Source organism: Nitrospirota bacterium (assembly GCA_016214855.1).
Classification (GTDB): Bacteria; Nitrospirota; Thermodesulfovibrionia; order Thermodesulfovibrionales; family UBA6898; genus UBA6898.
This window is the reverse complement of record JACRMT010000002.1, coordinates 115,344-171,804: the sequence shown is the minus strand read 5'-3', so window position 1 is coordinate 171,804 and position 56,461 is coordinate 115,344. Positions and strand designations below refer to the sequence as shown.

Annotated in this window: 55 protein-coding genes, 1 tRNA gene and 1 pseudogene (1 of these 57 running past the window's edge); 19 read left to right on the top strand and 38 right to left on the bottom strand. The window is 50.8% G+C overall.

The features are described 5' to 3' along the window. Positions 1-80: 80 nt before the first annotated feature. Positions 81-1,043, top strand: a complete 963-nt coding sequence (locus HZB62_00885; GenBank protein MBI5073720.1) for a WYL domain-containing protein — start codon at positions 81-83, stop codon at positions 1,041-1,043. Between the two features lie 26 nt (positions 1,044-1,069). On the opposite strand, the gene HZB62_00880 is transcribed toward HZB62_00885, so the two are convergent. From HZB62_00880 to HZB62_00870, 3 genes are read right to left on the bottom strand one after another with little or no spacing between them, the layout of a single operon-like run. Further along, on the bottom strand, positions 1,070-2,206 hold the full coding sequence (locus HZB62_00880) for an ABC transporter permease (GenBank protein MBI5073719.1): 1,137 nt from the start codon (positions 2,204-2,206) through the stop codon (positions 1,070-1,072). Between the two features lie 34 nt (positions 2,207-2,240). Then, positions 2,241-3,167 (bottom strand): ABC transporter ATP-binding protein, encoded by a 927-nt coding sequence (locus HZB62_00875; GenBank protein MBI5073718.1) that lies wholly within the window; start codon positions 3,165-3,167, stop codon positions 2,241-2,243. Positions 3,168-3,175: 8 nt separating this feature from the next. Beyond that, the gene (locus HZB62_00870; protein MBI5073717.1) at positions 3,176-4,207 is read right to left on the bottom strand and encodes an HlyD family efflux transporter periplasmic adaptor subunit; all 1,032 of its coding nucleotides are present in this window, start codon (positions 4,205-4,207) and stop codon (positions 3,176-3,178) included. Positions 4,208-4,432: 225 nt separating this feature from the next. Here HZB62_00870 and HZB62_00865 point away from each other — a divergent pair, with 225 nt between their 5' ends. After that, positions 4,433-4,723, top strand: a complete 291-nt coding sequence (locus tag HZB62_00865) for a hypothetical protein (protein MBI5073716.1) — start codon at positions 4,433-4,435, stop codon at positions 4,721-4,723. A 61-nt stretch (positions 4,724-4,784) separates the two neighbouring features. Here HZB62_00865 and HZB62_00860 read toward each other — a convergent pair whose 3' ends face one another. The 6 genes from HZB62_00860 to HZB62_00835 all read right to left on the bottom strand — a co-directional run bounded on the left by HZB62_00860 (position 4,785) and on the right by HZB62_00835 (position 10,940). Beyond that, a complete protein-coding gene (locus tag HZB62_00860; GenBank protein ID MBI5073715.1) occupies positions 4,785-7,214 on the bottom strand; it encodes a PAS domain S-box protein in 2,430 nt (809 codons plus the stop codon). Positions 7,215-7,328: 114 nt separating this feature from the next. After that, complete coding sequence (locus HZB62_00855; GenBank protein ID MBI5073714.1) at positions 7,329-7,658, bottom strand: hypothetical protein; 330 nt, start codon at positions 7,656-7,658, stop codon at positions 7,329-7,331. 111 nt (positions 7,659-7,769) lie between these two features. Continuing rightward, the gene (locus tag HZB62_00850; protein ID MBI5073713.1) at positions 7,770-8,087 is read right to left on the bottom strand and encodes a cytochrome c3 family protein; all 318 of its coding nucleotides are present in this window, start codon (positions 8,085-8,087) and stop codon (positions 7,770-7,772) included. A 124-nt stretch (positions 8,088-8,211) separates the two neighbouring features. Beyond that, positions 8,212-9,567: a HAMP domain-containing histidine kinase gene (locus HZB62_00845; GenBank protein ID MBI5073712.1), complete on the bottom strand. Its 1,356-nt coding sequence runs from the start codon at positions 9,565-9,567 to the stop codon at positions 8,212-8,214. After that, positions 9,560-10,267, bottom strand: coding sequence for a response regulator transcription factor (locus HZB62_00840; GenBank protein MBI5073711.1), 708 nt, complete (start codon positions 10,265-10,267; stop codon positions 9,560-9,562). Before HZB62_00840 ends, HZB62_00845 begins: the two co-directional genes overlap by 8 nt. A 25-nt stretch (positions 10,268-10,292) precedes the next feature. Further along, positions 10,293-10,940 carry a YkgJ family cysteine cluster protein gene (locus HZB62_00835; GenBank protein MBI5073710.1) on the bottom strand — a complete coding sequence of 216 codons (648 nt, stop codon included), beginning with the start codon at positions 10,938-10,940 and terminating at the stop codon, positions 10,293-10,295. A gap of 209 nt (positions 10,941-11,149) precedes the next feature. On the opposite strand from HZB62_00835, the gene HZB62_00830 reads away from it, so the two are divergent. The 6 genes from HZB62_00830 to HZB62_00805 all read left to right on the top strand — a co-directional run bounded on the left by HZB62_00830 (position 11,150) and on the right by HZB62_00805 (position 18,912). Then, positions 11,150-12,094, top strand: coding sequence for a cation transporter (locus HZB62_00830; protein ID MBI5073709.1), 945 nt, complete (start codon positions 11,150-11,152; stop codon positions 12,092-12,094). Between the two features lie 54 nt (positions 12,095-12,148). Beyond that, complete coding sequence (locus HZB62_00825) at positions 12,149-12,436, top strand: hypothetical protein (protein ID MBI5073708.1); 288 nt, start codon at positions 12,149-12,151, stop codon at positions 12,434-12,436. 149 nt (positions 12,437-12,585) lie between these two features. Continuing rightward, positions 12,586-14,826 carry an adenylate/guanylate cyclase domain-containing protein gene (locus tag HZB62_00820; protein ID MBI5073707.1) on the top strand — a complete coding sequence of 747 codons (2,241 nt, stop codon included), beginning with the start codon at positions 12,586-12,588 and terminating at the stop codon, positions 14,824-14,826. 39 nt (positions 14,827-14,865) lie between these two features. Further along, the gene (locus tag HZB62_00815) at positions 14,866-18,132 is read left to right on the top strand and encodes a TonB-dependent receptor (protein MBI5073706.1); all 3,267 of its coding nucleotides are present in this window, start codon (positions 14,866-14,868) and stop codon (positions 18,130-18,132) included. A 114-nt stretch (positions 18,133-18,246) separates the two neighbouring features. Further along, on the top strand, positions 18,247-18,507 hold the full coding sequence (locus HZB62_00810) for a hypothetical protein (protein MBI5073705.1): 261 nt from the start codon (positions 18,247-18,249) through the stop codon (positions 18,505-18,507). Between the two features lie 159 nt (positions 18,508-18,666). Continuing rightward, positions 18,667-18,912, top strand: coding sequence for a hypothetical protein (locus HZB62_00805; GenBank protein MBI5073704.1), 246 nt, complete (start codon positions 18,667-18,669; stop codon positions 18,910-18,912). A gap of 55 nt (positions 18,913-18,967) precedes the next feature. On the opposite strand, the gene HZB62_00800 is transcribed toward HZB62_00805, so the two are convergent. The 5 genes from HZB62_00800 to HZB62_00780 all read right to left on the bottom strand — a co-directional run bounded on the left by HZB62_00800 (position 18,968) and on the right by HZB62_00780 (position 23,408). Beyond that, positions 18,968-19,111, bottom strand: a complete 144-nt coding sequence (locus tag HZB62_00800; protein MBI5073703.1) for a hypothetical protein — start codon at positions 19,109-19,111, stop codon at positions 18,968-18,970. Between the two features lie 281 nt (positions 19,112-19,392). Next, complete coding sequence (locus tag HZB62_00795; GenBank protein ID MBI5073702.1) at positions 19,393-19,629, bottom strand: toxin-antitoxin system HicB family antitoxin; 237 nt, start codon at positions 19,627-19,629, stop codon at positions 19,393-19,395. Further along, positions 19,626-20,048, bottom strand: a complete 423-nt coding sequence (locus HZB62_00790) for a putative toxin-antitoxin system toxin component, PIN family (protein ID MBI5073701.1) — start codon at positions 20,046-20,048, stop codon at positions 19,626-19,628. The genes HZB62_00795 and HZB62_00790 overlap by 4 nt, the downstream gene beginning before the upstream one ends. A gap of 70 nt (positions 20,049-20,118) precedes the next feature. Next, on the bottom strand, positions 20,119-21,375 hold the full coding sequence (locus HZB62_00785; protein MBI5073700.1) for a GAF domain-containing protein: 1,257 nt from the start codon (positions 21,373-21,375) through the stop codon (positions 20,119-20,121). A gap of 218 nt (positions 21,376-21,593) precedes the next feature. Beyond that, positions 21,594-23,408: an APC family permease gene (locus HZB62_00780; GenBank protein MBI5073699.1), complete on the bottom strand. Its 1,815-nt coding sequence runs from the start codon at positions 23,406-23,408 to the stop codon at positions 21,594-21,596. Positions 23,409-23,773: 365 nt separating this feature from the next. Between HZB62_00780 and HZB62_00775 the strand changes: the two genes are divergently transcribed. Next, positions 23,774-24,832 (top strand): DUF4118 domain-containing protein, encoded by a 1,059-nt coding sequence (locus HZB62_00775; protein MBI5073698.1) that lies wholly within the window; start codon positions 23,774-23,776, stop codon positions 24,830-24,832. Positions 24,833-24,842: 10 nt separating this feature from the next. After that, a complete protein-coding gene (locus HZB62_00770) occupies positions 24,843-25,556 on the top strand; it encodes a response regulator (protein MBI5073697.1) in 714 nt (237 codons plus the stop codon). On the opposite strand, the gene HZB62_00765 is transcribed toward HZB62_00770, so the two are convergent. The 3 genes from HZB62_00765 to HZB62_00755 form a co-directional block, all read right to left on the bottom strand. Beyond that, complete coding sequence (locus tag HZB62_00765) at positions 25,517-28,225, bottom strand: cation-transporting P-type ATPase (GenBank protein ID MBI5073696.1); 2,709 nt, start codon at positions 28,223-28,225, stop codon at positions 25,517-25,519. The genes HZB62_00770 and HZB62_00765 overlap by 40 nt on opposite strands. Next, a complete protein-coding gene (locus HZB62_00760) occupies positions 28,215-29,054 on the bottom strand; it encodes a universal stress protein (protein ID MBI5073695.1) in 840 nt (279 codons plus the stop codon). The genes HZB62_00765 and HZB62_00760 overlap by 11 nt, the downstream gene beginning before the upstream one ends. A 210-nt stretch (positions 29,055-29,264) precedes the next feature. Further along, positions 29,265-29,341: transfer RNA gene (locus HZB62_00755), tRNA-Pro, on the bottom strand. A 77-nt stretch (positions 29,342-29,418) separates the two neighbouring features. Here HZB62_00755 and fdhD point away from each other — a divergent pair. After that, a complete protein-coding gene (gene fdhD, locus HZB62_00750) occupies positions 29,419-30,180 on the top strand; it encodes a formate dehydrogenase accessory sulfurtransferase FdhD (GenBank protein ID MBI5073694.1) in 762 nt (253 codons plus the stop codon). Here the strand turns inward: fdhD and HZB62_00745 are convergent. From HZB62_00745 to pilB, 6 genes are read right to left on the bottom strand one after another with little or no spacing between them, the layout of a single operon-like run. Next, positions 30,175-31,140, bottom strand: a complete 966-nt coding sequence (locus tag HZB62_00745) for a hypothetical protein (protein MBI5073693.1) — start codon at positions 31,138-31,140, stop codon at positions 30,175-30,177. The two genes, fdhD and HZB62_00745, sit on opposite strands and share 6 nt — an antisense overlap. Before the next feature lie 13 nt (positions 31,141-31,153). Continuing rightward, complete coding sequence (locus tag HZB62_00740) at positions 31,154-32,515, bottom strand: sigma-54-dependent Fis family transcriptional regulator (protein ID MBI5073692.1); 1,362 nt, start codon at positions 32,513-32,515, stop codon at positions 31,154-31,156. Beyond that, positions 32,505-34,076 (bottom strand): PAS domain S-box protein, encoded by a 1,572-nt coding sequence (locus tag HZB62_00735; GenBank protein ID MBI5073691.1) that lies wholly within the window; start codon positions 34,074-34,076, stop codon positions 32,505-32,507. Before HZB62_00735 ends, HZB62_00740 begins: the two co-directional genes overlap by 11 nt. Before the next feature lie 21 nt (positions 34,077-34,097). Then, positions 34,098-35,306, bottom strand: a complete 1,209-nt coding sequence (locus HZB62_00730) for a type II secretion system F family protein (protein MBI5073690.1) — start codon at positions 35,304-35,306, stop codon at positions 34,098-34,100. Positions 35,307-35,309: 3 nt separating this feature from the next. Next, entirely contained in the window at positions 35,310-36,404 is a 1,095-nt protein-coding gene (locus tag HZB62_00725) for a type IV pilus twitching motility protein PilT (protein ID MBI5073689.1), read from the bottom strand. Positions 36,405-36,415: 11 nt separating this feature from the next. Further along, positions 36,416-38,248: a type IV-A pilus assembly ATPase PilB gene (gene pilB, locus HZB62_00720; protein ID MBI5073688.1), complete on the bottom strand. Its 1,833-nt coding sequence runs from the start codon at positions 38,246-38,248 to the stop codon at positions 36,416-36,418. Positions 38,249-38,509: 261 nt separating this feature from the next. Between pilB and HZB62_00715 the strand changes: the two genes are divergently transcribed. The 3 genes from HZB62_00715 (at position 38,510) to rpsA (ending at position 40,895) form a co-directional block, all read left to right on the top strand. After that, complete coding sequence (locus HZB62_00715; protein ID MBI5073687.1) at positions 38,510-38,932, top strand: hypothetical protein; 423 nt, start codon at positions 38,510-38,512, stop codon at positions 38,930-38,932. 4 nt (positions 38,933-38,936) lie between these two features. Next, positions 38,937-39,284: a YraN family protein gene (locus HZB62_00710; GenBank protein MBI5073686.1), complete on the top strand. Its 348-nt coding sequence runs from the start codon at positions 38,937-38,939 to the stop codon at positions 39,282-39,284. Positions 39,285-39,416: 132 nt separating this feature from the next. After that, positions 39,417-40,895 carry a 30S ribosomal protein S1 gene (gene rpsA, locus HZB62_00705; GenBank protein ID MBI5073685.1) on the top strand — a complete coding sequence of 493 codons (1,479 nt, stop codon included), beginning with the start codon at positions 39,417-39,419 and terminating at the stop codon, positions 40,893-40,895. Positions 40,896-41,125: 230 nt separating this feature from the next. Here the strand turns inward: rpsA and HZB62_00700 are convergent. The 5 genes and pseudogenes from HZB62_00700 to HZB62_00680 all read right to left on the bottom strand — a co-directional run bounded on the left by HZB62_00700 (position 41,126) and on the right by HZB62_00680 (position 45,126). Continuing rightward, positions 41,126-41,430 (bottom strand): annotated as a pseudogene (locus HZB62_00700) (HigA family addiction module antidote protein). Between the two features lie 52 nt (positions 41,431-41,482). Next, positions 41,483-41,698 carry a hypothetical protein gene (locus tag HZB62_00695; GenBank protein ID MBI5073684.1) on the bottom strand — a complete coding sequence of 72 codons (216 nt, stop codon included), beginning with the start codon at positions 41,696-41,698 and terminating at the stop codon, positions 41,483-41,485. 192 nt (positions 41,699-41,890) lie between these two features. After that, on the bottom strand, positions 41,891-43,888 hold the full coding sequence (uvrB, locus tag HZB62_00690) for an excinuclease ABC subunit UvrB (GenBank protein ID MBI5073683.1): 1,998 nt from the start codon (positions 43,886-43,888) through the stop codon (positions 41,891-41,893). Next, on the bottom strand, positions 43,889-44,569 hold the full coding sequence (locus HZB62_00685) for an HAD hydrolase-like protein (protein MBI5073682.1): 681 nt from the start codon (positions 44,567-44,569) through the stop codon (positions 43,889-43,891). It lies immediately after the preceding gene. 50 nt (positions 44,570-44,619) lie between these two features. Further along, entirely contained in the window at positions 44,620-45,126 is a 507-nt protein-coding gene (locus tag HZB62_00680) for a hypothetical protein (protein MBI5073681.1), read from the bottom strand. Positions 45,127-45,310: 184 nt separating this feature from the next. On the opposite strand from HZB62_00680, the gene pyrE reads away from it, so the two are divergent. Further along, positions 45,311-45,877, top strand: coding sequence for an orotate phosphoribosyltransferase (gene pyrE, locus HZB62_00675; protein MBI5073680.1), 567 nt, complete (start codon positions 45,311-45,313; stop codon positions 45,875-45,877). 208 nt (positions 45,878-46,085) lie between these two features. Here the strand turns inward: pyrE and HZB62_00670 are convergent, their stop codons facing one another. From HZB62_00670 to rpsB, 9 genes are all read right to left on the bottom strand, one after another. Next, positions 46,086-46,394: a helix-turn-helix transcriptional regulator gene (locus HZB62_00670; protein MBI5073679.1), complete on the bottom strand. Its 309-nt coding sequence runs from the start codon at positions 46,392-46,394 to the stop codon at positions 46,086-46,088. Further along, on the bottom strand, positions 46,391-46,723 hold the full coding sequence (locus tag HZB62_00665) for a type II toxin-antitoxin system RelE/ParE family toxin (protein ID MBI5073678.1): 333 nt from the start codon (positions 46,721-46,723) through the stop codon (positions 46,391-46,393). The genes HZB62_00670 and HZB62_00665 overlap by 4 nt, the downstream gene beginning before the upstream one ends. A 224-nt stretch (positions 46,724-46,947) precedes the next feature. Further along, positions 46,948-47,277: a hypothetical protein gene (locus HZB62_00660; GenBank protein ID MBI5073677.1), complete on the bottom strand. Its 330-nt coding sequence runs from the start codon at positions 47,275-47,277 to the stop codon at positions 46,948-46,950. Between the two features lie 414 nt (positions 47,278-47,691). Beyond that, a complete protein-coding gene (locus tag HZB62_00655) occupies positions 47,692-48,447 on the bottom strand; it encodes a TraR/DksA family transcriptional regulator (GenBank protein MBI5073676.1) in 756 nt (251 codons plus the stop codon). Next, positions 48,447-48,584 (bottom strand): hypothetical protein, encoded by a 138-nt coding sequence (locus tag HZB62_00650; GenBank protein ID MBI5073675.1) that lies wholly within the window; start codon positions 48,582-48,584, stop codon positions 48,447-48,449. Before HZB62_00650 ends, HZB62_00655 begins: the two co-directional genes overlap by 1 nt. Position 48,585: 1 nt before the next feature. Further along, the gene (gene frr / locus HZB62_00645; protein MBI5073674.1) at positions 48,586-49,143 is read right to left on the bottom strand and encodes a ribosome recycling factor; all 558 of its coding nucleotides are present in this window, start codon (positions 49,141-49,143) and stop codon (positions 48,586-48,588) included. Then, complete coding sequence (locus HZB62_00640) at positions 49,112-49,858, bottom strand: UMP kinase (protein MBI5073673.1); 747 nt, start codon at positions 49,856-49,858, stop codon at positions 49,112-49,114. The genes frr and HZB62_00640 overlap by 32 nt, the downstream gene beginning before the upstream one ends. 10 nt (positions 49,859-49,868) lie before the next feature. Then, on the bottom strand, positions 49,869-50,774 hold the full coding sequence (gene tsf, locus HZB62_00635) for a translation elongation factor Ts (GenBank protein MBI5073672.1): 906 nt from the start codon (positions 50,772-50,774) through the stop codon (positions 49,869-49,871). Then, a complete protein-coding gene (gene rpsB / locus HZB62_00630; GenBank protein MBI5073671.1) occupies positions 50,771-51,535 on the bottom strand; it encodes a 30S ribosomal protein S2 in 765 nt (254 codons plus the stop codon). The genes tsf and rpsB overlap by 4 nt, the downstream gene beginning before the upstream one ends. Before the next feature lie 219 nt (positions 51,536-51,754). Here rpsB and mqnB point away from each other — a divergent pair, with 219 nt between their 5' ends. The 4 genes from mqnB to HZB62_00610 are packed head-to-tail and all read left to right on the top strand — an operon-like array spanning position 51,755 to position 56,328. Next, the gene (gene mqnB / locus HZB62_00625; GenBank protein MBI5073670.1) at positions 51,755-52,471 is read left to right on the top strand and encodes a futalosine hydrolase; all 717 of its coding nucleotides are present in this window, start codon (positions 51,755-51,757) and stop codon (positions 52,469-52,471) included. Between the two features lie 4 nt (positions 52,472-52,475). Further along, positions 52,476-53,315, top strand: a complete 840-nt coding sequence (locus tag HZB62_00620; GenBank protein ID MBI5073669.1) for a 1,4-dihydroxy-6-naphthoate synthase — start codon at positions 52,476-52,478, stop codon at positions 53,313-53,315. Then, a complete protein-coding gene (locus HZB62_00615; GenBank protein ID MBI5073668.1) occupies positions 53,312-55,267 on the top strand; it encodes an ATP-dependent helicase in 1,956 nt (651 codons plus the stop codon). Before HZB62_00620 ends, HZB62_00615 begins: the two co-directional genes overlap by 4 nt. Before the next feature lie 32 nt (positions 55,268-55,299). Next, the gene (locus HZB62_00610; GenBank protein ID MBI5073667.1) at positions 55,300-56,328 is read left to right on the top strand and encodes a hypothetical protein; all 1,029 of its coding nucleotides are present in this window, start codon (positions 55,300-55,302) and stop codon (positions 56,326-56,328) included. Here the strand turns inward: HZB62_00610 and HZB62_00605 are convergent. Further along, on the bottom strand, positions 56,228-56,461 hold the end of the coding sequence (locus HZB62_00605; GenBank protein MBI5073666.1) for a lipoate--protein ligase family protein. Its footprint extends 558 nt past the window's final position; the window shows 234 of its 792 coding nt (coding positions 559-792); its start codon lies beyond the right edge, outside the window — the gene reads right to left on this strand; its stop codon occupies positions 56,228-56,230. The genes HZB62_00610 and HZB62_00605 overlap by 101 nt on opposite strands.

The following is a 56,461-nucleotide window of genomic DNA, read 5'->3' as shown; positions in this document are numbered from 1 at the left end:
TGGTCCCCATATTTCTGTGCTATGATGGTCACTGGTTCAGCCGGACAGCCAGATATGGGAGATAAAGGGGGTATTGACCTATGAGCAGCAAGATCATCTATGAGAGGTTCCTCTGGTTCGAGCGGCAGGTGAAGAAAGGGAAGTTTCCGAATACTACCTCCCTTGCCAAAAAGTTCGAGATGTCCGCAAAGACGGCCCAGAGGGATATAGATTTCATGAGAGGACGTCTGGACTGCCCCCTCCAGTATGATATGACCCGGAAGGGGTTCTATTACGAAGACGAGACCTTCTCCCTGCCGGTCATGCATATGTCTTCATCCGAGTTCTCTTCCCTTATCCTTGCGAGGAAGCTGCTCCTGGACATAAGCGGCTCCATAGCAGGAGACCTGGAAAAGGCGGTACAGAAGATCACCTCGGTCATCGAAAGACATACGGAATCGCCTGAGAGTATAGAACGGTCGGTATCCTTCCACGTTATCCGCTATTCACCGGTCAAGGAGGATCTGTTCAAGGCAGCTCTGGAGGCATGCATGAAGAAACGGTCTTTTTCTTTCAGGTATGCATCACCTGCACATAAGGAGAAGACCGAGAGGACCGTGGACCCCTATCATATTTTCAACTATATGGGCAACTGGCACCTGATGGGGTACTGCCATCTGAGGAAGTCGATCAGGGACTTCCATATGGGGAGGATAGACAATCAGAGTATAGAGAATGAGACCTTCATCGTCCCCAGGAGCTTTGACTTCAACAGGTATTTCGATTCATCGTTCGGCCTGTACAAGGGTTCGACAAAGCATGAGGTCGTGATACGCTTTCAGCCATCGCAGGCTGTCTGGATAAAAGGCCAGATCTGGCATAAGGACCAGGAAGAAAAAGTCCTGAAAGATGGCTCGCTTGAACTGACCTTTCCGGTCGCTGACTTCATGGAGATATCGAGGGAGATCCTGAAGCTCGGATCAGGGGCAGAGGTTATCAGGCCAAAAGCGCTCAGGGACCTGATCAAGGGTGAGGCCGGGAAGATATGCAGGATCTATGGATGAGCGGGCATTGAACGGCCGGACAATGATCAGTCCAGTGTCTTGCGATACACGCCGAGACCGAGGCCGATCACTGCCAGCGTAAAGGCAAGGATAGGCCAGATGTTCGGCCAGACCTCGGCAAAGGAGTTGCCCTTCAGCAGGATGCCTCGCACGATCCGCAGGAAATGGGTCAGCGGCAGGACCGTGCCTATCCACTGCGCCCACTCGGGCATGCCGCGGAATGGGAACATAAAACCCGAAAGCAGGATCGAAGGCAGAAAGAAGAAGAACGTCATCTGCATTGCCTGAAGCTGATTGCGCGCGATCGAAGAAAAGGTTATCCCGAGCGTGAGATTAGCTGCGATGAAGAGCGAGACGGAAAAATAGAGGAGCAGGAGGCTGCCCTGCATCGGGACCTTGAATATGAGGACCGCGGCAGCAAGAAGTAGCGTCACCTGGATCAGCCCGATCATGATGTAGGGAACGATCTTCCCGGTCATCACCTCGATCGGCAGTGCAGGCGTTGCAAGAAGATTTTCGAAGGTCCCGCGTTCCCGCTCCCGCGTCATCGCAAGGCCTGTCATCAGGATCATGGTCATGGTAAGTATCGTACCAAGAAGGCCCGGAACAATGTTATACGATGTAATTCCCTCGGGATTGTAGCGCCGGTGGATACGGATATCGATGGGGTCAGCAGCAGGAACGAGCTGCAGCAGCGTGCCCTGGAGATCACGGGCGAGTGCAGTACGGGCCACTCCTGTAAGCGAAGCTACCGCATTGCCGATCGCGCTTGGGTCTGAGGCATCGGCCTCGACAAGGAGTGTCGGCCGCTCGCCGCGCACCAGCATCCTTCCGAAATCCGCAGGAATGGTCACCAGAAGCTGTACCTCCCCGTGTGCCATAAGCTCTTCGGCCTCGGCCCGGCCTGACACCTCATGGTCGATGCGGAAATAGTCGCTGTTCTTCAGCCCCTGAAGCAGTGTCCTGCTGTACAGGCTGTGGTCACCCATGATCGCTGCTGACGGCAGACGTTTCGGGTCAGAGTTTATGGCATAACCAAAGAGGATCAGCTGCATGATCGGGATACCGACGATCATGCCGAAGGTGAGCCGGTCGCGTCTCAGCTGAATGAATTCCTTCACAATAATCCCGCTCCAGCGCGACCAGGAGAGTCCGAGATGCATCGAAAATTTCGCAGTGAATTTCATGGCAGTATTCTCAGGTGTTGTCCTCTGCTGCGTTTTCCATCAGACTGATAAATACGTCCTCCAGACCGGCCTGTATAGGCACCCAGCGATGGATATCTTCTTTCTGCCTGCGTGCTGCGGTCGTCTTGAGAGCATCAGCATCATGTCCGGTGACATGGAGGGTGCTGCCAAACGCCGTGATCTGCTCCACACCGGGCAGGCCGCGAAGCTGCGTCGCATATTGGACCAGGTCAGGACCGCTCACCTCAAAGCCGGCAAGAGCCTGTGAATCGACCACCTCCTGTGCAGTCCCCGAGACCAGCAGATTGCCGTATGCGAGATACGCCAGACGGTGACAGCGCTCAGCCTCATCCATATAGTGCGTAGAGACGAGCACCGTGATCCCGCTGCCTGCGAGTTCATTGATCTCGTTCCAGAAGTCGCGTCTTGCCTTGGGGTCAACCCCTGCTGTCGGTTCATCCAGCAGCAGGAGCTTCGGGTTATGCAGCATGCATGACGCAAGTGCAAGCCTCTGCTTCCAGCCGCCGGACAGGGTGCCTGCCAGCTGGTTCTGGCGTGATGTCAGACCGAGTCTGTCGATCGAGGCTGCCACGGCCTGACCGCGGTCCTGCATGCCGTACATCCTGGCGATAAATTCAAGGTTCTCCCGGATCGTGAGGTCCTCCCAAAGAGAAAAACGCTGAGTCATATATCCGACCTCGCGTTTGATCGATAAGGTTTCGCGGACAATATCAAAGCCGAGGCAGGTGCCGCTGCCGGAGTCCGGCGTCAGCAGCCCGCATAAAAGCCTTATCGAGGTTGTTTTGCCGCTGCCATTGGGGCCGAGGAAACCGAATATCTCGCCGCGCCGCACCTGGAGTGAAAGGTCGCGGACCACATGTTTTTTCCCGTAGAATTTGTTCAGGCCCGCAACATCGATCACCAGGTCAGAGACCATCCGGCTGCTCACTTCAGCTCGACATCCATGGGCTGACCCGGATGAAGCCTCACGGCATCCGACGCATCAGGCAGGGCCTCTACAAGGAAGACAAGCCTTGTACGCTGGTCACGGCTGTATATGACAGGCGGGGTATACTCCGGCTGACGCGAAAGGTAGCTGATCTTCGCTGCAATTGCCTTGCCGCAGCCGTTGCAGGTGGCAGAGACCGGCTGACCGATCTTTACCGAACCCAATATGGTCTCCGGCACAAAGAACCGCAGTTTGATATTGCCCGGTGGCAGAAGGCTTGCCACAGGGCTCCCTGCCTGGACCCACTCGCCCTCAGAGTAGAATGTATCATGCACAAGAGCTGCAGCAGGTGCACGGACTGCACGCTGCTCCAGCCGCCAGCTGCTTTGAGCAACTGCCGCGCGTGCAGCCTCGACCTCGGTACGGGCAGCCTCGATCTCCTTGTCACGGCCTAATGACTGTTGAGCTGTACGCAGCTGCGCCTTTGCCTCAGCCACGCGCGCCGTATTTGTCGTATGACTTGCACGTATCTCGTCGAGCTGCTCCCGCGAGATATATCCGGAGGCAAAAAGTTTCTCATAGCGCTCAACCTGCCCTTGGGAGAACCTGCGTGCAGCCTCGGCCTGGGCTTCAGCGGCAATGATCGCATCGATCTCTGAAGACCGGCGGCCAACCGTGATATTGGCAAGACGAGCCTCTGCAGTATGAAGTCTTGCTTCAGCCTCGCGCTGTGCTGACCGTTCATTTTCCTGCTCAAGCGCAAAAAGCGGGGCATTGGCCTGGATCTTCTGGCCGCGCTGCACCCATCGCTTCTCCAGTCTGCCCGCCGTGGGCGCTGCAACCAGCACGAATTCACCTTCAGCATAACCCTGGAACAGAGAAGTCGCCTTCTTCTCGCAGCCGACGGCCAGAATAAGAAGAGAGATAACGAGCGCGGGAAGCAGCCTGCGTGATATGAACTCAGCACTGCTCGTCACAGCTGATCTCCGGAGCTCACAAAGACGGGAGATATTCTGGGTTGTTTTCATGACATTTAGCTTATCAGGGATTATGTCCCAGCGCAATAACTAATGGGGTTTTCGGGTCAGTCTTCAATGGTCCGGCAGGGAAATCGGCCATGTTAACCCTATAAAACGGCATAGAAGTCAATGCCATGGTCTAACCTATTTATGAAAATAACTTAACTGGATGTCTGAGGGAGGCGGTTGTATACTGAAGGCGAAAAACTTTTCTGCATATGACAGGAGGGTTCCATGCAACAGGAACAGAGAGATGCCAGGAAGGGATGCGCTGAGATACTCGAATTTACGGTTGCTGTCTTCTATAACAACAGGCTGCGGTTTATCGACCTCTCAGGTCTGGCGATAAACATGTCAAAAAAAGGTGTCTGCTTTATCACACGCTATCCCCTGAAATCGGGACACGTTATCAAGTTCAAAAAAAGCATCGGTCTTTACGGCCACGGCGTTGTCATGTGGATCAAGGACCTGGGAGACCGGTATATTGCAGGAGCATCGCTGGTCGACGAAGGTTCTATAGCCTGAACAGCCTGCCGATATCAGCCAAAACATGTTCGCGGCAAAACACATCTGCAGTCATCCGGGCTCACTTCGCCTGATCTAATATCTCACGCAGTCTGCCCGTCAATTTGGCAGGTGAAAGAGGTTTCTGGATAAGGATGTCGCCCTCATGCAATACGCCCTGCCGGGAGATCGTCTCGTCAGTATATCCCGACATGAATACGATCTTTACGCCAGGATAGTCCCTGCGAAAAATATCGGCAAGTTGCTTGCCATTCATGTTCGGCATGATCACATCGGTCAGCAGCACATCAACAGATCCCTCTCTGCCGGCAATGTTCAGGGCCTCCTCACCGTCATCAGCAATGAAGAGCCGGTAACCCAGAGGTTTGAGAATATCCCCTATCAGTCTTCGGATCGAGGGATCGTCATCAACAACAATGATCGTCTCACTGCCGCCGGCCAGGCCCTGCTTCTCGTTTTCCGGCTGTTCAGCCTTCTTCTCTCCCGAGGCAGGCAGGTAGATCTTGAAGGTCGTGCCCTTACCCGCCTCACTATACACGTAGATATACCCGTTATGCTGTTTGACAATGCCATAGACCGTTGCAAGTCCAAGACCGGTCCCTTCTCCTATTCCCTTGGTGGTGTAGAAAGGCTCAAATATTCGTTCCTGCACACTCTTGCTCATGCCGATGCCCGTGTCACTCACCGACAGAAGCACATAGGCGCCCCGCTCTACATTTTCATGCCGGATGATGAAATCGTCATCCAGGTAAGCATTGGCCGTCTCGATGATCAGCCTCCCGCCATTGGGCATTGCATCGCGTGCGTTTACGATCAGGTTCATCACGATCTGCTCGATCTGGACGGGATCAGCCATGATCATGCTGAGGGATGGGTCTGGATGGAGTTCCAGAGAGACATCCTCCCTGACCATGCGGGACATCATCTTAACCATGCTTTCGAGGTTCACATTGAGATTAAACACCTGCATCTGGAGCACCTGCTTTCTGCTGAACGCAAGCAGCCGGCGGGTGAGCTCAGCAGCCTTTTCACCGGACCTCTTGACCGTCAGAAGATAATCCTTCAGAGGACTTTCAGCAGGAAGTTTGAGCAGGGTCAGTTCCGTGTACCCGATAATGGCAGACAGGAGGTTGTTAAAATCATGGGCAACGCCGCCGGCAAGACGGCCTATGGATTCCATTTTCTGCGCCTGGAGCAGCTGCAGATGCAGATTTTTCTGCTCTGTTATGTCCCGAACAATATGGACAGAGCCTGTCATATGACCATATTCGCTCATAATAGGATCGGCTGAGGCCAATACCCATATGTTTTTATCCTTGCAATAGATCTCTAATTCTTCGTGTCTTTTTGACCTTTCCATTTTCTTCAGGGGGTGCCGGTCCGACCGGATGTCCATATCCGGGATGAGCTCAAAAACATTGCTGCCGATAAGCTCGTTGTAGGGCCTGTTGAGAAATACCGCGGTTGCCCTGTTCACCCGTATGACCCTGAATGCCTCGTCCAGCATAAGCATGATATCCTTTGTCGAATCAAAGGTGATGCGCCACTCATCCGATGATTTTTTGAGGGCATCCTCGGTCTGCCTGCGCTCGGTGATCTCCCTGTTCAGACTTTCATTCAGTTCAGCAAGAGCCGCCGTCCGCTCCTGTACCTGTTTTTCGAGTTCCTGATGGGAATTTATCAGCAGTTCTTCCGCCAGTTTTCGGTCTGTGATATTCTTCGATATTATGGTCACTGCTTTTATACCGTTGTCGGAATCCTTGATGGGGCTGAGCGTCCGGAGATAATATCTGCCGTCCCTGCTGTTCTGCTGCTCATAGCGGAGAGAGGCCCCTGTCTCAAAAACTTCATTCACCTTCCCGAGCAGTTCTTCTGCTTCCCAGGAGGAATGAAAATCAGCGTACGGACGACCGAGATACTCCCCGGACGTGAGACCTAAACGGGACAGGTGCACCTGGTTCATGAACTGATACCGGCATTCCCGGTCGACGATATAGATGGAGTCCTCGGTCGACTCGACCAGCGCATAATATGCGTCTTCGTCCTTCAACGCTCCTCTGCATGCCCGCAGATCAAAGGCCTGCGTCTCATGGTCAGAGAGCTTCCTGCGCACCTCAAGAAGAGCCGTAATCAGCTGCTCCTTTGATTTCTCCTTCAGATTGGCATCTGACAATGTCTTTATGAATACCCTATAGATAAGAGGAGGGTTGATGATCTTCATGCCGATGGTGATCTTCCTGGCATTGTCCTCGCCTCGGGAAAACCAGGCCAGTTCACAGACAAGGTCAATGGCCTTGCCGGAAGGGTCCTGGAAATGAAGCTGGATATTGTTTACCGGAATGAATTCTTCCTGTGCTTCGACAACCGATGTTACTGAAGACCCTATGCCGTCTTCAGAAACATTTATGAGGGTTCCATCATAGGATTTCCCGCCGAGGAAGATCTTGGCCGGCAGGTTCAGGGGAATTCTCTCTGAGCGCCTTCTCTGCATCTGGTCTGCATTATAGCACAAGTCGTTCTTATCGGCAGACACCAATTCGGAGACAAGTGCATGGAAAGATCAATGGAGCACGACAACCAACGCAAGACGGCCGGCAGCGTCAGGTCAGTAGATCGAACGAACTCTGCCGGTACGTTTGTCAACGATCACCTTATCGATAACCATGTTTTTTCTATCCTTTATTTCTGCCTCAAAGTAAAGTTCTTTCTCTGCGATATCGCCGATCACAACATCTTTTTTCCCAAAATGCTTTTTCAGGGTCTTAAGGGCGCCCTCTGCCGTTGTTACAACCTTTTTCTCTCCAAAGCCAGACTGATCAGCAGCCAAAGCTCTGCCGGCAAATATGGATAGGGGGCTGATGCCCAGCTCAGAAACAAGAACAGTTAACACGGCGGCGATAACGATCAGACATCGCTGCTTACACGTTGCGGTCATAGATACCATTATAGAGCCGTCACCTGTTCAGGTAAAGACCTTTTCTGGCAAAAAAAGGGGACTGATAAAATCAGCCCCCTTTTGCGGATCTAAATTTGGGATATTAAAAGGTTACTTCTTATGGCACTTTGCGCAGTTTGCTGCATCGCTTGATTTGAATGCCTTGGTTCCGTTATGGCACTCGCCGCAGAACTTTGCTGCATTCATCTCTGCCATGGTGATCTTTGCCGTACCCTTCTTCATCTGAAAGATCTTGGTATGGCAGTCATTGCACTTAAGGCCCTTGTCAGCATGGGTCTTGCCGTCGAACACAACCTTGCCTGCGCTGCCGCCTGCGTAATCAATGGTCTTGCCCGGAGGCACTGCGAGTGCACTTCCCACAAATGCCACGATCACCAAAACTACTACTGCCAATACGGTCTTCTTCATCTTCTTGAATCCTCCTTGTGAAATATTTGGTTGAAACCAACCATGCCTTTATTTGCTATTGACTATACCATACCACTTAATTATGAATCAGCAACGAACGCATTGTGAAGGATTGTGAAGGAACTCAGGCAGGCCTGTTTGGCAGCGATATGGTGAATGTTGTCCCTTTGCCGTATTCGCTCGCTGCAGCAATCGTTCCTTCATGGGCAAGGACCAGTTCCTTTGCTATGGCAAGCCCAAGTCCGAGACCGCCCCTGCTCGCCTTGTAGAACCGTTCGAAGATAAACGGCAGGTCCTCTTTTCTTATCCCCTCACCGGTGTCCGAGACCTCTATGATGACAGCTTTTCCCTCTCCCATGGCCTTTACCTCGACCTTGCCTCCTCCGGCAGTTGCCTTGAGCGCGTTGCTCAGGAGATTGATCACCACCTGGCTCAGCCGGTCAGGGTCTGCCTGCAGCGTGATGGCCTGTCTGCAGTCAAGCGCCAGGCCCACACCCTGGTCGCTGAACATCTTGCGGTACCGCTCGATAATGTTCCGAAGGAAGGTATCGAGACTGACCGCCTGCTTTTCAAGACTGAGGCTGCTCGCTTCTGCAGACGACAGCTCTTCGAGGCCTTCGATGATCGCCTTGAATCTCCCTATCTCTGCATGGAGCGACTGGATATGCTCCTGGTCAAGCGGTATCAGTCCGTCCATCATTCCTTCAAGTTCACCCCGTATGGCACTCACCGGCGTCCTGAGTTCATGAGCAATATTTGACGTCATCTTCTTCCTGAGCGATTCCTGGACCTCAAGAGCATGGGCCATTTTATTGAATGCCTCAGAGAGTCTGTTGATCTCATCAATGCCTGATGCTGCGACCCTGCTGGCGAGATTACCCTCCGCAACATCAGCAACTGCCCGGGTAAGCTGCTCCACCGGGGTGGTGAGCCTCTTTGAGAAAATGACGCTCAGAAACACTGCCGTGCCGCCCATGCCGAGAAGCGAGAAGATAAGCAGCCTGTTGGAGCGTTTGACAAAGAAGAGCTCCTTCTGGCTGCGCAGAAATCTGAGCTCCACCCTGCCGATCTCCCTGCCGGAGAGAAAAAGTGCATAGGGCTGGAATCTGCCCGCTTCATCCTTATACCTGAGGCTCGAGATCGCAACGATCCGCTTTTTCACATACGGAGAAAGAATATTGACCGCGCTGTCCGTATCGATCACAAAGGAGCCGTCTGCATCATACAGTTTCATTTCAAAGCCTAACATAAGCGCCCAGACCGTATTCTCGACGATCTCCGGGTTTGGCCATACGCTGTATTTTTCGAAGGTGCTTTCGAGCGAGGTCGTGATCCATGAAGCCCTGTCCTCGACCTCTCCCTCGAGATACCCCCTGAAGTCCCTCACCATAAGCTCCCGAAGGACAAGGGCAGAGGAAAGGGCGATCGCAGAAACCGAAATGAGAATAAGGAATACCCGGAACCAGAGTTGTCTATACATCTTTTTTGATCGAAAAGCGATAGCCCACGCCGTAGATGGTAAGGATGATGGCAGGGTTTTTGGGGTCATCCTCGATCTTGTGTCTGATATTCTTGATATGGGCATCTATGCTCCGCTCGTAACCTTCGAACTGGTACCCGAGCGCCTTGTCAACAAGCTCCTCGCGGGTAAAGACCTTGCCCGGCGCTGATGCCAGACTGAAGAGGACCTTGAATTCGGTCGGCGTGATATCAACCACCTCGCCATGTTTTTTCACTGCATAGCTGTGGCCGTCGATCATAAGGCTGCCATGATTAAAACTCATCGGTTCAGCTGAACTGAGGTCTTCCTTCTGAGCCCTTTTCAGCAGCGCCTTAACGCGGTACACCAGCTCCCGCGGACTGAAAGGCTTTACCACGTAATCGTCCGCACCAAGCGCAAAGCCGGCAACGCGCTCCTCTTCAGAAGACTTGGCCGTGAGCATGATGATCGGGATATCGCCGCTTTCCTTGATCTCCTGACAGACCTCCTCACCGGTGGTATCAGGGAGCATGAGGTCAAGGATGACCAGCAGGGGTTTCTGCGTCAGGAGGGCTGCAACCGCATCCTTGCCCTTCTCAAAGTGAAGGACCCTGAAGCCTGCCTCTTCGAGATAGACCTTCACCACTTTTGCGATCTTCCGGTCGTCCTCAACAATAAATATCGTCTGCATAACTTCCATTATACCCTGCGAACAACAGATTCTGTCATGAACGAAAGTCGATCACTTCCATCTTTCCGGCCAGTGCCTTCCAGTCGAATTCCAGAAGGTTCCTGACACGAGTGTTGAGGACTTTATTTTTGACAGCCTGGATCCGATCGGCTTCCCTGGTGATGCCATAAAACGGAAGCATCACAAAAAAAGCCCGGTCAACAAAATCCTGCAAAGGGGTCAGGACATCCTCTCTCCTGGTATGGTATGCATCTTCTCCCTGGCTGCACGGTCTTGTGAAAACGATGAACTGCCGGCATGCTGCAGGTCGCACCGGATAGATCGAACAGACATTATCCATGAGAAATGGGCAGGGCGGCTTGCCGGCATGAGCAGCAAGCTGCCCTGCAAGAACAGTCCTGCTCTGCCCCGTTATCTTTTCGATCGCGTACCAGTATATGCCGGCAAGTTCAAGGGGATACAACGGGATATCAGCCTGCGAATCGCAGCAGACTGCACACCCTTCCCTGCAGGCTGACCTTCTCAGTGTTTTCCTCTTCTCCCGTTTTATGGCAATATCAATACCTCTGTCGATGATCTCGTATCCATCAAGGAGCAGGGGAAGCCATGCAAACCGTGCTTCGTCTTCAGAAAAATGAAAGCGTTTTATCTCAGCATCCTCTGTTTTTCGGGACTTCTTCATGTTAATTGCCTTATGCCTGAAATATCACAACATAGCATTGCAGCTATTTTATCTGCCTTATTATAACAGGACTTATCCTTTTCACCTGTTTCCTGATGAGAATCGAAGAGACGGCGGCAGCGAAGTTACGGTTTGAGTACAAACAGCACCATATTTATTAATTCATGAAATTGCGGTAAGGTATCAGGTATGAGATCAGGGGGGGAATTATGACAGCGCCTCATGGGACGCTTGCACGGTTTGCCTGGCTGTCGATAGCAGCTGCGCTCTTGACCATGGCGCTGAAGACCGCTGCATACCTGCTGACCGGTTCAGTAGGATTGCTGTCGGACGCGATGGAGTCCCTGGTCAACCTGGCCGGAGCGCTCATGGCCCTTGCCATGCTCACCATAGCTGCGCGGCCTGCTGATGAGGATCATGCATACGGTCACAGCAAGGCCGAATATTTCTCGAGCGGCGTTGAAGGCACCCTTATCCTGATAGCGGCCATCAGTATTGCCGTAGCAGCAGTACAGCGGCTTTTCGCGCCGAAGCCCCTCGAACAGATCGGGCTTGGACTTGTGGTCTCTGTTGCTGCCTCACTCGTCAACCTGTTTGTGGCTCTCATACTGCTACAGGCTGCAAAAAGCTACCACTCTATCACTCTAAAGGCAAACGCACAGCACCTGCTGACCGACGTCTGGACGTCTGGCGGTGTTCTGATCGGCGTCGGTCTGGTCGCCATAACAGGATGGCAGCAACTGGATCCCTTCGTTGCGCTGATCGTTGCCGGTAATATCGTCTGGTCAGGGGTTCGCATTGTGCGTGAATCGGTATTCGGGCTGATGGACGCGTCACTGCCCGTCGAAGACCTCAGCGTGGTGCAGGGTATATTGGACAGGCATTGCAGGACGGACATCCAGTGCCATGCACTGCGTACGCGTCAGGCCGGCTCACGAAAATTTGTATCGTTTCATGTGCTTGTGCCGGGTGAATGGTCGGTCGATAAAGGTCATGATCTTCTGGAGCAGATGGAAAATGATATCCGTAATGCCTTGCCGAATGTGACGGTATTTACCCACCTCGAATCAATACATGATCCTGTTTCCTGGGACGACATACCCCTGGATCGTGCAAAATGTTCCGCGCAAAAAGACGACCTGCCCATTCCCTGATCCTTTGAGCAGTATAACTTGATATGCCATTCAGATCCCTTTTATACTCCATACATGCCGAGCACCTGCGGGATCTGTAAATACGGGTATGACACCAAGCCTTCCGGCGAGAAGCCATCACCAGGCACGGTCTGGTGCGGCAAGCGTAAGATCCAGATGGCAAAGCCCCGCCAGATGGACTGTTTTATGCCTATGCCGGGCATGAAGATCCATCACTGCGTCGACTGCAGGCGGGCCAGGATAACCCTGCCGTCAGGCGGCGCGCTCCAGCTGGGCAATGTCTGGTGCGACCGAAAGAAGGCCGAGATCCATAAGATGCGGTCGATGGACTGTTTTGAATAAGCAGAGCATAAAATAATCACGGTTCAGGCAGATCTTATAAATCCTTAGACTTCCTGCTCATTTTGTGATAGTACATAGGGCATAGACCACAACAGTGGCAGCGGCCCTGAAAGTTCTCATGAACGATCAGCGCCGGAAAAACAGGAGGGGTGCTTACGCTGTCCCGGACGACTAAATCTATCATCCTCGGTCTGGTCACTGCCCTTGCAGGACTCATCATAGGGATACTCCCTTTCGGTGTAAGCCTTGAAGAGGGCACAGGCCTTTCCCTTCTGTTCAGACTCAGAGGGAGCAGGCCTGTACCATCCGAGGTTGTGGTTGTCAGCATAGATAAACGGTCTTCGGATGAGCTCGGCCTGAAAAATGATCCCAGAAAATGGCCGCGTGCTCTTCATGCAGAGCTGATCGACAGGATAATGGCTTCCGGCGCTTCCGGTATTGCCTTTGATATTTTTTTTGAGGAGCCGAGATCAGGAAGGGATGACCTGATCTTCGCCGACGCCATACAGAGATCAGGAAGGGTTATCCTCTGCCAGAGACTTCTTGCTGAGCGCTCAGATGCACCTGACGGCAGCGGATTATATACGGAACGGCTTGTCTCGCCCGTCTCAGCCCTCGAGAAAAAAGCGTTTGCATTGGCCCCGTTCCCGATGCCGAAGGTGGCATTAAGCGTAATCAGGAACTGGATGTTCAAGACCAGCGCCGGTGATGCCCCGACACTCCCGATAGTCTCGTTTCAGCTTTTTGCCATAGACGCGTATGAAGACTTTCTTGCAATGCTGAGACAGACCGGCACTGCCATTCCGAAAGATCTTCCCGGGGACAAGCTGTCAGTCATGAAGCGCGGTGCAATGGTTTACGCTATTCAGGAGATACGCACAGCCTTCGAAAAAGACCCTGATCTGGAGACAAAAATGCTGAGGCTTCTTGACGAGGGAAGGCATGGCGGCACGAAATTGCAGCGTCTCAGGTCACTGATCGGCATGTATTCGGGTGATGCCAGAAAATATTTAAACTTCTACGGCCCGCCAGGCTCAGTTCAGACAATCCCCTATGATCACATGCTCGGCACCGGAAAGACCGGCCTTGAGACCGCACCGGACCTCAAAGGGAAAATGGTCTTTGTCGGCTTCTCCGAACTGTACCAGCCTGAGCAGAAAGATACATTCTTTACGGTCTTTTCCCAGGAGGACGGCCGTGACATCAGCGGCATAGAGCTGGCTGCGACCGAATTTGCCAATCTGATCGAAGACATGCCGGTGAAGCCGCTCAGCTTCGGTTTGTATCTCACGGTCATGTTCTGCTGGGGATTTGTCATGGGAGCTGTCTGCAAAACGCTTTCTCCCATTGCCTCGGGTGTAGTAGCAATCTTCTCGGCAATATTGTACCTGTTTTTTGCGTTTTCCCTGTTCAAGACATCAGGGGTCTGGTATCCGGTCCTTGTTCCTGCGTTTATCCAGCCGACCTTTGCTTTTGTGGGAGCTCTGCTCTGGAAATATGCCGACGCCAACAGAGAGCGGAAGAACATCCGCAATGCCTTTGGTTACTACCTTCCGGGAGACGTGGTGGACAGACTCGCGAAGAACATGACCGGGCTCAGGACAGACAGCAAGGCTGTCCAGGGCGTCTGCCTCTATACTGATGCCGAGGGATATACATCGCTTGCAGAGACCATGGACAGCCAGAAGCTCGGCCGGCATATGAACCAGTACTATGAGATGGTCTTTAGTCCGATCAAGGAACATGGAGGTACCATTTCGAATGTGGTGGGCGATTCGGTGCTTGCGCTCTGGCTTGGCACAGAGACTGATAAAAAACGCCTCAGCAGTGCCTGCAGTGCAGCGCTTGAGATCAGCAGGCAGATGCTTTCCTTTGAGGACAGGGTTGCCGGATCGTACCAGTTGCCGACGCGGATTGGTGTCCATGCAGGCCAGATCATGCTCGGCAACGTGGGTGCTGCCGACCACTTTGAGTACCGGCCTGTGGGCGACATCGTGAACGCTACGACAAGGCTCGACGGATTGAATAAACTGCTTGCCACGCGAATCCTGATCTCTGAAAGTGTGGCTGAGCATCTCGAGGGATTTGTGATCAGGGAGATCGGGACTTTCCTGGTGAAAGGGAAGGCCAGTCCCATGAAGGTTTATGAACTGATCTGCAGAAAAGAAAACGCAGAGGCACATACCGGGCTGGCCTGCAGCGCATTTTCCGAAGCCCTCTCACTCTTCAGGCAGGGCTCATGGAAAGAGGCACAAAGGGGATTTTCAGCATGCCGTAAAGCATTCGGCGAAGACGGCCCTGCGCGCTTCTATCTCGACCTCTGCAGCCGGTATCTTAACAATCCGCCGGAGGGGGAATGGGACGGCGTGATAAGGATGGACTATAAATAGATGGCTGAATTATAATCAACCAACAATCCGGGGGGAACTATGAACACAACTGGCAGACTGCACTCAGCGTCCTATCTTGCGATCATTTTGAATATACTCTTTTTTCTGTCAGGCATGGCATATGCCGACTCCTGCACTGACTGGGTCGCAAAGCTCGACTCTTTTCAGGGAAAGGTCCAGGCAAAGCGAACAAGCGGTGTCGAATGGAAACAGGTCTTATCGAAAGACTCCTTCTGCGCCGGCGACATGCTGCGGGTCATGGAAAAGAGCCGTGCTATCATTGTATTGAAGAATGAGACGGTCATGAGGCTTGACCAGAACACAACTATTACCCTCGCAGCACCAACCCAGCAAAAACCTTCTCTTCTGGACCTGATCAGGGGGGCAGCCTATTTCATCAGCAGAACGCCTCAGAAGTTCAGGGTGAACACGCCTTTCCTGAATGCAGGCATTGAGGGCACTGAATTTCTTGTGAGCGTCGGGGACCGTGATGCCATGGTCTCGGTCTTCGAAGGTATTGTACTGGCCGAAAATAATGCGGGTGCTGTCACGCTGACTCAGGGCCAGACCGCATCAGCAGCTGAAGGCAGGACACCGGTTTTGAATATTACGATCAGGCCGAAAGACGCGGTGCAGTGGACCCTCTACTATCCACAGGTCATTTCCCTGAAGCAGGACGGCATTTCTGCTGATTGGCAGAATCAGGTCTCTTCTCTGCTTTCTGTCGGCAGAGTTGATGAGGCGAACATCGAACTCGAAAAGGCTCTGGGACAGGAGCCCTCCAACAGCGCTGCACTCAGCCTCCAGGCTGTCATCGCTGTTGCACAGAATGAAAAGGATAAGGCACTTGAGTATGCAAGAAGAGCTGTAGCTTCAGCGCCGAATTCAGGGTCAGCCCATATTGCGCTTTCCTATGCGCTCCAGGCAAGATTCGATCTTGCAGGTGCAGTTCAAAGTGTCAAAACAGCAGTGCAGCGGGAGCCGAATAACGCGCTTGCCTGGGCGCGGCTTTCAGAGTTGAATCTGTCACTTGGAGACAGGAAAGAGTCTCTTGCTGCGGCAGAAAAAGCTGCCGGGCTTGCACCTGATCTTTCGCGCACACAGACAGTCCTCGGTTTTGCCCATCTTTCACAGATCAGGACAAATGAGGCGATGACAGCATTCGAAAAAGCAGCAGGTCTTGATCCTGCTGATCCTCTGCCGAGACTCGGGCTCGGACTTGCAAAGATAAGAAAGGGCCAGCTTGAGGACGGAAGGCGCGAGATAGAGATAGCAGTAAGCCTTGATACCGGCAATGCCCTGATCAGGAGTTATCTTGGCAAGGCATATCACGAAGAGAAGAGGGACAGCGTTGCGTCTGACCAGTTCATCATGGCCGAGGCTGCTGATCCGAAAGACCCGACTGCCTTCTTTTACAGCGCGCTCCAGAAGCAGACCCAGAACCGACCGGTTGAGGCTTTGCAGGACCTTGAAAAGTCCATGGCGCTGAACGATAACCGTGCTGTGTACCGCTCACGGCTCCTTCTTGATGAAGATCAGGCAGCAAGGGGTGCAAGCCTTGCAAGGATATATGATGATCTCGGATTCCAGCAGCTTGCATTAAGCGAAGGGTATAAGTCGGTCAATGCTGACCCGGCCAATGCCTCTGCCCACCGGTTTCTGTCTGATTCCTATGCAGCGCTGCCGAGACATGAGATAGCCCGCGTAAGTGAGCTGCTTCAGGCCCAGTTGCTTCAGCCTGTGGGCCTCAACCCGGTGCAGCCGCACCTTGCAGACCCCGGTTCCTTCATTCTCCAGGGGTCGGGACCGGCAGATGCAGGGTTCAATGAATATAATTCTCTCTTTAACAGAAGTCGGTTCTCTCTTCTGATGAGCGGTGTTGTTGGAAGCCATAACACCTTTGGTGATGAGATGGTGGTATCCGGCCTGCACGATAGACTCTCATTAAGCGTCGGCCAGTTCCACTATGAAACCGACGGGTTCCGGAAGAACAATGATGTGCGACAGGATATTTACAATGTATTTGTCCAGTATAGCGTCTCGTCCCGGACAAGCGTACAGGCAGAATTCAGAAAAGAGATCAAATCCTACGGCGATCTCGCACTAAGATTTTTTCAAGACAACTTTTCGGAAACATTGCGCAATAAAGACGAGATGACATCCGCCAGAATTGGATTGCACCACTCCCTTGGACCGGGCTCAGACCTGATCGCTAACATAGGTTATCAGAAGTCGAAGTTCACCTATCATGAGATATTCCCTCCTGTTATCAGCTCCTTTGACTTAGACGTCGTGGATGATCATAGTCTCAGCAGTGAGGTTCAATACCTTCTGAAAAGAGAAAAGTTCGATCTTATTGCCGGCCTGGGATATTTCAGTATTGATCGTAACGTAACGTCGAAATATGTCTTTGTCGCTCCTCCCGAATCAGTGAAGGATACGATGGATAATAAAATATCACATGAAAATGTTTATCTCTATTCAAAAATAAACTTTCACAAAGATTTCATTTTTACTCTCGGCTTAAGCGCTGATCTATTGAAAGGCGCTAATTTCGATAAAGACCAACTCAATCCAAAGTTCGGTTTGATCTGGTCGCCGCTCCCTGACACTACAATCCGTGCTGCTATATTCAGAACACTGGAGAGGACGCTCACCTCAAGCCAGACCATAGAGCCTATACAAGTCGCCGGTTTTAGTCAGTTCTTTGATGACGGTGAGGGCACTGATGCCTGGACCTACGGTATTGGTATTGATCAGAAACTTTCGAAAAATGTCAGTGCCGGGCTTGAATATTCACACAGACAGCTCGATCTGCCGGTAAAGGTCATTAGCAGTGGCGGTAGCCCTGTAATCAAGGTTGCTGACTGGAAGGAGCGTTTTGGCAGGGCGTATCTTTACTGGACGCCCCATAAATGGATTGCGCTGAGCGCGGAATATCTTTACGAGCGGTTTGACAGGGACCCGGCGTCTTTTCCTGAGGTTGAGCATCTCGATACGCACAGGTTTCCTCTGGCCATTAATTTCTATCATCCCTCCGGAATCACCGCAAAAGCCAAGGCCACGTATATAACACAAGAGGGCAAATTCAGCCCCCTGACTTCTCCTTTTGCGGTCAGCGATCAGTCAAACTTCTGGCTATTCGATGCGTCGATTGGATACCGGCTGCCGAAACGGATAGGAATGATTTCGATCGTGGGAAAAAATCTCTTTGATAAATCATTCAAGTATCAGGATATTGACCCAAAAAGTCCGATCATACAGCCGGGGCGATCGGTCTTTTTCAAGCTTACGTTGGCTCTGTAACAATACTCTGCAAAAAGGAGGTGGAGCGAGGAGTAAGAGTCAGATTGCAAAGAAAACCAGTTGAAAGAGCAGTAAGACAGGGAACGAAAAAACATAAAATAAGGAGGAAACAGCATGGCGAAGAAGACATTTGATATCCCGGGAACAGCAAGAAAGATGATCGTTGAACACGATAGCGAAAAGAAACTGATCAGTGTTACAGATGAGAATGGCAAGGCTGCGAAGAAAGTGAAGATGGGGGCACTGAAGATCAAGATCGGCGATATCGAGGCAGCAATCATTGACGCGCCCGATGGTACGACCTTTGTGACAAAACATAATCCGACTTGCCGCTGGGCCAAGATAGGTGGAGTCTGGTATTACATCTGCAGCTGAGATCGAAGTTGACTGAAAAATGTAGTTCTTAAGCCTCAGGCATTGTCGAGAGCCTTATTGAGGTGCTTTGCACCTTAAATTTTCGTTATTAGGGGAGATAGTTTAGAGCAGCGGGCGCACTGTTTTACAGTGCCAGAAAATTCTTAAGGAGGACGCGAGATGAAAAAAGTATTAGTGCTAATCGTAGGAGTGATCTTTGTTCTTGGTCTTGGAGCAAGTGCATTTGCTGTCGTGGGAGCTGGGCCAAAGGAAGTGCAGCCTTTCGATTTTACTGATTTACAAGGCCCAATGCCAGCAGTGGAAAACCCATTACTACCGAGAATAGTAAAAACAGTTGTGACCACACCAAACCCGACCTGCCGCTGGGTCTTTAAAAACGGTCAGTGGTATTACATCTGCAGCTGAACTAAGATATTTCTGACAGGCAAGGAAAGGCCTCCGGCAATGCCGGGGGCCTTTTTTATTGTGCGGCCAGAGGGAGTGAAAAGGAGAAGGTGCTGCCTGCGCCGGGAACAGACTCCACCCAGAGATCTCCTTTATGTGCATCAATGATCGATTTCGCGATAGCAAGGCCGAGACCATTGCGAAGACCAGTAAGGGTCAGGTCTACACATTACACATGATGGCTGAATCTGTTTTGCGTCTTCAGCCATGAATCAAACCATTGCGGGGCACCTCAACATTGTTAGAACATAACCCCACCTTCGCCTCCCCTTACCTCAAGGGGAGGGCCGAAGGAATTAGGAGGGGGCTTTAAAAATATCCTGAGTTTCAGGAACTCCCCGCTGCCTAAGGCACCTGCTCCCCGCCTGTTTCAGGAGGGGTAGCCGCAGGCCGGGGTGGTAATTGCTTGACATGGACAGAGGCCCCGAAAATTCCAGACCTCTACAGTTCATCGCCTTTTATTGGCTTTCGGGCCGGCACCTTTGCAAGCATCTTTCTGAAATCTTCTTTTTTTGCACGTTTGGCCCTGTCTTTCAAATAATCTTCTGTCATCAGGGCAGAAATTTTTTCCGACACAGCAGCTGAAATGAACTGGTTGATCGAAACGCCTTCTTTTTTTGCCACCTCTTTGATATGACGATGGATTGACTCTGGTAACCTCAGGCTTAAAGCGCTCATAATACATCCTCCAATAGTTCTTTTGGTGTCAGGGCTCTAACACCAAATTTTTCAATTCCTTTGAAATCCCTCATGTTGTGGGTCACAATAATACCTGTTTCGGAGGCAACGGCCAACTCCAATATGTGGTCGTCATTGGGATCAGGCAAACAGGGCCGCCATAAAAAATGTATCTTCTGATGGTCACTCTGCAAACAGAAATAATCCAGCAACTTTTCAATGTCACCGCCCGATAACCCTAATATCTCCTGATATCTTTTCAGAATATCCTCATATTCAAACAACAACGTCGTTGATATAACCATTTTCAGGTCATCGCTTGCTATTGCCGCCAAGACCTTAAAAGACGCTCCCTTTGATGAATAAAGTCCTGCATAAAGCACATTTGTGTCAAGGATGATCCTGATCTTATTGCGCATTTAATAATACTATATACGGTATTACAGAATTGTCAATCGGAATTATGTTTGCGGGTCGAAACAGCCTTTTTTATTGTGCGGCCAGAGGGAGTGAAAAGGAGAAGGTGCTGCCTGCGCCGGGAACAGACTCCACCCAGAGATCCCCTTTATGTGCATCAATGATCGATTTCGCGATAGCAAGGCCGAGACCATGGCCTTCATATTTGCGTGTTTCGGCCTGTCCGAGCTTTGAGAACTTCTGGAACAGCTTTGGCATGAGATTCTCAGGAATACCGGGCCCGGAATCCACAACGCGGACGATCACACGGTCTCCTTCATAACTCCCGTTGATGCTGACCGACCCGCCTGAAGGCGTGAATTTTATGGCATTGCCGGCAAGGTTGCTAAAGACCTGCCCGAGCCTGATCGGGGCACCGTTGACCAGCGGAAGCTTTTCGCTGACACTGATAGAGAGAGAAACCCCTCTGTCACGGGCCAGGCCCTGAAGCGTTCCCGCAGAACAATTCAGAACTTCAGCAACATCAACAGGTCCCAACTCAGACTCAATGCCCATCTCGATCCTGTTGATATCAAGGACATTACCAATGAGCGATCTCATGCGGTCAACCGCGGTATGGATCTCTTTGAGAAACTCCTGTCCTTCTGTATCAAGACCGTTGAAGCGCTGCAGAAGTTCGGCATAGCTGTATATGACGCTCAAAGGGGACTTCAGGTCGTGGGCAACATGGGCGACAAATTCGTTCTTCAGTTCGTCAAGCCGCTTCAGCATGACATGTTCTTCCATAACCTTCTTGTATAACGATGCATTTTCAACGGCCATTGCAGCCTCTCCGGCAATGGCCTGCATGAGATCAAGCTGTTCCCGGTTGAAATGGTCAGGCTCAGGATGATGCAGTGTGATGATTCCGGTGACGTGGCCGCGCCTGATAAGCGGTGCCGAAACCGCCGAGAGAGTTACGAGGGAATCGTCAGGCAGCGATATCCAGCGGCTGTCCCGCCTGGTGTCAGAGATAATATCTGCTTTGGCGTGCCTGTACACCCACCCGCCAAACCCCTTCTCCATGACAGCATCGACTGTCTGTTCCTTCACCTCAGGGGAAAGGTCCTGCCGCGCGAGGATGCTTTTTGTGATTCTGCCGCGACTGTCCAACAGAAAGATGCTCCCGACCGATGCGCCAAACACCTGCACCGTAAAGATCAGCACCCGACTCAGCACCTTATCGAGATCGAGCGACGACGAGAACTCGCGGGTGATCTTGTAGAGCAGCCAGCCTAAAGCAGGAGACATCTGCTCCTCAGCGGTTGGGTTGAGATCCTCCTGGTTCATGCCTTCATTATAGAGAAAACCGCACAAATGTCCACTGTTTTATTGGCAACAGCGTAACGCTTCAGTTGTTGGTGGCAATCCTCCTCCCCTTTCCAAGGGGAGGTCGGGTGGGGTATCGGAAAATGAACAAAAACCTCCCCATACCCCTCCTTGGTAAGGAGGGGATCTTGAATCTGTCCACTGAAGTGTTACAGAACAACCCCTTAACAGGGAAGCTCCTATTTTCTCAGATGGAACGGCACGCTGGTCGAAACGACTCCTTTTTTGAAGAGCAGTATCCCTTTGAGAAATAGAGCCGTCTGGTTATGCAGAAGGTGATGCCACCACCTGGTCGGCACGAACTCCGGCAGCACCACCGTGATAACACCGTCCGGGTAATGGTCTCGTATGCCGTCTATATAGTCCATGAGAGGCTCTGTTACTGACCGGTAAGGAGAATGCAGGATCTCGAGTTTTACTCCCATGCAGCGGGAGTCCCACTTCTCCTTCATCTTTCTGGTCTCGACAGGGTCTATGTATACATAAACAGCCGTGACATCATCAGAGAGCGCCTTTCCGTATCTTATAGCCCCGATGACCGCCTGCTGCATGCCTGAGATCGGGATGATGACCGAGTGGTGCTGATAATCCATTTCCTCGATAACACACCCGTCAATTGAGAGCTGATCGGCAACGGACTGATAATGCTGATGGACCTTTCTTGTTAGAAACACAAGCACCGGTATGGCGACCAGCACCATCCAGGCCCCCTGGCTGAATTTTTCGACAGCAATGATTATCAGAACTACACCGGTGACAAGACCTCCAATACCGTTTATCACTGCACTCTTGATCCAGCCTCTTCCTTTTTCTCGCATCCAGTGCTTCACCATGCCGACCTGGGAAAGGGTAAAGGCCGTAAAGACGCCGACAGCATAGAGCGGAATAAGGGAATGGGTGTCACCCCTGAAGAGCACGAGCAGCAGGGCAGAGAGGAAACCAAGGATAAGTATGCCGTTCGAAAATACCAGCTTGTCTCCGCGGTTGCTGAGCTGTCTCGGCAGGTACCGGTCATTTGCCATGATCGAGGAAAGCCGCGGAAAATCCGCATATGACGTATTGGCTGCGAGGATCAGGATGAGCGCTGTGGCAAACTGAATGCCATAATAGATGGGCCCTTTCGAAAAGATCGTTCTGGTGAGCTGCGAAAGCACAGTCTCGTTCTCGTTCGGCAGGATAGCATAATAATGCGCGTAGTATGCGATGCCGACGGTGAGTATGGCCAGCGTAACAGCCATCCAGATAAGCGTGATGCCGGCATTTTTTGCCTCAGGTGCCTTGAATGCCTTGACGCCGTTGGAGACTGCTTCTATGCCGGTGAGTGTGGCACAGCCCGAGGCAAAGGCCTTCAAAATGATGAAGGCAGGGAATATTGCCGAGGCAGGCTCCCTGAGGGCTGCATAAGCGACAGATGGATGTGAAAAGGAGTTTGCAAAGCTTGCTCCGATGAGCAGCAGCAGACCGCCGATGAAGACATATACCGGCAGCGAAAATGCCTTGCCTGATTCCCGCACGCCTCTCAGGTTCATGAGCGAGATGAACAATATGGCAAAGAGGCAGAGTGAGACCGTATGGTCGCGCATCAGGGGAAAGGCTGAGGTTATGGCAGCAATGCCTGCAGAGACGCTGACCGTAACCGTAAGCACATAGTCGATCAGGAGGGCCGCCCCTGCCACAAGACCGGGATAGTCGCCAAGATTGTCCTTTGCAACGATATACGCGCCGCCGCCCGAGGAATATGCATGGATCGTCTGGTAATACGATGTTGCCACGATCAATACGAGCACCACGATCGCTGCAGCGATCGGCAGAAGGTAGTTCAGAAATGCTGCTCCGCCGACCACAAGGGCAAAAAGGATCTCTTCAGTTCCATATGCTACGGATGAGAGGGGGTCAGAGGAAAAGACGGCCAGACCCATGGTCTTTGAGAGGCGTTCGTGCTTTTCCTTGATGGTTTCAATGGGACTGCCGATAAGAAAACTCTTGAGAGACATGATAGTACTCCTCTGAGGGCTGAAGGAGAAAATAAAAAACCGCCGGGCGGCGGTCGTTATTCCTGGCCTGGCCCTTCCATATGCCTACGAGGTTAGCTGACGGGCTCGGGCCTGGAAGTGCCCTATTCCCGATATGCGATCGGGAAATACGCCCCAAAATCTGGGTCCCCCGCATCCATCTCCATCGAAGCGATGAACAATGGATCTCGGCTGCATGTATTAATTGCATGCTAACTCCGCATGCGCAGACCTGTCAATGGTAACAATAGCCATTCTGCAATTCTTTACAACATTTTTACGCACCGGAACAGAACAGGGAGCGTCTCCTGTCTTGTAATTTCAGCAGGCATATGCAACCATAATCAATGATCAAGATAGCTGGACGCGGCTGGCTCCTGAGCATCGGCAGTGTTGCCGTCTGTACGGTCCTGGCAGGTATTTTTTCACCATACGTTACCCATGTCGATCTTGCGATGATATACCTCCTGGGAATCGTTGTTACCGCAAGCTTCAGCAGTAAGGGACCATCTCTCCTGGCCACACTTCTGAGCGTCGCTGCCTTTGATTTCTTTTTTATTCCCCCATACTTTACCTTTGCGGTGCACGATGCACGATACGTCGTTACCTTTGCTGTAATGTTCGTCGTTGCTGTTGTGATCAGCAGATTAACCCTGCGAGTGCGTGAACAGGCAACTGCAGCGCAGCAGGCGCTTTTAAGGGCTGAGACCGAGGCGCTGCGAAGCACTATGCTCAGTTCGGTTTCGCATGACCTTAGGACCCCGCTTGCAGCTATTACCGGCGCTGCAACGACCCTTCTGCAGCAGGACGCAATTCTTGATCAGCACAATAAGCAAGAGCTTACAAAGACCATTGCTGAAGAAGCTGACCACCTGAACCAGATCATCCGTAATGTGCTGGATATGACACGCCTTGAATCCAGGGCCATAACCATAAAGAAGGAATGGCAGTCCCTGGAGGAGATCGTCGGGGTTGTGCTGAACCGGCTTTCTGGAAAGCTCAAAGATCGTCATGTCGCAGTCAGCCTTCCTGGAGATCTGCCGCTGATCCCCTTTGACCCTCTGCTTATTGAGCAGGTCCTTATGAATCTGTTTGATAATGCACTTAAATATACGCCCGCCCGGACGCCGCTTGAGATCTCCGCATCTGTCACGGAATCCGAAGTGACGATAGAAATTGCTGACAGAGGTCCGGGTCTTCCTCATGCAGGCGAAGAACGCATCTTTGAGAAGTTTGTGCGCGGCCCAGGACCCGGGGGCGGCATCGGCTTGGGACTGGCGATCTGTCGGGCAATTGTAACTGCCCACGGTGGCAGCATATGGGCCGAAAATCGCATTGGCAAAGGAGCAGCCTTCCGCTTCACCCTTCCGTTGGAAGGTGAACAGCCGTTGATGGAAAAGGAATGAGGTAAGCCGTATGGCCGAGGATAAGGGATTAATACTCCTGATCGAGGACGAGCCGCAGATGCGCCGCTTCCTGCGGATAACGCTCCAGGGTCACGGGTACCGCCTTATTGAGTCGGGTACGGGACAGGATGGCTTGACTCAGGCAGCAACACGAAATCCGGATGTCGTGCTGCTCGATCTCGGCCTGCCCGATATCGACGGAATTGAGGTTACGAAAAGGCTGCGGGAGTGGACTCAGATCCCTATCATTGTTCTTTCTGCACGGGAACAGGAAGAGGATAAGATCAGGGCGCTTGATGCAGGCGCAGACGACTATCTGACCAAGCCCTTTGGCGCAGGCGAACTATTAGCCAGAATTCGAGTGGCGCTCCGTCATACGGCAACGCAGCATGGCGAAGAGGAGGCAGTCTTTGTTCTGGACAACCTGAAGGTCGACCTTGTGAAGAGGCAGGTGTTGCTTGATGACAGAGAAGTGCATCTGACCCCTATTGAATACCGGCTCCTGACGACACTGATAAAACATTCCGGCAAGGTCATTACCCACAGTCAGCTGATGAAGGAGGTCTGGGGCCCTGCATATGTGAACCAGAGCCATTATCTGCGCATCTATATGGCCCAGCTTCGCCATAAGCTGGAGGCTGATCCTGCGCGGCCGCGTTTCTTCATTAATGAACCCGGTGTCGGTTACAGACTAAAAGTGGATTTTGATGAACTGAGCGGGTGATTATATCGCATAATTGCTTTCCTCGCTTCTTCGGCAAAGAAGAGGACAAAGGCAAAGGGGATGAGCACAAGCCATGTGCTCATGGCGATCGGATAAGTGCTGAATATCCTGTTTCCCCAAGGGTGGTACACAATGAAGAACTGGAGTGCCAGCTCAAAGGCTATGCCGACAAATATCAGCCTGTTCGTGAAGAACCCGATGCTGAAGACAGATTCCCTGAATGACCTGCAGGCAAAGACATTTGCTACCTGTGCGATCACGATGCCGGTAAGACAGGCTGTAGTTGCCTGAATATAGAGGATGTTATTGGGAGGCAGCATCTCACCCCATTGCCATCCGCCCTGTTCCATAACATGGAAAAATCCGAAGAGACCTGCTGAAGCCTCGATCGAGCCGAGAAAAAGAAAGACCAGAGAGAGCACTTTCGCATTCAGCAGCTTCTCCCGGGGGCTGCGGGGAGGCAATGCCATCAGACCTTTTGTCGGTTTTTCGGCCCCGAGAGCGAGACCTGGGATCAGGTCAGTCCCCAGGTCGATGGCAAGCACCTGCATGATTGTCAGAGGCAGTGGCACTCTGAAGATCACAAAAATGACGAACGGCACCAGTTCAGCAACATTCGAAGTGAAAAAGTAGACAATAAATTTTCGTATATTTTCAAATACTGCCCTGCCTTCCTCGACCGCATTGATGATCGTGGCAAAGTTGTCGTCGAGCAGTATCATGTCTGACGCTTCTTTTGCTACGTCTGTGCCTGAGATGCCCATGGCGATGCCTATGTCTGCCATCTTGAGCGCAGGGGCATCATTGACGCCATCGCCTGTTACGGCAACCCGTTCTCCCTGCTCTTTCAGAATCGAGACGACCCGCATCTTGTGCTTGGGCGTCATACGCGCAAAGATGATCTCTTTTGCAGAGAGTTTTTCTCGCAGTTCATGGTCATTCATAGTGACGAGCTCGGAGCCTTCTATAACGACCGGCTCTCCTCTTACCAGGCCTATCTCGCGCGCTATGGCAACGGCTGTTCTGCTTCCATCGCCGGTGATCATGATCACCCTGATCCCTGCCCCATGGCATTTTGTTAAGGCATCAGGAACTTCAGGACGCGGCGGGTCTTCAAGCCCGATCAATCCGAGGAAGACGAGATCAGATTCAAGGGCCTGGGGGCCAGGGATTGGGGATTGGGAGCTGATTACTGACAGCTGATCACTGTTCGCTGCCGTTTTATACGCAAACGCAAGTACCCGCAGGCCGCTGTCCATCAGCTGATGATATGCATTCATCGCCTGCTTGCGGAACAGCTCATTCATCTCCTGATTCGCCCCGTCAATCAGGTATCTGCTGCATAAAGGCAAAATGCTCTCCATTGCGCCTTTTGAGAAGACGTATTTTTTATCTCCGATCCTGTTCAGTGTTGTCATCCTCTTGCGGTCAGGGTCAAAAGGTATCTCTGAAATGCGCTCTGCATCGAGACTGCCCATGCCTTCTGTTGCGAGCTTTAGAAGAGCCGTTTCTGTGGGATCGCCCTGGTATTCGTTATCAGCATAGCGGGCATTATTGCAGAGGAACGCAGCCTGCATCAGCACGTCTGTTGCCTGCGGCCTATAGTCCTTTGCCTCAGTGATCCTGTTATCTGTCCATATTTTTGATGCAGTCATCCTGTTCTGGGTCAGCGTACCGGTCTTGTCAGTGCAGATCACGGTTACACAGCCCAGGGTCTCTACAGAAGAAAGGTTTTTGATGAGGGCCTTTCTTTTTGCCATCCTCTGACTTGCCATGGCAAGGGCAAGGGTGACGGTCGGCAGCATGCCCTCAGGGACCAGCGCCACAATAACTCCTATCGCAAAGATGAAGTTCTCCCAAAAGACCCTTCCCATGAAATGGCCGATGACAAAGAAACTGAGGCCGATGATCGTAGCAAGAACGGCTATGATCCTGGTGGTCCGGGTTATCTCTTTCTGAAGCGGGCTCAGGCCTGATTCAACAGCGCTGGTTAGATGGGCAATTCTTCCGAACTCTGTGCTCATGCCGGTTGCGAAGACCAGTCCCTTGCCCGAGCCGCTTGTTACGGTTGTTCCGGCAAACACAATATTGGGACTATCCGGCAGCTCTCCCTGAAAAGGGCTATGGTCTCTGAGGCTTGCCTCTGACTCACCCGTCAGGGCAGCGTTATTCACCTTGAGCGTTGAGCTTTCGATCAGGCGTGTGTCAGCCGGTATCCTGTCTCCTTCTGAAAAAAAAACAATGTCTCCGGGCACGACCTCCCGGGAATGGACCTGTTTTTCCTTTCCTTCCCTCATGATCCTTACCTGGAAGGGCAAAAGTTTCTTTAGCGCCTCGAGAGCTTTTTCTGCACGGTATTCCTGAATAAAGGTGAAAATTGCATTGATTACAATGACGCCGATGATCGCAAAACCGAGGGTTGCCATGCCTTCACCGGAATGGAGATAGTCGGAAAGGAACGAGAGGCCTGCACCAACCCAAAGCAGGATCGCAAGAAAATGTGTGAACTGGCTAAAAAAGCGCAGGGTGAGACGTGTCTTATGCACCTCCCTGATCTCGTTGAAACCGCTCTCAGACAATCGTTTGGCTGCCTCTGCTTCTGACAGGCCTTCCTCAGAACTGACAAGCTGCCTGAGGGCTTCCTCCTTCGAGAGGCCGTTAATCCTCATGACGCGGTTTCAGAATGATCAGGTCGCAGGGTGTGTCTTTAAGCACTTCTTCAACCGGATTGCCTTTCAACAGGGATGTCAGAAGGTTCCGCTCGCTTGCTCCCATGATGATAAGGTCATGTCTTTTTGCGAATGCTTCTATGGTAATGTTCCGGGCAGTTTGTCCGGGCAGGTGACGGCCTTCATGTTCAATGTCATGCTCTTTAAGATAGGTCATGAAATGCGCGATGTCCTGTGATCTGCGCTCCGACCACTCCGGCTCTGTCAGATGGATCTCCCCATGAAAGAATTTCGTCAGGGGTCTTGGGGCATGGAAGACAAAGACCTTTGAGCCGAAGGCATGGGCCATATGCGTGACAAAGGAGGCGCGCTCGGTAACGTGATCGAGTTTTTCTTTGAGCGGGACCAGTATCTTGCCGGGATGCACTCTCCCTGAATGTACTACGCGCACCAGGGCAACCGAGCAGGGAAGCTTCAGGGAAAGACTCCGCGCTATCGTACCTGCATAGAACCTTCTTTTTATGTCTTCCCGCCGCGTTGCGGCAAAAACAATGCTGATATTCTCATGCTGAACGATCTTCCTGATATCTGCGACAGGATCGCCCATTTCGGCAATGCTCTCAGCATGCACGTTCAGGTCCTTTGCCTCATTGAAAAGACGTTTTACTGCATCCTCGGCTGTCCGGCAGTTATGCTGCGACATACATTTCCCGGCAACAAAACAGATATAGAACTTTGCGTTATTTTCTTTCGCAAGATGCAGGGCATAGCGCGCAGCAACTTCAGAGTTCAGATGTTCATTGACCGCAGCAAGGATCTTCTTATACATGGCTACGCACAGGATACCACCAAACGGTTGTCAAGGCAACGAATGGCAGGCAGCTCTCGTTGAAAGACAAACAGCAGCGAAAAGGCTGACCATCCCGCGCCGATGAGGAACTTTCAGGTTATCGACACGTGCTGTACCCTACAGCAGATCAGCACACACCTATTTTATCAACAGTGTGATAGAATAATTCAATGAAATCAAAGGGGAAAATGGTCGGGGCGAAAGGATTTGAACCTTCGACCCCACGGTCCCGAACCGTGTGCGCTACCGGACTGCGCTACGCCCCGAACATGACATAATAGAAAGCAAGCCTGCCGCTTGTCAAGTGAGTCTCAAGAACATCGTATATCTGAAGGCATAAGATATGGACATATCGAGCAGAGTCAACATAGTGAAGATCAGAGATGCCTCTGTCGAAGAGGTCGAGGATGTTGTTGCTGTTGAAAAAAAAGTAAGAATATCAGTGAATGGCGATCACGCACTCAGCCTCTATTGCAGTCCGCAGATGATCAGGGAGTTTGTCGTCGGCGTGGTCTTCAATGAGGGTCTTATCTCAGGGGGATGGTGTGCAGAGAGGATATCGATCACCTATGGCGATGAGATCAATGTGGATATTCCGGCGAGCGGTACGATCGCTGCAGGTGAAAAGGTTGTCACCTCTGGCTGCGCCGGCGGCATAAGCCTGAACAGACAGCTTCCCGAAAATAAAATATCTGATCCCGCGGTCTTTGATCTTCAGGATATAAGGGCACTGTACCATGAATTTCAAAAAAGATCTGAAGGATATAAGGCAACGGGCGGAGTCCATAGCGCAGCCCTTGCAGACAGCCAGCACATACTCGTCTTTACCGAGGATATCGGCAGACATAATGCCGTGGACAAGGTGATCGGGTATGCGCTTCTTGAAGACATACCCTTCCCCGGAAAGATCATGCTTGCAAGCGGCAGGCTCTCGTCTGAGATCGTTCTGAAATGCGGACGCTGCGGCATCCCGGTGATCATCAGCAGGGCAGCGCCTACGAGCCTTTCCGTTGAGATCGCTGCTTCGTCCGGCGTGACCCTTATCGGGTTTGCCCGCGGAGACAGAATGAATATCTATACAGGAAAGGAGAGGATACGACTATAGGTCGAAGAGCTTCTTTCTGAGGATCACAATCTCAAAACTGACAGACGCCAGCGCAACAAGGCTGTGTATGTACCCAAGTCCTGCATCAAGCACCGAATTATTGCCGTTGTCAACATAGAGAAGACCAATGATCTTGTCCCTGATCGTGACCGGCATCATGCAGCAGTCCTGGGGCGTTCCGTTCAGCCGTTCAATAAGCAATGCATTGCCCGGTATCTTCAGAAGGGGGCCTCGGTAATAGGTCTTTCGGCTAAGGACCTCTGAGAATATGGACTGACCTTCAGCAGACGTATTAAACGCGTCTATATCAACCCCGCGGGCCTTCCATCCGGAAACGGCATTACCCTTGACCAGGAACACTGCAGCCCTTGACGCAACCGTCTTCGTCATGCTCAGGAGTATACCGATGACCTCTTCCTTATCCCGCACTGCGGCAAACTGCTCTTTCACCTTCAGGATCTGCTTTGCCTCGTCCTCGGGTTTCTTCTCCTCCGCAGCCTCCTCCCTGCCAAAGACACTGATGTAACGGAGGTCTCTCTTGATGTCGTAATATTTTTCAAGGCAGTAGAGGAGCCTCAGTTCTGTAATGACATAGGGGACAATATCAAGCCCGATGAGAAATCTCATCTCGTCAACACTCGACATGGATCGCGGGTCGAGCATGGCCGCATGCAGCCTATTGCGGTCTTTCTTAAACGGCAAGATCTTGTATTTATCGGCAATCTCTGCGGTGATGCTTGCAATGACCTCCGGGTCAATAGCATTCAGATCAGCGACCTTGACTGCCGGGACCTTAAAAAAAGAACTCAGGAAGGAAAGCATTTCATTCTCTTTGACAAAGCCGAGCTCAATGATGTTCGACCCGATCCGTCCGCCGAAGATAACCTGTCTCTCAAGGGCCTTCTTAAGCTGGTCCCTGGTGATGATGCTGTCTTTGATTAATGCCTCGCCAAGTTTCATCAGAGCTATTGTATCACTTTATCCCGTATTTATATAAGCGGTGTCTGAAAGACCTGAATGAAAGATTGAGAAGCTTTGCAGCATCGGTCTTGCTGCCATTAGCCTTTGCCAATGCCTTCAGGAGATAGTCCTTTTCGATCTCCTCAATAATCTTTTCAAGGTCAACGCCCTCGTCATCAACAGCGGGGAGGCCTGTATCCTTGCGTGAAGTTAGAAAGAACTCTTCGGGAAGGTCTTCCGGCAAAATGGCATCTCCTTCAGTCAGCAGGACAACTCTCTCGACCATATTCTCAAGCTCCCGCACATTGCCTTTCCAGGGATACTTCATGAGTATGCGAAGCGCTTCTGAAGTGAGCTTCTTCGAGCCTCCGGAAAACTTGCGGAAAAAATGGTCCAGCAGAAGCGGGATATCCTCAGGCCGTTCCCTCAGCGGCGGCATATGCAAAGGGATGACATTCAGCCGGTAGAAAAGGTCCTCCCGGAATTTCCCTTCTGCTATTGCTTCGGCCAGGTTCCTGTTTGTCGCAGATAGTACCCTGACATCGACCGTAATGTCTGCTACGCCGCCCACCCTTCTAAATATGCCGTTCTCGAGCACCCGCAGCAGCTTCGGCTGGAGGGACAGCGGCATTTCAGCTATTTCGTCAAGGAGGATGGTCCCCTGGTCAGCGATCTCGAAGAGCCCCTCCTTGTTCTGTACAGCACCGGTGAAGGATCCCTTGACATGGCCAAAGAGTTCTGTTTCAAGAAGCCCTTCCGGGAAGGTGGCACAGTTGATCGTGACAAAGTTCTTGTTCTTTCTCATACTCAGGTTATGCAGGGCTGCAGCGACCAGTTCCTTGCCGCAGCCGCTCTCGCCGGTGATCAGCACGGTCGAACTGCTCTGGGCAACTTTTGGGATCAGCCTGAAAAGTTCCTGCATCCTGGGGCTTTTGCCGATGATGTTCTCAATGCGGTAGGTGGTCTGAACCTTCTCTCTGAGAACAGAGATCTCCTCGCTGAGCCTCTTCTTCTCAAAGGCCTTGTTAATGATAAGACGGATCTCATCGATCTTGAAGGGCTTGTGAATGTAGTCGTACGCCCCCAGCTTCATTGCTTCTATGGTCGATTCTGTTGTGCCGAAGGCAGTGATCATGATCACAATACTGGTAGGCGATATTTCTTTCACTTTCCTGAGGACCTCAAAGCCGTCTGCTCTCGGCATCCTGATGTCCGTGATCACGATATCGAAAATGTCCTCCTGGATCATCCTGATGCCGTCCTGCCCGTCTGAGGCTGACAGGGTCTCATACCCCTCCTCCTCCAGCAGGATATTAAGCACCTCGCGCATGCTCTTTTCGTCTTCAATAATAAGAATTCTGCCTTTATTTTCCATAGGTCCTCGGTAGTATGATCTCAAAGGTCGTCCCTGAGCCAAGCTTGCTCTTTACCACGATCCTTCCCTGATGCTCCTCCACGATCCTGAGCGCAATAGACAATCCGAGCCCGGTCCCCTTATCTTTTGTGGTATGAAAGGGATAAAAGATCCTCTCCAGGTCCTCGGCAGCCATGCCGAAGCCCGTGTCGGAAAATATGACCGATATCTTATCCGGCGTTTCCTTTGTTGAGACCGTCAGCTCACCGCCCTTTTCCATGGCCTCAAGGGCGTTGATGCCGAGGTTCCAGAAGACCTGCCTTATCTTCTGCGGATCCAAAGAAACAATCAGTTCCCCATCGCATTCCGGACGGACAATGATATCCCCCATGCTCTGCGCTCTGTTTCGAAGGAGTTCAAGCGTATCGCGCAGAAGCGCATTCAGGTCCGCGTTCTGAATATCAAGCGGCTTTGGCCTTGAATAGGTGAGAAAATCTGTCACAATAGTATTGAGCCTCTCCGTCTCATTGATAGCTATTCCCATAAGCTTGTCACGGTACTTTTCCGGGATCCTGCCCTCCCTGAGCATCTCTATGGATCCCCTGAGGGATGCGAGCGGATTTCTGATCTCATGTGCGATATTCGCAGACAGTTCGCCTATTGCCGCCCATTTTTCCTTGTTCTTCATCTCATTTTCGAGTTCTTTCAGCGCAGTCAGATCCTGAAAGATGCCGATGAACCCTGTTTCCTTGCCGCTGATATCCCTCAGGATAGAAATGTGTATCCCGATGATCTTCTTCTCATGATTATGTCTGTTCAGGACCCCATCCTGCCGTCCTTCCCTGATCGGAATTTTCAGGAATGGCAGGCCATGCTCTATGGTCCTGCCGATAATCTCCTGTTTTGCCGTGCCGGTAATCTGCTCGGCAGCTCTGTTAAAGATAAGCACCTTTCCCTCAATATCGGTCGTAACAAGACCGCTCGGCAGGCTCTCGATAACCTTCATGTTAAAAAGCTCCAGGTCTCTGAGATGCGTGTCTTTCTCGGCAAGCTCCTCTGTGGTCTTTTCGAGCCGCGAGGAGAGATAGCCCGCAAGATAGGCGGTAACATAGAGCGAGATGGTATGAATAAAAATATTATACAGAAACTGTTTTTCCAGCATGGTCCTTTCGTAGGGGATAGGTATCAGGCCGTAAAATTGCAAATCGAGCATGGCTCCATACAGGATGCAGCTCATGCTTGCGACAATGTAACCGGCTTTCTGATTAAGCACTATGCTTGAGGACATCACCGTAAGGATCAGGGTAAAGGAGAACCAGCTCTCAATGCCGCCCGTAATATAGATAAGCGCTATCTCGGCAAAGACATCGAGGACGAGCTGAATGTAAGCAAAGAGAAAAACCTTTTTAATGCGCTGTATAAGCAGGACATACAGTATGGTGAGGCTATAGAGCGCAATAATAAAAAAAGATATGGCACGGGGGTTTGGAAAAAATTCTATTTTAAAAATGAATGCAGAGCCAAGGAGCAGGCTGACAAACAAGGCCCTGAATACAATCAGGGCCTTGAGTCTTAGATGCATGGCGGCATCTGCCATGCAAGCTTACTTGATGAGGGTGATAAGCTTGAAGATGGGCAGATACATCGCGATAACGATAAAACCGACCGAGCCTCCGAGAAAGACCATCAGCATCGGCTCCATCATGGCAGTCAGGTTACCGACCGAAGCGTCAACTTCGTCATCGTAAAAATCAGCGATCTTGTTAAGCATGGCATCGAGTGCACCGGTCGCTTCACCGACTGCGATCATATGCGTGACCATAGGAGGAAAAACCTTGGATCTCATAAGCGGCTCAGCAAGTGTCTTACCTTCAGTAACTGCCTGCCTGACCTCCATGACCGCATACTCAATGACCTTGTTGCCGGCTGTTTTTGCCGTTATCTCAAGCCCGTCCAGGATCGGGACGCCGCTGCTGATCAACGTTCCGAGCGTTCGGGTAAACTTGGCAACCGCGACCTTTCTGAGCAGAATACCGAAGATCGGCAATTTCAGGAAGATACGATCAGTCATCGCAGTGCCTTTTTCGGTCTTCCGGATCTGTTTAAAGGCAACAATAGCAGCGGCGATGATCATCCCCGAGATCACTCCTCCGATACCGGCAAGGAAATTACTGGTCTTCATGACAAGCAGTGTAGGCAGCGGAAGGGTGCCGCCCATCTGTGTGAACATCTTTGAGAAGGTCGGCACAACAAATATCATAATGACCGCGATAACGCCGACCGCGATCGATGAGACAACGATCGGATAGATCATCGCTCCCTTGACCTTTTTCTTCAGTTTCATCGCTTTTTCCATATACGCTGCGAGCCGGTTCAGAATAGTATCGAGAATACCTCCTGACTCACCCGCTGCCACCATGTTCGCATACAGGTCAGTGAAAACTTTGGGATGCTTTCTCAGCGCATCAGCATAGGTGGCGCCTCCCTCGACATCGTTCTTGATACCCGTGAGGGCTGTTGCCAGGGACTTGCTCTCAACCTGCTGCGAAAGGATCTCAAGGGCCTGAACAAGCGGAAGGCCTGCGTCTATCATAGTGGCGAACTGACGGGTAAAAATGACGATATCCTTGTCTTTGACCCCGCCGCCAAAGTTGAATTTACTCGCAGTCTTCTTCTTTTCCCGGACCAGGGTCGCCGTGATGCTCCTTTTTCTGAGCTGGGCAATTACCTCATCCTTCGAGTTGGCAGAAATCTCACCTGACTCGATTAATCCCTTGGTTGTTTTACCTGACCATTCAAAAATCGTTGCCATGATCTATTGCCTCCCGCGTGCAGAGGGAGAAGAACTGAGCCTCTGCAGCATCTGGATTATTTCCTCAGGTACCGACGACCTGGCGATCGCATCTTCATAGGCAATATGCCCCTTAGTATACAGCTCAATGAGCGACTGGTTCATGGTCTGCATGCCGAACTTTCCCTGGCCTGTCTGCATCATGGAGTACACCTGGTGGATCTTGTCCTCGCGGATCAGGTTTCTGATGGCAGCGTTCGGCACAAGCAGTTCAATAGCAAGTGCTCTCCCCTTTCCGGATTTCTTCGCAATCAGCTGCTGTGACAATACACCCTCAAGAACGAACGAGAGCTGAACACGGATCTGCTCCTGCTGATGCGGTGGAAAGACATCGATGATACGGTTCATGGTCTGCACGGCTGAGTTGGTATGAAGCGTTGCAAGCGTCAAATGACCTGTTTCAGCTACGGTCAGAGCAGCTTCAATGGTTTCAAGATCTCTCATCTCACCAATAAGCACCACATCCGGGTCTTGCCTGAGAATATACCGGAGCGCAGCCTTGAATGAGGCAGTGTCAGCATGGACCTCCCTCTGATTGATCAGACATTTTTTGTGTCCATGCAGATATTCGATCGGATCTTCAACCGTAATGATATGATCATAGCGTTCCGAGTTTATCCTGTCGACCATGGCTGCAAGGGTCGTCGATTTACCGCTGCCAGTAGGTCCAGTGCAAAGAATAAGGCCCCTCGGCCTTTTAACCAGGTCATTCACCACCTCAGGGAGACCCAGGTCCTGGAAGGTCTTTATCTCGAAGGGAATGGTCCTGAACGCTCCGGCAACAGCGCCCCTCTGCATGAAGATGTTCCCCCTGAATCTGCTCAGTCCTTTCACCCCGAATGAAAGGTCAAGCTCGTTATTCTCTTCAAACTTATGTTTCTGGGCATCCGTCAGAATGCTGTACGCCAATGTCTTTGTCTCAACAGGCGTAAGAGTCGGATGATCAAGGGGGATCAGTTTCCCGTCGATCCTCAGTCTCGGAGGGCTTGCAGTCGTAATATGAAGGTCAGATGCTCCTTTCTCTATCATGACTTTCAGCAGGTCATAAATTGTTGCCATTCAGGTCTCCTTTAATCTCCGAAGGTGACACGCAAGACTTCTTCTATCGTCGTTACGCCTTCTACGATCTTTGTCATGCCGCTCATTCTTAATGACTTCATGCCGAGGCGGATTGCAGCCTTTTTTATCTCCGCAGAAGATGCTCCTTCAAGGACAAGTTCCTTGATCTCATCCTTGAGAAGCATTACCTCATACAGCGCAACTCTGCCCTTGTACCCGGTATTATTACAGGCCGGGCAGCCTTTGCCTTTAAAGACCTTCATGGTCTTTGCCTCGTCCTCCGTATAACCGACCTTTGTCAGTGCCAGCGCAGGGACAGGATCTTCTGCCTTACAGCTGGCGCAGATCCTTCTTGCAAGCCTCTGGGCAACAATGATAATAACGGCGGACGAAACAAGGAAAGGCTCAATACCCATATTCAAAAGTCTGCTTATCGTACCCGGAGCATCGTTCGTATGAAGCGTACTCAGCACCAGATGTCCTGTCAGAGCCGCCTTGACGCCGATCTCAGCGGTCTCGAAGTCCCGGATCTCACCGACCATGATGATGTCAGGGTCCTGCCGGAGGAATGATCTCAATGCTGCGGCAAAGGTCAGGCCTATTTCTTCCTTCATCTGCACCTGGTTGATGCCCATGAAATTGAACTCGACCGGATCTTCGGCAGTCATGATATTCGTGTCAGCTTTATTGAGATAGCTCAAGGCAGAATAAAGGGTCGTGGTCTTTCCGCTGCCCGTAGGGCCGGTCACCAGGATCATGCCATACGGTTTATTGAGGGCTTCCATGAAGTCATCCATGGCAGCAACCTCAAAGCCCAGCTTCGTGAGATCGACCTGCAGGTTGGCCTTGTCAAGAAGTCTGAGAACCGTCTTTTCGCCGAACAGGCAGGGAAGGACCGATACGCGGAAATCGATCTCCCGTTTCTTCCCCAGCTTGAGCTTGATCCTGCCGTCCTGCGGAAGCCTGCGCTCTGCAATATCAAGTTTGGACATGATCTTGATTCGTGAAGTAAGAGCAGCCTTGATCTTGGTCGGAAGGTTCATGACCGTGTACATAACGCCGTCTACACGGTATCGTACTCTCAGGGAGTTCTCATAGGGCTCAATATGGATATCGCTGGCGCCTGATTTGATAGCATTAACGAAAATGCCGTTCACGAGCTTCACGATCGGCGCCTCAACGTCCCTTACGACCTCAGAATCATCTTTTTCCTCAAGGACGTCAACACCATCAAGAGCATTGCCGACGATCGAATCGAAATCCTCAACGCTGACCTGCGGGCCATCGTCCGTGCCCCCAAAATCAGCCCCGGCAGCCAGATCGGCTTCGGTGAAGGTATAATCCTTTGCCTGAAGAATTGCATTTGTGGTAGCAGCCGCCTTCTGCGAAGCACCGGAAGTTGCAAGGACATTCTCACCCTTGCCGAGATAGCAGGTCGTGATGCCGCCTATGATCGCGCTCTCGCTCGAGACAACGACCTCGACATTGTAGCCGGTCATGAACTTTACATCGTCGATCGCAAACACATTTGACGGGTCAGCCATTGCAATGGTGAGCGTTGCTCCGACCCTTGCCACAGGCATGATCAGGTACTTCTTTGCCATATCAGCGGGAACCAGTTTCAGCACTGCAGAATCGATCTTGTAATCAGAAAGGTTTATCGCGGGAACACCATACTGTTTGCTCAAAAAAGCAACGAGTTTTTCTTCAGTAATGAAGCCCAGTTTTACCAGATTCGTCCCAAGCCTTCCACCTTCCCTTTTCTGGGCGTTAAGGGCCTGCTTCAGCTGATCTTCAGTAATAATACTTGAGGCAATGAGAATCTGCCCGAGTTTAGCCGCCATATGTCTAAAATATATGAAAATAGGGCTCTTGTCAACAAACAAACTGATAACAAGAAATATAATATTTCTTGTTTATCTTCAAGCACTTTTTCATTCTCTCTCCTTCCATTTTTTCATGTTCTTCATATGCGTCCCCTGGAAGCTATCCTTATCAGGAACACGGCAAACTATTCTGTTCAGCTTTTCCGTCACTTGCCGTCTGCGGCGTCTGAAGACCCTACTTTTTGACCAGCATATGATTATAATAAGAAAATGCCTCTCATGAACAACAAGCATAGCCATAACATGCCGTCAACTGAAGACCTTGAACGGGCTGAACGGCTCCGTGAGGTCATTGAGGCCCTTTGTGAGCTTAACAGACGTTTCCCGGTCGTTGTGGAAGGGAAAAAAGACCTGCAGGCACTGAGAAAGCTCGGCCTTTCCGGAGAAATCATACCGCTTCACCGCGGCAAGGGGCTTTATGATTTTTCCGAGGAATTGGCAGAGCAGTTCTCAAAGGTCGTCCTGCTCCTTGACTGGGATGCAAAGGGAGATATGCTGTTCAGGTCATTGACAGGAAACCTTCACGGGCATTGGGAAGAATATGCAGCATTCAGGGAATTGTTCAGGATGCTCTGCCAAAAGGACATTAAGGATATAGAAAGCATACCAGCCCTGCTCATGAGACTTGAGGGAAGCGATTAGCTCCATGAAAGACCTCGGCAAAAAGGGCGAAGACCTTGCAGTGGCTCTCTGCAGGGAAAAAGGGCTTACTATTATTGAGCAGAACTTTCGCACCCCTTTTGGCGAGATCGACATTATCGCAAAGGACGGCAATGTCTTTGTGTTTATTGAAGTAAAAGCACGGGCAGGCGATGCGTACGGCGCTCCGTTCGAGGCAGTAACCAGTCGAAAACAGGCAAAGATCACGAAGGTCGCCATGAGCTACCTGAAGAGATTCAGGAAAGAGATGCCTGCGCGATTCGATGTTATCAGCATCTCGATGAAGAGCGGAAAGCCGGACATTCACTATATTCAGGACGCCTTTGAGGTTTGAGCTGCCCGGCGGTTTGACTCAGAAGGAACAAATCCTATAAACTTAGAGAACACTTTACCCGCCATGCTGTTTAAAAAATCCTTTGTGATACAGTTCGGGTACATATTTTAATATTTGAGAGGTTATGCACGCATGAATTCCGAAACTGCAAAAAACATTTCACCTGATACGAATGTCTCAAATGCTCCCCGGGAAGAGAGCTTTGCAGAACTGCTCGCACAGAGCAGCAAGCAGACGGTCAGATTCTCTCCGGGCCAGAAGATGAGGACCAGGATCGTAAGCATCTCCGGCGATCTTGCCTTCATAGACCTTGGTGACAAGAGCGAAGGGGCTATCAATCTGAGCGAGTTCAGAGACAAGGATGGCAATATACAGGTAAAGACAGGCGATGAGTTTGATGTTTTTTTCATATCTGTTGAAAGCGGCCTGCGAAAGTTCACAACCCTGGTACACGGATATTCAGCCGTGAGCCTTAAAAGCATCCGCGACGCCTTTGAAGCTGAAATACCGGTGCAGGGCGAGATCAAGCGCGAGGTAAAGGGCGGCTTCGAGGTCCTTGTAGGTGATGTCCGGTGCTTCTGCCCCTTTTCGCAGATAGATCTTAAGGGAGGCCGCGAAGGAGGCGTGTATCTCGGCCGCACCTTCCCGTTCAAAGTTCTTGAGTTCGAAGAGAATGGGAGGAACATCATCCTCTCCCGCCGTGCAAACCTCGAAAAGGAAAAAACGGAAAAAATAGAGAAACTCAGAGAAACCCTCCAGGTCGGGGCAGAGGTCACGGGCTCGGTCAGGTCAGTAATGAATTTCGGGGCCTTCGTTGACCTCGGCGGCATTGACGGCCTTATCCCTGCAAGCGAGCTTTCCTGGGTAAGGAACGAAAAGCCTTCCGACATCCTGTCCCTTGGCCAGCAGGTTACAGCAAAGATACTCTCGATCGACTGGGAGAAGAATAAGCTGAGCCTGAGCCTCAAGGCAATGGAACCAGACCCCTGGACACAGATCGCAGACACCTATGCAGAAGGAAGCCGTGTCAGCGGGAAGATCGTTCGTCTCACTCCGTTTGGCGCTTTCGTGAACCTCGAGCCGGGCATTGACGGACTTATTCATATCTCAAACCTCGGCGCAGGCAGAAGGATCAACCATCCAAAGGAGGTGGTAGAGACCGGTCAGACTGTTGAGGTCTATGTCCTCGCGGTTGATAAAGAAAGCAGGAAGATCAGCCTCTCGATAAATCCCCGGGTAGAACCCCAGAAGATCACCCTCCCTGAGGTTGGCGAAACCCTTGAAGGCAAGGTCGAAAAGATCATGCCCTTCGGTATATTCGTAAAGCTCAAGAGCGGCCTGACCGGCCTTGTGCCGAACAATGAGATGGCGACCTCGCAGGGTGCTGACCACAAAAAGATGTTCCCTGAAGGTTCTGAGATGAAGGTGACGGTCGTCGAAGTCGACAAGGAGAGCAACAAGGTCAAGCTCAGCAGAAAGGCTGCCATGGATATGGTCGTAAAGCAGGAATATCAGGATTACCTTACAGAGTCCGGCCAGACGAGCAGTTCTTCGTCCAGCTTCGGAACGTTCGGTGATCTGCTCAAGGCAAAACTGGAAGAAAAGAAGTAGTTTTTATAATTATTTATGGCCGCCTGTTACAACAGTGCGGCCATAGACTTCAATAAGAATATCTGCAGGTCTTACCCTGACCCATTTCTTTTCCTAATATACCCTAAGCATCTGACTTAAGTTTTTCTTGCATCAGCCACTATCGGATCATTCCACTTCATGGTCATTCCCTTTCCATTTAATTCTAACGGAGTTTCGATCATGGGTCCATACATTGCATGCCGACCATATTATGCTGCATGAAGCGGGGCAATGCGCTCAATCCCTTTTTTCATTACTCGAGCAGCCTCCCATAGATCGACGGCACGCTGTGCATTAAGCCAAAATTCTGGAGCAATTTTGCAAGCCGCAATGCCATGGCCGGGCTTAGAGCCCGTCGTTCCCTAAGGAGTTCATTTACTGTCTGGCGCGATACGCCAAGTGCCTCAGCAAAACCTGCCACAGTCAGTTCGAAATCCGGCAGAAAATCCTCGCGCAGCATCTCACCGGGATGGGTAGGCCGGATACGCCGATCTCTCTTGTTAGGAATACTCATCAGGCACCTCTCCTTAATGATAAATTGCGCCCATTGTGAGCTTTGCAGCCGCCTACCCTTTGACCGCTTCGAAAACATGCTCTACTTTATAGAGAGATACTTTCTTTTTCTTCCCTGTAAGCGCATGTTTTGTCGGCATGTCTTTATCAATAAAATCGACCTCAGCACCGTCGCGGATAGTTTTTGCAAGCTCAGGACTCTCAACAACCTGCCTGATAAAATCAAAGGTCATACCGATATTTCTTTCTGCAAGTTCTTTTTTTGTCATTTTTTTATTCCTTTCCTAAACTTTTCCTTATACCATTCCCATCTGTCCTTTAAATCCTGCTCCGCATAGGTCAATGCGTCATTAAGGTTCTCAATGGGGATAGGCTGCTTTATTGTATCGCCTTTAAAGGTCATAACATCACGCATTAACAGGGCGGGGTGGGAGAGTTAAGTTATATTACGTTTTGGAGGGCTATGAACTCTTCACCCCTATCTCCAGCATCTTCTTCTTTATCTCTTTTATCTTGTCCCGGATAACTGCTGCACGTTCGAAATCGAGTTTTTTTGCTGCCTCTCTCATCTCTGCATCAAGCCGTTTAAGCGTTCCCTCGTCAACACCGTATTCAGCCTCTTCCTCTGCGGCCAGCGGCACGCTCCAATAATCAGCCTCATAAATGGAAGCCGCAATGTCCTTGATGCTGCTCTTTATCGTTTCAGGCGTGATACCCATTTTTCGGTTATGCGCCTCCTGGATCATACGCCTCCGGTTCGTTTCATCAAGGGCCTTCTTCATGGAACCGGTCACCTTGTCAGCATAAAATATCACTTCTCCGTTCACATTCCGTGCAGCCCTTCCTGTCGTCTGTATGAGCGAACGCTCTGACCTGAGAAAGCCCTCCTTGTCAGCATCGAGGATAGCCACAAGCGAGACCTCAGGCAGGTCCAGCCCTTCCCTCAGGAGGTTCACGCCGACAAGGACATCGAACTTGCCCAGTCTCAGATCCCTGATGATCTCGACCCGTTCGAGCGTATCAATATCCGAATGCAGATACCTGGTCCTGACACCGAGTTCGAGATAATAATCGGTCAGATCCTCTGCCATCTTTTTGGTAAGCGTTGTCACCAGCACCCGCTCGTTCTTTTCAGCTCTCGTGCGTATCTCGCCTAACAGGTCCTGGACCTGACCTGATACCGGACGCACAGAGGGCCTCGGGTCAAGGAGGCCTGTCGGCCGGATGATCTGTTCAATGATCCTGCTGCCTGACTTTTCCACCTCATATGGTGCGGGGGTTGCTGACACATAAATGGCCTGTCCGACCTTCGCAGCAAACTCATCGAACTTCAGAGGCCTGTTATCAAGTGCGGACGGCAGCCTGAAACCAAAATCTATGAGCGTCTGCTTTCTCGACCGGTCACCTTCGTACATACCGCGTATCTGGGGCACGGTCGCGTGTGATTCATCGAGCACCATTAGAAAGTCCTCAGGAAAATAGTGCATCAGGGTATAGGGAGCTGCGCCGGCAGCCCTTCCGCTCAAATGGCGGGAATAGTTCTCTATGCCGTGACAGTAATTGAACTCCTTCAGCATCTCCATATCAAAGCGCGTCCGCTCCTCGATCCTCCGGGCCTCGATGATCTTGCCCTGCTGCAGGAACTTTTCGACCTGTCCCTTCATCTCCTGTTCGATATTTTTCAGCGCAGTTTCAAGACGGTCCCTTGGCGTAAGCCAGTGGCTGTTCGGGAAAAGTGCGATCTTTTCCATCTTCCGTATCCGGTTGCCGCTCAGCGGGTCTATTTCGCTGATGGCATCGATCGTATCGCCGAAGAACTCCAGCCTGATCGCACGGTCCTGAGCAAAGGAAGGATAGATCTCGACAACATCTCCCCGCACCCTGAAACTGCCCCGTTTGAAGTCCATATCTGTCCGGTTGTACTGGATCTCGACAAGCCGGTCCAGGACCGCGTCCCTTTCTGTCTGCATGCTCTCCTCAAGATAAAGGTGCATATCCCTGTAATCCTGAGGCGAGCCTATGCCGTAGATGCAGGAGACGGACGCCACGACTATAACATCTCTTCTTTCGAGTACGGCCCGCGTTGCAGAGTGTCTGAGCCTGTCTATATCGTCATTGATAAGCGCATCTTTTTCTATGTACGTATCAGTAGTGGGAAGATATGCCTCAGGCTGGTAATAGTCATAGTAGCTCACAAAGAACTCGACCGCATTGTACGGGAAAAGTTCCTTGAATTCGCCGTACAGCTGTGCAGCGAGTGTCTTGTTATGGGCCATGATAAGGGCAGGCCGCCCCAATTTGGCTATCACCTGTGCAATCGTAAAGGTCTTGCCTGATCCGGTAACGCCAAGCAGGACCTGATGCTGCCTGCCTTTCTTCACCCCATCCGTGAGCCTCCTGATAGCCTCAGGCTGGTCACCTCCAGGCTCAAATGGCGTGGAGATTTTGAATGAGGTCATCTACCAACTCTTCAGCAGGCTGAGCAATCTGTCTGTGTCAGAGAGATCGTGAAAGACCATATCTGCTGCCGTTTCGGAAAGTAAGCTGTATGAATAGGGGCCGGTTGCAACTGCAATCGAATAGGCACCATAGGGCTTGGCACACTCAATATCTCTTGGCGTGTCGCCGATAACAATACAGTCCCTGTAATCAATATCAAGAGCTTTGCTTTTCCGGAGCTTTTCGCACGCTACAGGGAGGAGCCTGTTCCGGTCAGCATCATCATCGCCGTATGCACCCATTTCAAAGTATCTGTCCAGATCAAAGGTCTCAAGTTTTATCATTGCGCCCCGTTCAATGTTGCCGGTGAGAAGTCCGAGCATGCAATCGTCCCTCTTTTCGATCTCAGCGAGCGCTTCCCGTATGCCGGCCTTCACGTGGCCTTCTGTTGCATCAATGGTCTTCCTGAGATGCGATATATAGCTTTCGAAAAATTCAGGAACAACTCCGTTTGAACTTGAGATGTTGTGCAGGTTCAGTCCCTCAGTCAGTATCTGGAGGTCTGTTTTCCCTGCCATGCGTATGGAACCAAACGCATCGCCAACTGAAAAGAGCTCTTCAAATGCATGGTTCAGCGACCTGACGCCTGCGCCGCCCGAGTCTATAAGCGTTCCGTCTATATCAAACAGTATGAATTTCATAGTCTTACGATAGCCACGCAGCTGAGGGCAAGTCAACTTCCAATAGTGATCTATGGTATGAGGAAGGGTACGGTCCAGAGGTAATATCTGTCGCTGTTATCAGCAGGCATGACCGCAAACATCAGCACATAGGGGCCTGATGCCAGGGATGAGACAGGGACATCCATGATGAACTCACCTGCAGCCGTCACTTTTTTCCGCCAAGGTATCATGCTGCCTGAAAACGTTTCGAATGTATTATCCGGACGGAGCGAGAGCACAGAACCCTGTTTGTCATCAGGAGAGAGCAAGGTGAGATACATGTCTACGGGCCGGGCAAAAGTGCCTATGCTGACCTGCAGATTGAAGGAATCGCCGCCTTCAGCCACAGTACCAATGCCAACCGGCTTTGCCGTCGAAAGCACCCTATCCTCAAGGGGATAGGCAGCAGCGCTATAGAGGAACGTCTCCCGGGATTCAGGCAAAGGGAAAATGCCCTTAGCTGCGGATGCAAGACTTGCAGACAGACAGAGGAGCAGGAGCATACTGCCCAGCAGCATGTAAGATCTTTTTCTCATATCAGAGCTTCGGGTCGACCTTGTCATAAATAATTAATAGACTTACTTTATAAAGAGCCAGCCTCAATGTCCAATTAAGTTTTCTTCATCTTCTGAAACGGCATTTCACCCTTATTTATTGGTTACTTATAACCAGGCTTATCGATTATAATAGTCGCAGAAAATACATGCTCCAGGGGAACCCATGAAAAAAAGACTTATTCAACTTGTCTACGAAAAGGCATTCAGATACAGCGAGGAGCCGACCTTCAAGCTCGTATCAGGAAGGATGAGCAATTACTATTTCAACTGCAAGACCGTTACGCTCCATCCCGAAGGCATGTATCTCATCGGAAACATCATCTTCGATATGATCAAGGCTTCAGGAGCGCAAGGCATCGGCGGCCTTACCCTCGGTGCTGATCCCATTGCAGATGCCGTAGCGTACACGTCGTATCTGAAGAAGAACTCTGTCGAGGCATTTGTCTGCCGCAAGACAGCCAAAGCCCACGGTACCATGCAGTGGATAGAGGGGAATGTAGCGGCAGGGGACAAGGTCGTTATCGTTGACGATGTGATCACCACCGGCAAGTCAACGATCGAAGCTATCACCAAGGCAAAAGAGGGCGGCCTCGAGGTCGTTAAGGTCATCGCGCTTGTGGACAGGCAGGAGGGCGGCAAGGAGAATATCGAGGCCCTCGGATACAAGGTCGATACGGTCGTGACCAGGGATGAAGTGATGGAGCTTTACCGCGGGATGATCGGATCATAAAACCACAAACCATCCAGAAGCTCGCGTCCTGAGTTATACGTGGGATATGGGCTGGCGTCCCCCCCCCCTAATAAAGTAAAACTGACATTGCGCGCCATAATAAATGGCGCGCAAATGAGTTTTATGGCATTGGGGTCTTTGGGAATGGCGAATATCGCCTTCAGCCGATCCATGTCAATGATCTTGCAAAGTTGGCAGTAGTTCAGCTTTACGATATGGTGCGGGCAAGTTCCGATCTGGAAGCGCCGAGAGCCAGCAGAGATTTCATCAGCAAGTCGATTGAAATCGTAGGATCGCTTTTTTCCATCTTGGCAACCCGTGACTGGCTCGAATGAATAAGCCTTGCGAGTTGGTCCTGCGTCATGTGTTTGGCCTTTCTTTTCTTCTGCAGATAGAGGGCCAACGAGAGTTTCAGCTCCACATAAGTCGCCTCTTCAGCAGACAAGCCCAGGAACTCAGCCGCAGTTCCGACATTCCACCCTTTTTGTTCCAATGTTGCCATTTTCTTCTTGTTCATGATTCGTCGTACTCCTTTAACCTTTTCTTGCATGTATCGATCACCTGCTGTGGCGTCTGTTCGCTCTTTTTCTTGAAGACTTCGAGTATGACAATTGCATCATCATCCACCCGGCAAATGATCCTCCACGTTACGTGCTCATCATCAATTCTAAGCTCGTGGCATCTGCTGCCTATGACTTTCATGGGTCGCGATTGAGGCATGCTGAGTTTTTCGCCTTTTTGAAGCATCCTCAGTAGAAACCCAGTTTCAATCCGCGCCTCTTTAGACAGAGGTGGCGTGCGTATTTCCCCGTGAAGCCACACAATCGGTTTGTCGAAAGGGCTCATGCTTAATACTATGTCAGATATGACATAATGTCAAGTCCATGCATAAGAGAAAAAACAGTCAAACCTACATCGGTAGTTTTTGGAGAATAGGCCGTGGATGCTACGTGGTGAATGATACAAGCCCGTCATGTGCTAGCCTTGGGCTGCTCATATTCTTCATATTGCTCTATATGAGAAGGAATTAAGTCCTGTCCAAATGGAATCCGTCAACATTGCATATGAAATCAAAGCAATAATTGTGAAACACTATTCATCGGTTGCATTATACCAATGTAGCCGTCATTATCCTTCTGTTCGAAATAAACTATCTGGTGTCCCACATTCTGAGGGTAATGTATTCTTTCCGGGTTCCTGCCGATCATCACCTGAAAATATGATGGCGGTTTCGCCTCAGGGCCGATGAAGAACACCATCTTTGAAACGATGTATCTGTCATTCTTTTCCGTAGCGATGAAGTGCGCGTACTTATCAATAAAAATGTGAGGGTCCTTCAAATCGTAGAGAAATGTGCCGGGTATGTTTTTGACCCAGTCCTTAACTTTTCCCCCGGCCATAATGAATTTCCTGATGCCTTCGAATTCCTCTTCAGCACCGCTGAACTGAGTGAAGTGCTGGAGGAAATGATGAAACGCTATCTTGGCTCATGGATTTTGTTCTAATTGAAGGGTCTTAATAAACAATCCAAATACTGTAGTTGACGCATATAATGGTTTCATGGCTTTTTGTAATGGTAGTAACCGCCCTGTTACGCATAGAAACGGAGTGGGACGATAAAAGAACTAAAACTCACGATAGCGGGATAAATCCCGATGCTGCTGGTGGGATAATCAGTCCAAAAACAGATCAATTTATGCCCAAACTGTAAGCCACTCGTGACAGCCTTCTCTATTATATTGAACTAACCACCTATGAAGTCTCTCAACAGGGGAAATCAGGCAGCATCAGATGAACCGATGCTGCCGTAGTAACTATACTTCTGTTTCCTGCTCCAGGATAGCCATTTTTTCTCTCTGTTCCTTGCAGTCAATACAGAGTGTTGCTGTGGGAATGACATGCAGCCGCTTTTCGCTGATCTCTTCTCCGCAATCCTCACAGACACCATATGTGCCTTCGTTAAGCTTTCTCAGACATTCTTCGACATCATTCAGAAGCTGTCTTTGAGCGCTCAGTCTCTTGAGGTTGATGTCCTCTGAGATCTCCACTGCTGCCCAGTCTGCCTCGTCAATAGCCGTATCAACAAGCTGACGGTTCTCGCCGGACACATATTTTTGGATCTCCTGCTTTGCTTCCTTGAGCAATGCATCGCGCTTTGCGACCAGCATGCCCTTTAACCCCCGGAAACGCTCAGTAGCAGGAACAACAGCAGGCCCCTTTTTGGAAGCAGCCGTTTTTATAGCGGGTGAAGACGTCTTCCCGGTTTTCTTTGCAACTGACTTTTTCTGTGGCACTATCTTTTTCCTTGAAGGCGTGACAACTGCTTTCTTTGCAGCAGCCTTTACCGCAGCCTTGACTTTGGACTGGACCCTGGGCCGTGGCTTAGCTGTTGCCGCAGCCTTTGTATTTATTATTTTCTTTTTGACCGCAACCTTAACCTGAACCTCGGCCTTTTTCCCGGTCGGGACCTTCTTTTTTACAACAGCCCTGGCGGCCGCCTTCACTGCTTTTGTCTTGACCTGAACCTTGGCCTTTTTTGCGGCTGGAGCCTTCTTTTTTGCGGAAGCCATCAGGCGGTCTCTTCTTTCTTGACTTCTTCTTTGTATATCTCGATGATGCTCCTTACCTTGATCCCTGCGGCCTGAAGGGCCTTCTGTACATCCGGAAGCTTTGCATCTTCAACTTTTACCATAAAATTACTGTTCATGTCATACCTCCATTATCTCTTTTTCTTTATGTTCAAGCAGTTCATCGACTTTTTTGACAAAGGAGTCTGTTATCTTCTGCACCTCATCGTGTTCCTTCTTTATCTCATCCTCGCTGACATGTTTTTCCTTTTCGAGCTTCTTTAACTCTTCATTAACATCTCTTCTTATATTCCGCACAGCCACCTTGGAGTCCTCAGCCTCTTTCCTGACAACCTTTACAAGCTGCTTCCTACGCTCCTCAGTGAGGGCCGGGATATTGATCCTGATCAGCTTGCCGTCATTCATGGGTGTAAGGCCGAGGTCTGACTTCATGATGGCCTTTTCGATCTCCGGTATTATCTTCTGTTCCCACGGCTGGATAGCGATCTGCCTGCTGTCAGGGAGGCTGAGGCTGGCGACCTGCTGCAACGGCGTCGGCGTGCCATAGTAGTCTACAGTGAGGCCGTCAAGAAGGGACAGGGATGCCCTTCCGGTTCTTACAGATGCGAATTTCTTTTTAAGAGCCTCGATAGAGGCCTGCATCCGTTCATTTGTTTTTTTTCTTAGTTCCTGGATCATTGTTCCCCCTTACGATCGTGCCTATCCGTTTACCCTCAATAATTTTCCTGATATTGCCTTTGCCTCTCAGGCTGAAGACCACGATAGGCAGGTTATTATCCATACAGAGAGAGATGGCAGTGGAGTCCATGACGCCGAGCCCTTTTTTGAGCACATCGATATACGTGAGTTCAGCGAATTTTGTTGCTTTCGGGTTCTTGACCGGATCTGCAGAATAAACACCATCCACCTTGGTGCCTTTCATGATAATGTCGGCATTGATCTCCATAGCCCGCAATGCCGCAGCAGTGTCAGTCGTGAAATAGGGGTTGCCGGTGCCTGCTGCAAAGATGACCACACGTCCTTTTTCAAGATGGCGGATCGCCTTGCGTCTTATGTAAGGTTCGCAAAGCTCCTGCATCCCGATTGCCGACTGGACGCGCGTGGGTATCTTGTATTTTTCGAGAGCGTTCTGCAGAGCAAGGGCGTTGATGACCGTTGCGAGCATTCCCATATAATCTGCGGATGCCCGCTCCATGCCTTCCAGGCTTGCCTGAACGCCCCTGAAGATGTTGCCCCCGCCTATGACAACAGATATCTGCACGCCCATCGAGACAATGTCCTTGATCTCCTTGGCCATGAAATCAACGGTATGGGCGTCAATGCCGTAGCCCTTGTCACCCATGAGGGCTTCGCCGCTGATCTTAAGAAGTATTCTGCTGAACAGGCGCGGCATATTGGTCTCCCTAACAGCTCTTCGGCTCAGCCGGCTGTAATTCGCCAAGCTGGAAGCGGGCAAAACTCTTGATTACCGTGCCGGTGCCGATAACATCCCTGATCTTCTTCTTCCCTTCCGGGTCCTTCACAAATATCTGATCCACAAGGCAGACATCGCCGTAATACTTTTCCAGCTTGCCCTCAACGATCTTCTCGGTGATCTCAGCAGGCTTGCCGGTCACCTGTGCGCGATATATTGCCTTTTCCCTGTCAATGACATCCTGAGGGATCTGGTCCCTGGATATGTATGACGGATTAGCAGCTGCAATATGCATTGCCACGTCCTTAATCAAGGGCCGGAGCTCATCAGCATTTGCCGCGGAGTCTGCAGCCACCATAACGCCGATCTTGTCCATATGGATATATGCATTGACTAGGCCGTTATCTGCCTGATAACGCATGAATCTTCTGATGACAATATTTTCACCGAGCTTTGCGACCTTTTCGGTCACCAGGTCCCTGATCTTCTTCGTCTTCCCGGGATCATTCACAAAGATCTGCTCGAGCAGGCAGTTTTCCGGTTTTTCTGACGGAGACTCCTCAATGGACACGGCTGTCGGCTTTGCAGCCGCTATCTGCTCCATCACGTTTTTGATAAGCTCCTGGAAATCATCGGTCCTTGCCACAAAGTCTGTCTCGCAGTTGATCTCTGCCATAACGCCGACCTTGTCAGCCTGAATGAGTGAACTGATCAATCCCTGTGAAGCAGAGCGGGACGCCTTCTTTGCCGCGGATGCAAGCCCCTTCTGCCTGAGGATATCTATAGCCTTTTCTGCATCGCCGCCTGCATCGGTGAGCGCCTTCTTGCACTCCATCATGCCTGCGCCGGTCTTTTCTCTGAGATCTTTAACGACTGCCGCTGAAATTTCTGTCATTCTGCCACCTCTGCGGCAGCTGCAGCTTCAACGCCTTCCTCGATCTTGGCCTTTTCTTCTTCCTGCGCGGTTTCCTTGTTCAGTATGGCCCTGCCCTCAAGCACGGCATCGGCGATCTTGGATGCCATGAGCTTGATGGCGCGGATTGCGTCGTCATTGCCCGGGATCACATGGTCAACCTCATCAGGATCGCAGTTCGTGTCAACGACCGCAACGATAGGGATCGAGAGCTTCTTCCCCTCCTGGATCGTGATCTTCTCTTTCTTGGGATCAATAATAAAGATAACGCCCGGGGTCCCTTTCATATCCTTGATGCCGGAAAGGTTCTTGTCGAGCTTTATGCGCTCCTTTTCAAGCGCTGCCGCTTCTTTCTTGGTGAGGAGAGCGAACGTGCCGTCCTCTTTCATGGTCTCGAGCTTTTTCAGCCTCTCGATGCTCTTCTTGATCGTCGTGAAATTGGTGAGCATACCGCCGAGCCATCTCTGGTTAACGCAATAGGAGGAGCAGCGCTTCGCCTCTTCCATAACTGCATCCTGCGCCTGTTTCTTGGTGCCGACAAACAGTACGGTTGCTCCTGTTGCTGCTGTGTCTCTGACAAAACGGTAAGCATCTTCAAGACCTTTCAGTGTCTTCTGCAGGTCGATGATGTAGATGCCATTTCTCTCCCCGAAGATATATCTCTTCATCTTGGGATTCCAGCGCTTTACCTGATGACCAAAATGTACTCCGGCCTCAAGCAACTCCTTCATTGAAACTACCATTGGTACTCCTCCTTGGGTTTTTCCTCCGCCTGTTCTGCCCACCCTTTCGGGACCAGAGGCAGAAACGGTAGCCGGCGTGTGATTTTCCCGGCCTGTAAAACAGGCAATCGGGTTAGAAACATTAGCACAGGTACCCCTTTTTTATCAAGGCGTCTGGTAAGATAAAAAACAGGAAAATACAGGTTCAGGTTGAGGTTGGGCATAAAAAAGAGAGCTGACATAGGGATTATTTTTTCGGTCACAGCAGAAGGCAGCATCCTGATCCGAAATCTGACGGAAAGGCTGAGAGCGGAGGGCATGTATCAGGCGGGCCGTGTGACCGGAAAGCGTGTGATACTTGCTGTCTCAGGCATAGGCAAAGTGAATGCAGCCCATGCCACCACCAGCCTAATTCATGAATTTCCCCCTGCAATGATCATAAATATCGGCATTGGCGGCGCGTATCCTTCATCAGGGCTGAAAACAGGGGATGTTGCGATTGCAGAAAAAGAGATCTATGGAGACGAGGGCGTCCTGCTGAAGGACGGGTTTCATGGCCTGGACCTTATCGGCATCCCCCTTGTCAAAAGGGGCAGAAAAAAGTATTTCAATGCATTTCCTCTTGATAAGCCTCTTATCAGAAAGGCTGTCAGGGCTGCTCAACTCGTTACTCATCACGCATCACCGGTTACGGTCAAAAAAGGAACGTTTTTGACACTCTCCACCTGCACCGGCACAAAAAAGCGGGCTATCGAACTTGAGCGTCGCTTCGGCGCTGTCTGCGAGAATATGGAAGGTGCTGCAATAGCCCAGATCTGCAGCATCTATGGAATTCCCTTTGCCGAAATACGCGGCATCAGCAATATAGTGGAAGACCGGGACCTGTCAAAATGGAATATAAAGCTTGCCGCAGAAAACTGCCAGAAGGCAGCTTTGGAATTTATCAGGGCTCTCTGATATCGTGCGAACTCTTTCCCTTGGCTATTCACCCTGCCCCAATGACACGTTCATCTTTTATGCCCTTGTGCATGGGAAGATCGATACTGCGGGCATTGTGTACAAAGAGATCCTTGAAGATGTCGAGACCCTGAACCGGATGGCGCAGCAGGCAAAGCTCGACATCACAAAGGTGTCGTTCCATGCCTTTGGTCATCTCAGAGATACATACTGCCTGCTCAGATCAGGTGGTGCGCTCGGCAAGGGCTGCGGCCCGCTTGTCGTGGCGCGGGACGAATGTTCGATGCAGGATCTCAGGGGAAAGACCATTGCGATCCCCGGAGAACTGACCACAGCCTTTCTGCTTCTGCAGATCTTTGATCCTGAACTGAAGAAAAAGATCAAGGTTATGCCCTTTCATCAGATCATCGATGCGGTCAAAAACGGGGAGGCAGACGCAGGGCTCATTATCCACGAGAGCCGTTTTACCTATCAGCAGGCAGGATTGAAGCAGATCATGGATCTCGGCGTCTGGTGGGAGCAGGAGACAGGGCTTCCTATTCCGCTGGGGTGCATTATCGCGAAAAGAGACCTGGGCAAAGAGTTTGTTCAGAAGACCGATGCGTTGATCCGTAAGAGTCTGGAATATGCCTTCAGCCATAGCGAAGAAACAAAGATCTATATCAGGAGCCATGCACAGGAGCTTGACGGACAGGTCATAGATCAGCATATCAGGCTCTATGTGAATGACTATTCCCTCGATATCGGTAACAGAGGCGTTCAGGCGGTCGAAGAGCTTTTCAGAAGAGCGACTGAGCAGGGCATAATTCCGAAATCATCCCTTCCACTCTTTCTGACCGTATGAAAAAGTATCTCCTCCACAGAGAACCGCCCCGGTTTTCGGTTGATTATGCAAAGGACCTTAATCCGGAGCAGCTGGCTGCGGTAATGCATGGGGAGGGCCCTGCGCTGGTGCTTGCCGGAGCGGGTACAGGGAAGACCCGGGTTGTCACATACCGGGTTGCACGCCTGATCGAAACAGGCACCCCTGCCGAAAACATCCTTCTTCTTACCTTTACGAACAAGGCAGCACGGGAGATGCTGAGAAGGGTTGAACTCCTGATAGGCATGAACATCTCCGGCCTTTTTGGCGGCACGTTCCACCATATCGCAAATCTGCTCCTCAGACAGCACTGCCAGCTCATCGGGTACAGGCAGGGCTTCTCGATCCTTGACCGTGAGGATTCAAAGGAGCTCTTCGATGCCTGCATTGCAGATGTGTACCAGAAGGAAACTGTTCTCCCCAAAGGCAGCGTGCTGGCCGAGATATGCAGCCTCTCGCGGAATACGGACATGCCGGTTGAGGATGTTGTACTCAGGCGCTTTTCGCACTTCTCCCATCTGCTTGAAGAGATCGTGAAGATAGCGGGACTCTATGATAAAAAGAAGGTCCATCTGAACCTCCTTGATTTTGACGATCTGCTCCATGGATGGAAGAGGCTTTTTACCGAGCATCCGAAGATCCGCGAATACTATTCGATAAAATTCAGGCACCTGCTGGTTGACGAGTACCAGGATACGAACAAACTTCAGGCCGGGATCATAGACCTCACGACCGGTCCCGAGGGCAACCTTATGGTTGTGGGTGATGACGCCCAGTCGATCTATTCTTTCAGAGGCGCTGACTTTGAGAATATCCTGAAGTTTCCTGAAAAGCATGAGGGAACTGCTTTGTACAAGCTCACCACGAACTATCGCTCGACTCCCCAGGTGCTGCACCTTGCCAATAGCAGCATTCTTCATAACCGCAGGCAGTTCCGCAAAGATCTCCATGCGGTTTCTGCTGCAGGCGAGCTTCCTTATATGGTTGCGCTCAAGGACGTGTTTGAGCAGGCAGAATTTGTGGCGTCGGTTGTGATAGACCTGAATGCTGACGGACGATCATTTAATGAGATCGCGGTGCTCTACCGTTCCCATTTTCAGTCCATGGAACTCCAGATGGAGTTCCAGCGCAAGGGCATACCCTTTGACGTGAGGTCAGGGCTTACGTTCTTCGAGCAGGCACATATCAAGGATACGCTTGCATTCCTGAAGATCGTTGCCAACCCCCATGACGAGATCAGCTGGAAACGCGTGCTTAAACTCACTCCCGGCATCGGCAATATCACTGCCGCAAAGATCTGGAATTTCATTCAGCAGGAAGAGAAACCTGTTGAGGCTGTCTTCGATGCGTACAAGCTTGTGCCGAAGAAAGCGGTAACAGCATTTAATAATTTTCTTGAGATGCTGAGCGTGCTGAAACATGAGCGGTACCTGGGCATGCCTTCTGCAGCGATCGATTATGTGATGCAGCACGGGTATGAGGACCATCTCCATGCAACCTATCCCAATGCTGACATGAGGGTCGAAGACGTAACGCAGATGATGAAATTTGCCCAGAGGTACGATCTGTTAGAGACCTTTTTGAGCGAGATGACGCTCCAGGGGCTTGCTGATGCAGCTGAAGGTGCAGAGGCGTCTGAAGGCAAGGTTATCCTTTCGTCAGTGCATCAGGCAAAAGGGCTGGAGTGGAACACGGTCTTCCTGATCGGCCTGAACGACGGGAAGTTCCCATCCGCAAAATCGCTCAAGAACGAAGACGAGGAAGAAGAGCGCAGACTTTTCTACGTCGGCGTGACCAGGGCCAAAGAATCCCTGTACCTCTGCTATCCGGTGGTTGCTGATGACTGGCAGACCATGGGGATTGCCCAGCAGTCCCGGTTCCTGAAGGAGCTTCCCTCAGATTGCTTTGAGGAGATGGCAGTAGAGGATGTATAATTCCGAGAGCTTTTTTTGTTAATGTAATTATCATGACTTTCGCTGAAGCTATAAGAGCAGGATTCCATACTATTAACAGGCGCATGCAGCTTGTCGGTGTGCAGGCAGTGCTGATGATTATAAATTGTATCAGCTTTTTTATTGTTGTTGGTATCCCGCTCGGCATTGCCTTTGTCATATTCGGCCTTGACCTGACTGGACTTGTCCAAGCCAAGGATATTCTAACTGTCTTGTCGAGCCCATCTGATTTATTAGCTAAATATTTTGGATTGGTGTTAATGGTTTTAGTCGCTTTCATTATCTATTTTTTACTTAAAATTACTCTCAAACTTTATGTCTTTGGTGGATCAGTCGGCATATTGGGGAAAAGCGTCTTCGATTCGTCGTTTACGTTTAGCATGAAACAGTTTTTTGTTGAAGCCAAGCAATTATTTTTTCCATATGCATGGTATTTTTCTTTAATTGGAGTGATATATTTTATTTTGTTTACTCTTCTTGGTATTGGATTGTCGTTTATTGTTACTGCTGCAAAAAGTCAGAATGTCACACTGGGCCTTTTCCTCGGCATATTTTTTACTCTCACGGTTCTTCTGTTGCTGCTGATAGCCCTGACAGTCATGGTTTACGGTATTGTCATCCTCTTTTTCAAAAGAGAGGGTTCTATAAAAGCATTCAAAGATGCCTGTAATTTTCTTTGGCGTAAACAAGACGTGTTTTTGCTCAGCGTTCTTTTCTTGTTTGCCTATGTAGCTATCAACTTTTCAATAATGATGGTCGGTTATCCACTTCTTCTAATTCCTGTTATCGGCGTGGTTGTTTCATTGCCTATAGAATTATTGCTTGATTATCTTTGGTTTGCTTTGCTTGGAGTTGTCTTTACCTATTACTATGAGCTGGAGATAAAGAAACCGGAGACGGGGACTGCCAAATCTGCACCTGATTTGGCAACTGATTCGGCAGCTACAGACGAAGGTTCCACGAGTTCTGAAGATACTTCCCCTGCTCAAGCTCCCCGGCAAGCTGATACTCTGCCGGGTCAGGATGAGAAGTCAGAAGGCTGATCCCGAAGGTCTCTTCAAACGCTTCCCGAACCGCTATTCTGAAATTCCGATCGTCAAAATCAGGCACGATCTCCTTCAGGCCATCCGGAGAATTTTCTGTTTCTGAAGCTTTTCCTGCGATAACATGAACGAT

Excerpts from the sequence above, each read along its gene's own strand:
- HZB62_00855 (MBI5073714.1), bottom strand. The coding sequence starts at position 7,658 with ATGACCGCAACGTGTAAGCAGCGATGTCTGATCGTTATCGCCGCCGTG.
- HZB62_00850 (MBI5073713.1), bottom strand. The coding sequence starts at position 8,087 with ATGAAGAAGACCGTATTGGCAGTAGTAGTTTTGGTGATCGTGGCATTT.
- HZB62_00865 (MBI5073716.1), top strand. The coding sequence starts at position 4,433 with ATGCAACAGGAACAGAGAGATGCCAGGAAGGGATGCGCTGAGATACTC.
- frr (MBI5073674.1), bottom strand. The coding sequence starts at position 49,143 with ATGATCCAGGAACTAAGAAAAAAAACAAATGAACGGATGCAGGCCTCT.
- HZB62_00655 (MBI5073676.1), bottom strand. The coding sequence starts at position 48,447 with ATGGCTTCCGCAAAAAAGAAGGCTCCAGCCGCAAAAAAGGCCAAGGTT.
- HZB62_00650 (MBI5073675.1), bottom strand. The coding sequence starts at position 48,584 with ATGAACAGTAATTTTATGGTAAAAGTTGAAGATGCAAAGCTTCCGGAT.
- HZB62_00815 (MBI5073706.1), top strand. The coding sequence starts at position 14,866 with ATGAACACAACTGGCAGACTGCACTCAGCGTCCTATCTTGCGATCATT.
- HZB62_00695 (MBI5073684.1), bottom strand. The coding sequence starts at position 41,698 with ATGACAAAAAAAGAACTTGCAGAAAGAAATATCGGTATGACCTTTGAT.
- HZB62_00660 (MBI5073677.1), bottom strand. The coding sequence starts at position 47,277 with ATGGCCGGGGGAAAAGTTAAGGACTGGGTCAAAAACATACCCGGCACA.
- HZB62_00745 (MBI5073693.1), bottom strand. The coding sequence starts at position 31,140 with ATGAAACTTGGCGAGGCATTAATCAAAGACAGCATCATCACCAGGGAC.
- HZB62_00765 (MBI5073696.1), bottom strand. The coding sequence starts at position 28,225 with ATGAGGATTAACGGCCTCTCGAAGGAGGAAGCCCTCAGGCAGCTTGTC.
- HZB62_00760 (MBI5073695.1), bottom strand. The coding sequence starts at position 29,054 with ATGTATAAGAAGATCCTTGCTGCGGTCAATGAACATCTGAACTCTGAA.
- HZB62_00810 (MBI5073705.1), top strand. The coding sequence starts at position 18,247 with ATGGCGAAGAAGACATTTGATATCCCGGGAACAGCAAGAAAGATGATC.
- fdhD (MBI5073694.1), top strand. The coding sequence starts at position 29,419 with ATGGACATATCGAGCAGAGTCAACATAGTGAAGATCAGAGATGCCTCT.
- HZB62_00870 (MBI5073717.1), bottom strand. The coding sequence starts at position 4,207 with ATGAAAACAACCCAGAATATCTCCCGTCTTTGTGAGCTCCGGAGATCA.
- HZB62_00780 (MBI5073699.1), bottom strand. The coding sequence starts at position 23,408 with ATGTCTCTCAAGAGTTTTCTTATCGGCAGTCCCATTGAAACCATCAAG.
- HZB62_00640 (MBI5073673.1), bottom strand. The coding sequence starts at position 49,858 with ATGCCGCGCCTGTTCAGCAGAATACTTCTTAAGATCAGCGGCGAAGCC.
- HZB62_00725 (MBI5073689.1), bottom strand. The coding sequence starts at position 36,404 with ATGGCAACAATTTATGACCTGCTGAAAGTCATGATAGAGAAAGGAGCA.
- HZB62_00770 (MBI5073697.1), top strand. The coding sequence starts at position 24,843 with ATGGCCGAGGATAAGGGATTAATACTCCTGATCGAGGACGAGCCGCAG.
- pyrE (MBI5073680.1), top strand. The coding sequence starts at position 45,311 with ATGAAAAAAAGACTTATTCAACTTGTCTACGAAAAGGCATTCAGATAC.
- HZB62_00875 (MBI5073718.1), bottom strand. The coding sequence starts at position 3,167 with ATGGTCTCTGACCTGGTGATCGATGTTGCGGGCCTGAACAAATTCTAC.
- HZB62_00860 (MBI5073715.1), bottom strand. The coding sequence starts at position 7,214 with ATGCAGAGAAGGCGCTCAGAGAGAATTCCCCTGAACCTGCCGGCCAAG.
- HZB62_00845 (MBI5073712.1), bottom strand. The coding sequence starts at position 9,567 with ATGTATAGACAACTCTGGTTCCGGGTATTCCTTATTCTCATTTCGGTT.
- HZB62_00715 (MBI5073687.1), top strand. The coding sequence starts at position 38,510 with ATGAACAACAAGCATAGCCATAACATGCCGTCAACTGAAGACCTTGAA.
- HZB62_00670 (MBI5073679.1), bottom strand. The coding sequence starts at position 46,394 with ATGAACAAGAAGAAAATGGCAACATTGGAACAAAAAGGGTGGAATGTC.
- rpsA (MBI5073685.1), top strand. The coding sequence starts at position 39,417 with ATGAATTCCGAAACTGCAAAAAACATTTCACCTGATACGAATGTCTCA.
- HZB62_00880 (MBI5073719.1), bottom strand. The coding sequence starts at position 2,206 with ATGCATCTCGGACTCTCCTGGTCGCGCTGGAGCGGGATTATTGTGAAG.
- HZB62_00785 (MBI5073700.1), bottom strand. The coding sequence starts at position 21,375 with ATGAACCAGGAGGATCTCAACCCAACCGCTGAGGAGCAGATGTCTCCT.
- HZB62_00840 (MBI5073711.1), bottom strand. The coding sequence starts at position 10,267 with ATGGAAGTTATGCAGACGATATTTATTGTTGAGGACGACCGGAAGATC.
- HZB62_00805 (MBI5073704.1), top strand. The coding sequence starts at position 18,667 with ATGAAAAAAGTATTAGTGCTAATCGTAGGAGTGATCTTTGTTCTTGGT.
- uvrB (MBI5073683.1), bottom strand. The coding sequence starts at position 43,888 with ATGACCTCATTCAAAATCTCCACGCCATTTGAGCCTGGAGGTGACCAG.
- rpsB (MBI5073671.1), bottom strand. The coding sequence starts at position 51,535 with ATGGTAGTTTCAATGAAGGAGTTGCTTGAGGCCGGAGTACATTTTGGT.
- HZB62_00615 (MBI5073668.1), top strand. The coding sequence starts at position 53,312 with ATGAAAAAGTATCTCCTCCACAGAGAACCGCCCCGGTTTTCGGTTGAT.
- HZB62_00790 (MBI5073701.1), bottom strand. The coding sequence starts at position 20,048 with ATGCGCAATAAGATCAGGATCATCCTTGACACAAATGTGCTTTATGCA.
- pilB (MBI5073688.1), bottom strand. The coding sequence starts at position 38,248 with ATGGCGGCTAAACTCGGGCAGATTCTCATTGCCTCAAGTATTATTACT.
- HZB62_00795 (MBI5073702.1), bottom strand. The coding sequence starts at position 19,629 with ATGAGCGCTTTAAGCCTGAGGTTACCAGAGTCAATCCATCGTCATATC.
- HZB62_00825 (MBI5073708.1), top strand. The coding sequence starts at position 12,149 with ATGCCGAGCACCTGCGGGATCTGTAAATACGGGTATGACACCAAGCCT.
- HZB62_00710 (MBI5073686.1), top strand. The coding sequence starts at position 38,937 with ATGAAAGACCTCGGCAAAAAGGGCGAAGACCTTGCAGTGGCTCTCTGC.
- HZB62_00685 (MBI5073682.1), bottom strand. The coding sequence starts at position 44,569 with ATGAAATTCATACTGTTTGATATAGACGGAACGCTTATAGACTCGGGC.
- HZB62_00775 (MBI5073698.1), top strand. The coding sequence starts at position 23,774 with ATGATCAAGATAGCTGGACGCGGCTGGCTCCTGAGCATCGGCAGTGTT.
- HZB62_00885 (MBI5073720.1), top strand. The coding sequence starts at position 81 with ATGAGCAGCAAGATCATCTATGAGAGGTTCCTCTGGTTCGAGCGGCAG.
- HZB62_00835 (MBI5073710.1), bottom strand. The coding sequence starts at position 10,940 with ATGAAGAAGTCCCGAAAAACAGAGGATGCTGAGATAAAACGCTTTCAT.
- HZB62_00730 (MBI5073690.1), bottom strand. The coding sequence starts at position 35,306 with ATGGCAACGATTTTTGAATGGTCAGGTAAAACAACCAAGGGATTAATC.
- HZB62_00735 (MBI5073691.1), bottom strand. The coding sequence starts at position 34,076 with ATGCATCTAAGACTCAAGGCCCTGATTGTATTCAGGGCCTTGTTTGTC.
- HZB62_00665 (MBI5073678.1), bottom strand. The coding sequence starts at position 46,723 with ATGAGCCCTTTCGACAAACCGATTGTGTGGCTTCACGGGGAAATACGC.
- HZB62_00610 (MBI5073667.1), top strand. The coding sequence starts at position 55,300 with ATGACTTTCGCTGAAGCTATAAGAGCAGGATTCCATACTATTAACAGG.
- HZB62_00740 (MBI5073692.1), bottom strand. The coding sequence starts at position 32,515 with ATGGAAAATAAAGGCAGAATTCTTATTATTGAAGACGAAAAGAGCATG.
- HZB62_00830 (MBI5073709.1), top strand. The coding sequence starts at position 11,150 with ATGACAGCGCCTCATGGGACGCTTGCACGGTTTGCCTGGCTGTCGATA.
- tsf (MBI5073672.1), bottom strand. The coding sequence starts at position 50,774 with ATGACAGAAATTTCAGCGGCAGTCGTTAAAGATCTCAGAGAAAAGACC.
- HZB62_00680 (MBI5073681.1), bottom strand. The coding sequence starts at position 45,126 with ATGAGAAAAAGATCTTACATGCTGCTGGGCAGTATGCTCCTGCTCCTC.